This is a genomic window from Rhizobium sp. TBD182, from assembly GCF_001950375.1.
GTDB classification, from domain to species: domain Bacteria; phylum Pseudomonadota; class Alphaproteobacteria; order Rhizobiales; family Rhizobiaceae; genus Agrobacterium; species Agrobacterium tumefaciens.
Genome location: NZ_BDLN01000001.1, coordinates 584,464 through 636,316, shown reverse-complemented (window position 1 = coordinate 636,316; position 51,853 = coordinate 584,464). Strand labels below are relative to the sequence as shown.

At 58.9% G+C, this 51,853-nt stretch carries 43 protein-coding genes and 3 tRNA genes; 32 read left to right on the top strand and 14 right to left on the bottom strand.

What is annotated here, in order from left to right; translation table 11 throughout:
- Positions 1 to 519 precede the first annotated feature (519 nt).
- From lon to T18_RS03195, 3 genes are all read left to right on the top strand, one after another.
- Complete coding sequence (lon, locus tag T18_RS03205) at positions 520 to 2,937, top strand: endopeptidase La (RefSeq protein WP_038492788.1); 2,418 nt, start codon at positions 520 to 522, stop codon at positions 2,935 to 2,937.
- Positions 2,938 to 3,225: 288 nt separating this feature from the next.
- On the top strand, positions 3,226 to 3,501 hold the full coding sequence (hupB, locus tag T18_RS03200) for a DNA-binding protein HupB (RefSeq protein WP_003496481.1): 276 nt from the start codon (positions 3,226 to 3,228) through the stop codon (positions 3,499 to 3,501).
- Positions 3,502 to 3,859: 358 nt separating this feature from the next.
- Positions 3,860 to 6,058, top strand: a complete 2,199-nt coding sequence (locus T18_RS03195) for an esterase-like activity of phytase family protein (RefSeq protein WP_046205512.1) — start codon at positions 3,860 to 3,862, stop codon at positions 6,056 to 6,058.
- 208 nt (positions 6,059 to 6,266) lie between these two features.
- Here T18_RS03195 and T18_RS26940 read toward each other — a convergent pair whose 3' ends face one another.
- A complete protein-coding gene (locus T18_RS26940) occupies positions 6,267 to 6,407 on the bottom strand; it encodes a hypothetical protein (protein ID WP_003512649.1) in 141 nt (46 codons plus the stop codon).
- Between the two features lie 311 nt (positions 6,408 to 6,718).
- Positions 6,719 to 6,794 (bottom strand) — tRNA-Val (locus tag T18_RS03190).
- 226 nt (positions 6,795 to 7,020) lie between these two features.
- On the opposite strand from T18_RS03190, the gene T18_RS27470 reads away from it, so the two are divergent.
- From T18_RS27470 to dnaE, 26 genes are all read left to right on the top strand, one after another.
- Positions 7,021 to 7,152, top strand: a complete 132-nt coding sequence (locus T18_RS27470) for a hypothetical protein (RefSeq protein WP_003512651.1) — start codon at positions 7,021 to 7,023, stop codon at positions 7,150 to 7,152.
- Positions 7,153 to 7,241: 89 nt separating this feature from the next.
- Positions 7,242 to 7,318, top strand: a tRNA-Asp gene (locus T18_RS03180).
- Between the two features lie 41 nt (positions 7,319 to 7,359).
- Positions 7,360 to 7,436: transfer RNA gene (locus T18_RS03175), tRNA-Asp, on the top strand.
- 435 nt (positions 7,437 to 7,871) lie between these two features.
- A complete protein-coding gene (locus tag T18_RS03170; protein ID WP_003512653.1) occupies positions 7,872 to 8,237 on the top strand; it encodes an NADH-quinone oxidoreductase subunit A in 366 nt (121 codons plus the stop codon).
- A complete protein-coding gene (locus T18_RS03165; RefSeq protein ID WP_003512655.1) occupies positions 8,228 to 8,812 on the top strand; it encodes a NuoB/complex I 20 kDa subunit family protein in 585 nt (194 codons plus the stop codon). Before T18_RS03170 ends, T18_RS03165 begins: the two co-directional genes overlap by 10 nt.
- A 21-nt stretch (positions 8,813 to 8,833) precedes the next feature.
- Positions 8,834 to 9,436: an NADH-quinone oxidoreductase subunit C gene (locus T18_RS03160; RefSeq protein WP_003512657.1), complete on the top strand. Its 603-nt coding sequence runs from the start codon at positions 8,834 to 8,836 to the stop codon at positions 9,434 to 9,436.
- A complete protein-coding gene (locus tag T18_RS03155; protein ID WP_038490727.1) occupies positions 9,433 to 9,861 on the top strand; it encodes a GFA family protein in 429 nt (142 codons plus the stop codon). Before T18_RS03160 ends, T18_RS03155 begins: the two co-directional genes overlap by 4 nt.
- Before the next feature lies 1 nt (position 9,862).
- Positions 9,863 to 11,053: an NADH-quinone oxidoreductase subunit D gene (locus T18_RS03150; protein ID WP_003512668.1), complete on the top strand. Its 1,191-nt coding sequence runs from the start codon at positions 9,863 to 9,865 to the stop codon at positions 11,051 to 11,053.
- Positions 11,053 to 11,313: a hypothetical protein gene (locus T18_RS03145; RefSeq protein ID WP_025593255.1), complete on the top strand. Its 261-nt coding sequence runs from the start codon at positions 11,053 to 11,055 to the stop codon at positions 11,311 to 11,313. The genes T18_RS03150 and T18_RS03145 overlap by 1 nt, the downstream gene beginning before the upstream one ends.
- A gap of 16 nt (positions 11,314 to 11,329) precedes the next feature.
- Positions 11,330 to 12,439: an NADH-quinone oxidoreductase subunit E gene (locus tag T18_RS03140; RefSeq protein WP_038490731.1), complete on the top strand. Its 1,110-nt coding sequence runs from the start codon at positions 11,330 to 11,332 to the stop codon at positions 12,437 to 12,439.
- 10 nt (positions 12,440 to 12,449) lie between these two features.
- Positions 12,450 to 13,754 (top strand): NADH-quinone oxidoreductase subunit NuoF, encoded by a 1,305-nt coding sequence (nuoF, locus tag T18_RS03135; RefSeq protein WP_003502381.1) that lies wholly within the window; start codon positions 12,450 to 12,452, stop codon positions 13,752 to 13,754.
- A 155-nt stretch (positions 13,755 to 13,909) separates the two neighbouring features.
- Positions 13,910 to 15,991 (top strand): NADH-quinone oxidoreductase subunit NuoG, encoded by a 2,082-nt coding sequence (gene nuoG / locus T18_RS03130; RefSeq protein ID WP_038490736.1) that lies wholly within the window; start codon positions 13,910 to 13,912, stop codon positions 15,989 to 15,991.
- 12 nt (positions 15,992 to 16,003) lie between these two features.
- Positions 16,004 to 17,050: an NADH-quinone oxidoreductase subunit NuoH gene (gene nuoH / locus T18_RS03125; protein ID WP_038490739.1), complete on the top strand. Its 1,047-nt coding sequence runs from the start codon at positions 16,004 to 16,006 to the stop codon at positions 17,048 to 17,050.
- Positions 17,051 to 17,086: 36 nt separating this feature from the next.
- On the top strand, positions 17,087 to 17,578 hold the full coding sequence (nuoI, locus tag T18_RS03120) for an NADH-quinone oxidoreductase subunit NuoI (protein ID WP_003512679.1): 492 nt from the start codon (positions 17,087 to 17,089) through the stop codon (positions 17,576 to 17,578).
- A gap of 141 nt (positions 17,579 to 17,719) precedes the next feature.
- Entirely contained in the window at positions 17,720 to 18,334 is a 615-nt protein-coding gene (locus tag T18_RS03115; protein WP_003512680.1) for an NADH-quinone oxidoreductase subunit J, read from the top strand.
- A gap of 29 nt (positions 18,335 to 18,363) precedes the next feature.
- Positions 18,364 to 18,672, top strand: coding sequence for an NADH-quinone oxidoreductase subunit NuoK (nuoK, locus tag T18_RS03110; protein ID WP_003496445.1), 309 nt, complete (start codon positions 18,364 to 18,366; stop codon positions 18,670 to 18,672).
- A gap of 7 nt (positions 18,673 to 18,679) precedes the next feature.
- Positions 18,680 to 20,677: an NADH-quinone oxidoreductase subunit L gene (gene nuoL, locus T18_RS03105; protein ID WP_013635952.1), complete on the top strand. Its 1,998-nt coding sequence runs from the start codon at positions 18,680 to 18,682 to the stop codon at positions 20,675 to 20,677.
- On the top strand, positions 20,677 to 22,188 hold the full coding sequence (locus T18_RS03100; RefSeq protein ID WP_013635953.1) for an NADH-quinone oxidoreductase subunit M: 1,512 nt from the start codon (positions 20,677 to 20,679) through the stop codon (positions 22,186 to 22,188). The genes nuoL and T18_RS03100 overlap by 1 nt, the downstream gene beginning before the upstream one ends.
- An 18-nt stretch (positions 22,189 to 22,206) precedes the next feature.
- Positions 22,207 to 23,649, top strand: coding sequence for an NADH-quinone oxidoreductase subunit NuoN (nuoN, locus tag T18_RS03095; RefSeq protein ID WP_003512691.1), 1,443 nt, complete (start codon positions 22,207 to 22,209; stop codon positions 23,647 to 23,649).
- A 26-nt stretch (positions 23,650 to 23,675) separates the two neighbouring features.
- Positions 23,676 to 24,416, top strand: coding sequence for a biotin--[acetyl-CoA-carboxylase] ligase (locus T18_RS03090; protein ID WP_025593259.1), 741 nt, complete (start codon positions 23,676 to 23,678; stop codon positions 24,414 to 24,416).
- 207 nt (positions 24,417 to 24,623) lie between these two features.
- A complete protein-coding gene (locus T18_RS03085; protein ID WP_003512693.1) occupies positions 24,624 to 26,291 on the top strand; it encodes a ribonuclease J in 1,668 nt (555 codons plus the stop codon).
- Positions 26,292 to 26,438: 147 nt separating this feature from the next.
- Positions 26,439 to 26,744: a DUF1467 family protein gene (locus tag T18_RS03080; RefSeq protein ID WP_003512694.1), complete on the top strand. Its 306-nt coding sequence runs from the start codon at positions 26,439 to 26,441 to the stop codon at positions 26,742 to 26,744.
- A 686-nt stretch (positions 26,745 to 27,430) separates the two neighbouring features.
- Positions 27,431 to 28,753 carry a proline--tRNA ligase gene (proS, locus tag T18_RS03075; protein WP_038492791.1) on the top strand — a complete coding sequence of 441 codons (1,323 nt, stop codon included), beginning with the start codon at positions 27,431 to 27,433 and terminating at the stop codon, positions 28,751 to 28,753.
- Positions 28,754 to 28,875: 122 nt separating this feature from the next.
- The gene (locus T18_RS03070; protein ID WP_003512696.1) at positions 28,876 to 30,183 is read left to right on the top strand and encodes a lipoprotein-releasing ABC transporter permease subunit; all 1,308 of its coding nucleotides are present in this window, start codon (positions 28,876 to 28,878) and stop codon (positions 30,181 to 30,183) included.
- Between the two features lie 15 nt (positions 30,184 to 30,198).
- Positions 30,199 to 30,882, top strand: coding sequence for an ABC transporter ATP-binding protein (locus T18_RS03065; protein ID WP_013635957.1), 684 nt, complete (start codon positions 30,199 to 30,201; stop codon positions 30,880 to 30,882).
- A gap of 482 nt (positions 30,883 to 31,364) precedes the next feature.
- Complete coding sequence (gene dnaE, locus T18_RS03060) at positions 31,365 to 34,865, top strand: DNA polymerase III subunit alpha (protein WP_019565483.1); 3,501 nt, start codon at positions 31,365 to 31,367, stop codon at positions 34,863 to 34,865.
- Positions 34,866 to 34,877: 12 nt separating this feature from the next.
- Here dnaE and T18_RS03055 read toward each other — a convergent pair whose 3' ends face one another.
- From T18_RS03055 to T18_RS03045, 3 genes are all read right to left on the bottom strand, one after another.
- Positions 34,878 to 36,116, bottom strand: a complete 1,239-nt coding sequence (locus tag T18_RS03055) for a L,D-transpeptidase family protein (RefSeq protein WP_038490744.1) — start codon at positions 36,114 to 36,116, stop codon at positions 34,878 to 34,880.
- 165 nt (positions 36,117 to 36,281) lie between these two features.
- Entirely contained in the window at positions 36,282 to 37,565 is a 1,284-nt protein-coding gene (locus T18_RS03050) for a DNA polymerase IV (RefSeq protein WP_013635960.1), read from the bottom strand.
- A 69-nt stretch (positions 37,566 to 37,634) separates the two neighbouring features.
- Positions 37,635 to 37,943 carry a DUF3572 domain-containing protein gene (locus T18_RS03045; protein ID WP_019565486.1) on the bottom strand — a complete coding sequence of 103 codons (309 nt, stop codon included), beginning with the start codon at positions 37,941 to 37,943 and terminating at the stop codon, positions 37,635 to 37,637.
- 131 nt (positions 37,944 to 38,074) lie between these two features.
- Between T18_RS03045 and T18_RS03040 the strand changes: the two genes are divergently transcribed.
- Both T18_RS03040 and T18_RS03035 read left to right on the top strand, forming a co-directional pair.
- Positions 38,075 to 38,446 carry a response regulator gene (locus T18_RS03040; protein ID WP_003496409.1) on the top strand — a complete coding sequence of 124 codons (372 nt, stop codon included), beginning with the start codon at positions 38,075 to 38,077 and terminating at the stop codon, positions 38,444 to 38,446.
- Positions 38,447 to 38,464: 18 nt separating this feature from the next.
- On the top strand, positions 38,465 to 39,835 hold the full coding sequence (locus T18_RS03035; RefSeq protein ID WP_019565487.1) for a PleD family two-component system response regulator: 1,371 nt from the start codon (positions 38,465 to 38,467) through the stop codon (positions 39,833 to 39,835).
- Between the two features lie 879 nt (positions 39,836 to 40,714).
- Here T18_RS03035 and rpmG read toward each other — a convergent pair.
- From rpmG to topA, 6 genes are all read right to left on the bottom strand, one after another.
- On the bottom strand, positions 40,715 to 40,882 hold the full coding sequence (rpmG, locus tag T18_RS03030) for a 50S ribosomal protein L33 (protein WP_003496403.1): 168 nt from the start codon (positions 40,880 to 40,882) through the stop codon (positions 40,715 to 40,717).
- A gap of 89 nt (positions 40,883 to 40,971) precedes the next feature.
- The gene (locus tag T18_RS03025; RefSeq protein ID WP_019565488.1) at positions 40,972 to 42,135 is read right to left on the bottom strand and encodes an MFS transporter; all 1,164 of its coding nucleotides are present in this window, start codon (positions 42,133 to 42,135) and stop codon (positions 40,972 to 40,974) included.
- Between the two features lie 17 nt (positions 42,136 to 42,152).
- Positions 42,153 to 42,821 (bottom strand): NUDIX hydrolase, encoded by a 669-nt coding sequence (locus T18_RS03020; RefSeq protein WP_038490748.1) that lies wholly within the window; start codon positions 42,819 to 42,821, stop codon positions 42,153 to 42,155.
- Positions 42,822 to 42,841: 20 nt separating this feature from the next.
- A complete protein-coding gene (locus tag T18_RS03015; RefSeq protein WP_003512717.1) occupies positions 42,842 to 43,285 on the bottom strand; it encodes a DUF983 domain-containing protein in 444 nt (147 codons plus the stop codon).
- A 46-nt stretch (positions 43,286 to 43,331) separates the two neighbouring features.
- Positions 43,332 to 45,686, bottom strand: coding sequence for a ribonuclease R (gene rnr / locus T18_RS03010; protein WP_038490751.1), 2,355 nt, complete (start codon positions 45,684 to 45,686; stop codon positions 43,332 to 43,334).
- On the bottom strand, positions 45,683 to 48,367 hold the full coding sequence (topA, locus tag T18_RS03005) for a type I DNA topoisomerase (RefSeq protein ID WP_025593271.1): 2,685 nt from the start codon (positions 48,365 to 48,367) through the stop codon (positions 45,683 to 45,685). Before topA ends, rnr begins: the two co-directional genes overlap by 4 nt.
- A gap of 258 nt (positions 48,368 to 48,625) precedes the next feature.
- On the opposite strand from topA, the gene T18_RS03000 reads away from it, so the two are divergent.
- Positions 48,626 to 48,856, top strand: a complete 231-nt coding sequence (locus T18_RS03000; protein WP_019565491.1) for a hypothetical protein — start codon at positions 48,626 to 48,628, stop codon at positions 48,854 to 48,856.
- Here T18_RS03000 and dprA read toward each other — a convergent pair.
- The 3 genes from dprA to T18_RS02985 all read right to left on the bottom strand — a co-directional run.
- Positions 48,812 to 49,951 (bottom strand): DNA-processing protein DprA, encoded by a 1,140-nt coding sequence (dprA, locus tag T18_RS02995; RefSeq protein ID WP_038490754.1) that lies wholly within the window; start codon positions 49,949 to 49,951, stop codon positions 48,812 to 48,814. The two genes, T18_RS03000 and dprA, sit on opposite strands and share 45 nt — an antisense overlap.
- Positions 49,952 to 49,972: 21 nt before the next feature.
- Positions 49,973 to 50,590 carry a glycerol-3-phosphate 1-O-acyltransferase PlsY gene (gene plsY, locus T18_RS02990; RefSeq protein WP_003512722.1) on the bottom strand — a complete coding sequence of 206 codons (618 nt, stop codon included), beginning with the start codon at positions 50,588 to 50,590 and terminating at the stop codon, positions 49,973 to 49,975.
- A gap of 48 nt (positions 50,591 to 50,638) precedes the next feature.
- The coding region (locus T18_RS02985) for a dihydroorotase (protein ID WP_323455175.1) at positions 50,639 to 51,853 on the bottom strand (1,215 nt) is incomplete at its 5' end.

Below are 51,853 nucleotides of genomic sequence, written 5' to 3'. Positions count from 1 at the left end.
AAGGCGTGCGCGAAGTGGTGATCTCCAACGATGTCGTCAGCGGCATCGCTCGCCCGCTCTACATCTATGCGGATCGTCAGGAAGAAAAGGCCAATGTTTCGGCTTGATTGACCGATCCGACGCTTTGATGAATTCAAAAGGCCCGCACTCGTGCGGGCCTTTTCTGTTGTGGCAGGTGCGAAACTTGCCGCTAACTTGGAGTAACCCGATTTTGCGTTTGGAGCGGATTGCGCTTTGCTGATAAAGTCTTAAAACTGATTTGCAGCGCGATATGACGGAAATGTGAATTACCGTCGGCGACCCGGTTCCTGATCCTGTGGGATAACCGGAAATGTCGGGAGTAATAGCCGGCGCTGTATTTGTTTGAATTTTACGGCCGTGCCGTTGCGCGGGGTCGTCTCTTCCGGTGACTTGAAATCGGCGTTCCGAAACTCCACTTTCAGTCTCGAGAAATGAATATGCCGGACGCCCCAAGACGTCAGGCAAAGTGTCCTGAAAGGGACCATGAAAGGAAATGATATGACGAACATCACGTCTGCGGCATCCGGCGGTATCTATCCGGTACTTCCCCTGCGCGACATTGTCGTTTTCCCGCATATGATCGTTCCCCTGTTCGTCGGGCGGGAAAAATCCATTCGCGCTCTCGAAGAGGTCATGGGCTCGGAAAAGCAGATCATGCTTGTTACCCAGATCAACGCCAGCGATGACGATCCGTCCCCGGAAGCCATCCACAAGGTCGGCACGGTCGCTAACGTTCTCCAGCTGCTGAAGCTGCCCGACGGCACCGTGAAGGTGCTTGTGGAAGGCAAGGGCCGCGCCCAGATCGAGGCCTATACCGACCGCGAAGATTTCTACGAAGCGTCTGCAACGCCGCTGCAGGAGCCTGCGGAAGACCCGGTTGAGATCGAGGCGCTGTCGCGTTCCGTCGTTTCGGAGTTCGAGAGCTATGTGAAGCTCAACAAGAAGATTTCGCCCGAGGTTGTCGGCGCTGCCGGCCAGATCGACGATTATTCGAAGCTGGCCGACACTGTTGCTTCGCACCTGTCGATCAAGATCACCGAAAAGCAGGAAATGCTGGAAACCGTCAGCGTGAAGCAGCGGCTTGAAAAAGCGCTCGGCTTCATGGAAGGCGAAATTTCCGTGCTTCAGGTCGAGAAGCGTATCCGCTCGCGCGTCAAGCGCCAGATGGAGAAGACGCAGCGCGAATATTATCTGAACGAACAGATGAAGGCGATCCAGAAGGAGCTCGGCGACGGCGAGGATGGCCGTGACGAGATGGCCGAACTGGAAGAGCGCATTGCCAAGACCAAGCTTTCCAAGGAGGCCAAGGATAAGGCCGAGGCGGAAATGAAGAAGCTTCGCCAGATGAGCCCGATGTCTGCGGAAGCGACTGTCGTGCGCAACTATCTGGACTGGCTGCTCAGCCTGCCCTGGGGCAAGAAGTCGAAGGTCAAGGTTGATCTCAACAGCGCCGAGGCGGTCCTCGATCAGGATCATTTCGGTCTGGACAAGGTCAAGGAACGCATCGTTGAATATCTGGCCGTGCAGGCTCGCGCTTCGAAGATCCGTGGCCCGATCCTGTGCCTCGTCGGTCCTCCCGGCGTCGGCAAGACTTCGCTCGCCAAGTCGATCGCCAAGGCGACCGGCCGCGAATATGTGCGTATGGCGCTGGGTGGTGTGCGTGACGAGGCGGAAATCCGCGGTCACCGCCGTACCTATATCGGCTCCATGCCGGGCAAGATCGTTCAGTCGATGAAGAAGGCCAAGAAGTCCAATCCGCTCTTCCTGCTCGACGAGATCGACAAGATGGGCATGGATTTCCGGGGCGATCCGTCTTCCGCACTGCTGGAGGTGCTCGATCCGGAACAGAACTCCACCTTCATGGACCACTATCTTGAAGTGGAATACGACCTGTCCGACGTGATGTTCGTGACCACGGCCAACACGCTGAACATTCCAGGTCCCCTGATGGACCGTATGGAAGTGATCCGCATCGCCGGTTACACGGAGGACGAAAAGCGCGAAATCGCCAAGCGTCACCTGCTGCCGAAGGCGATCAAGGAACATGCCCTGCGTCCGGAAGAGTTCTCGGTCAGCGACGACGCTCTGATGATCGTGATCCAGCAGTACACTCGCGAGGCGGGCGTGCGCAGCTTCGAGCGCGAGCTGATGAAGCTTGCACGAAAGGCCGTGACCGAGATCATCAAGGGCAAGGTCAAGTCCGTGGAAGTCACCGCAGCCAATGTCCCGGATTATCTGGGCGTTCCGCGGTTCCGCCACGGTGAAGCCGAGCGTGAGGATCAGGTTGGTGTCGTCACCGGTCTGGCATGGACGGAAGTCGGCGGTGAGTTGCTCACCATCGAAGGCGTGATGATGCCGGGCAAGGGCCGCATGACGGTCACCGGCAACCTCAAGGAAGTGATGAAGGAATCCATTTCGGCAGCGGCATCTTATGTCCGCTCGCGCGCCGTGGACTTCGGCATCGAACCGCCGCGTTTCGACAAGAGCGATATCCACGTTCACGTTCCGGAAGGGGCTACCCCGAAGGACGGACCGTCTGCCGGTGTTGCCATGGCAACCGCCATCGTCTCTATCATGACCGGTATCCCGGTCTCCAAGGATGTGGCGATGACGGGTGAGATCACGCTTCGTGGTCGCGTGCTGCCGATCGGCGGCCTGAAGGAAAAGCTGCTTGCGGCGCTTCGCGGCGGCATCAAGAAGGTGCTCATCCCGGAAGAAAACGCCAAGGACCTGGCGGATATTCCTGATAATGTGAAGAACGAGATGGAGATCATCCCGGTTTCTCGCATGGGTGAGGTCATCAAGCACGCGCTGCTTCGCATGCCCGAGCCAATCGAGTGGGACGGCAGCATCGAAACGCCTGTTATCGCAACTGTCGACGGTGTCGACGAGGGCGGACAGACGATCGCACATTGATTGCCACGTCGTTGTGAAAGCCAGAATCGGTTTTCGCGACACCTGTGCGTAGATTCAATGTGTTAGATGCCGAAAGGCGCGATGCTTCTTTGATGCTCGCAGAACTGGTGCGAAATTGGCACGTTTAAGGGAAAGGCCGGCAGAAATGTCGGCCTTTTTTGTGAAAAACCCCGCAGACCCCTTGTTTTTCAGGCGATTCCAGCGCTTTTGAGTTGCTGCGCGCGGATACAGACGTATTCTGCGCCGGCTTAATTTGAGTCGTTTCAAACCATTGAAAGGGGTGGAAACATGAACAAGAACGAGCTCGTCTCTGCTGTTGCCGAAAAGGCTGGTCTCACGAAGGCAGATGCTGCTTCCGCTGTTGATGCCGTATTCGAAACCGTACAGAACGAACTGAAGAGCGGTGGCGACATCCGTCTCGCTGGCTTCGGCAGCTTCTCCGTAAGCCGTCGTGAAGCCTCCAAGGGTCGTAACCCTTCCACGGGTGCTGAAGTCGATATCCCGGCTCGCAACGTACCGAAGTTTTCCGCAGGCAAGGGCCTGAAGGACGCCGTCAACTCGTAAGGTTTCCGAAAGGCCGTGACGTCCGGCGGCGGGCGGGCGGCTTTTCAGGTTCACGAGGAAACATGTTTTGACGCCCTGACGCCATCATGCCAGCACGTAAACCGGGCGGCTTTTCGAAATGCTTTTTCGGATAGTCCTTTTTTCGAACCGGCAAGATGTACTTGAAAGTAGGAGAGCGCGCCTGTGTAGCCTCCATCCGGTCACACGGCGCTCTGATACGCGGAATGTGCGCACGAACAGGAAAGCCCGGCCTTCATGGTCGGGCTTTTTGATTCCTCCGACAGGAAATGTCATGCCGCTGTCATGTCTCTGACGCAGAAGCCATAGGGTGTTTTTTTGGATCCAAGGGGGATTTATAATGGCGTTCCGACTTTCTCAGATGGCTTTGACTGCTGCTCTGCTCACGTCCGCGGCCTTTCCGGCTGCTGCCGAGCCGGTTTTCAACCGCATCGCATCTTTCCCGGTCGTAAAGAACCTGCCAGCGGACAAGGACGCGAAGACCGTCACTTCAGCTGAAATCGTAACCGCCAGCGAAGACGGTAAGACGCTGATCTATTCGGACAGCCCGCTTGGCGGCATTGGATTCGTTGACATCACCGACGCCAAGGCACCCAAGGCTGGCGGCGCGTTGCTGCTGGAAGGCGAACCGACCTCGGTTGCCGTTGCTGGCGCCAAGGTTCTGGCCGGTGTCAACACGTCCGAAAACCGCGCCAAGCCGTCCGGAAAGCTGGTGACGGTCGATATCGCCACCAAGAAGATCGAAGCGAGCTGCGATCTCGGCGGCCAGCCAGATTCTGTCGCAATTTCCCCGGACAAGACCTTCGCCGCCATCGCGATCGAGAACGAACGCGATGAGGAGGTGAACGAAGGCGCCCTGCCACAGATGCCCGCCGGTTACCTGGTGACGGTCGGTCTGAAAAACGGCGTTGCTGACTGCGCGACGCTGAAGAAGATCGACGTGACCGGCCTTGCCGAAATCTCCCCGGAAGATCCGGAGCCGGAATTCGTCTCGATCAATGCCAATGGCGAGATCGCGCTCACACTGCAGGAAAACAACCACATCGTCATCATCGACGGCAAGACCGGTACGGTAAAGACGCATTTCTCCGCCGGCACGGTTGATCTGGAAGGCGTCGACACGAAGACGGACGGCCAGATCAAGTTCACCGACAAGCAGGAAGGCCGCAAGCGTGAGCCAGATGCCGTGAAGTGGCTGGACAATGACCGCATAGTCATCGCCAATGAGGGTGACTGGCAGGGCGGCGCGCGCGGCTTCACCATTTTCGACAAGACCGGCAAGCTTCTTTATGAAGCCGGTGCCACCCTTGAGCACGCTGCCGCCAGCATCGGCCACTATCCGGAAAAGCGCTCCAAGGCCAAGGGCATCGAGCCGGAAGGTCTGGAGGCGGCAACCTTCGATGGCCAGAAGTACTTCTTCGTTCTTGCCGAGCGCGCGTCTCTCGCTGCGGTCTACAAGGATACGGGCGGCACACCGGAACTGGTCCAGCTTCTGCCCTCGGGCATTTCGCCTGAAGGCGCCGTCGCCATTCCGTCGCGCAATCTTCTCGTCACTGCCAACGAAGCCGATCTCGTCGAAGATGGCGGCGCTCGCTCGCATGTCATGATCTATGAACGCGCAGAAGGCCAGATTGCCTACCCGCAGCTCGCTTCCGCCACCGTGGATGGCGCACCGATCGGCTGGGGCGCTCTCTCCGGTCTGGTGGGCGATGCTGAAAAGCCTGGCATCCTCTATGCCGTGTCCGACTCGGTCTATGGAAACCAGCCGTCGATCTACACCATCGACGCAACGAAGAAGCCCGCCACCATAACCAGCGCCCTGCGCATCAAGCGCGACGGTATCGCAGCCCAGAAACTCGACATCGAAGGCATTACGCTTGACGGTAAGGGCGGCTTCTGGCTGGCCTCGGAAGGTGACAGTGCCAAGCTCGTGCCCCACGCACTCTACAATGTCAGCGCCAAGGGCGAGATCAAGGCTGAGATCGCTCTGCCGAAGGAACTGCTGGCTGGCGAAACCCGTTTCGGTTTCGAAGGCGTGACCATGATCGGCAAGGGCGACGACGCGACGCTGTGGATGGCCGTACAGCGCGAGTGGGGCACGGACGAGAAGGGTTTCGTCAAGCTCGTCTCCTACAATCCGAAGTCCAAGGAATGGGGCGCCGTGCGTTACCCGCTCGACAAGACCGAGGCAGGCTGGGTCGGCCTTTCTGAAATCACCGCACAGGGCGACTATGTCTATATCGTCGAGCGCGACAATCAGGTCGGTGACAAGGCAAAGATCAAGAAGCTTTACCGCGTCGCGATCGCTGACCTGAAGCCGGGCAAGATCGGTGGCGAACTGCCGCTGGTGGCCAAGCAGGAAGCACATGATTTCCTGCCGGACCTCAAGGCCCAGACGAATGGCTATACCGTTGACAAGCTGGAAGGCTTCACCTTCGACAAGGCAGGAACGGCCTATGTCGTCACTGACAATGACGGCGTCGACGGATCTTCCGGCGAAACGCTGTTCTTTACCGTCGATCTGAAGGCGATCAACTGATCGGGCAGAATAGAATCGCAAATGAGAAAAGCCGGGCATAGCCCGGCTTTTTTGTGCGGCGGAAGAAACCCCGATTTTGGAAATGCCGATTCCCCACGATGAGTCGCATACCAGCCGTTAAAACCGGCATGGTCGCGTCGCTATCGCATAATCGAGGGTGTTATCCGGAGGACTTCCATGAATGTGCAGTGGACCAGATCGCTAGAGATCACCGCCCCATGGAATTCTTGCTTTTGGGAGTGCTGTCTTTTTCCGAGTCCTGCTGGACCCAGCGGAAAAAAATATAAACAGGCAGCGCAATAAGCGCGAGTGTTACAAACGCGTCGACCGACATGGTTTCATCCATCATTTATACCGTTCATCATGAAACGGCTCGAAAACAATGCATGAAATCTCTTTAAAAAGTCTGAATCTGCTTATTTTTCGGGATGTTGCGGGGTGGCACACCTATTGGAGCCGGCCTGTATGAATGTGAAACAGGAGTGCCGATCTGGCATAGACTCACGCCGGAAAAGCCGCTTCACCAGCCCAAGGCCGCGGCCGTCTACAGAATCGGGGGCAGGGCCCGTGATTCCCGATGCCGGAGGTTTACGGCGGAACGCACCGACATCCGAAAGAGCTTCGGCCTGGTAACGCACAAGTTCTGAAGAAGCTGGAAAATGGTGGGCGATGAGAGACTCGAACTCCCGACATCCTCGGTGTAAACGAGGCGCTCTACCAACTGAGCTAATCGCCCTTCGCGTCTTGCAGATCGTGTCTGCCGCGTCGGTGGCCGTGATGTATTCGGATCGGAAAAAAACCGCAAGGGCTTTTGTGAAGTTTTTTTGTTTTTTTTCCGGACAGCTTTGCCCATTGGCAGAGGTGATCGGCAAAAAGCCGGGAACTGCGGGCTTTTCGATAAAAACAACGCCCGGCCGTTACCTTTGGCGGTATGCTGGAATCGCGTTACGGACGCCCCGGCTGTGGACAAGTTTTTTGTTTTTGTTGGGAAAAGCCCGGAAAACAAGGCATTCGCTGCAATGCCGGTCAAAGGCCTTTCAGTTTTTTCCGATCAAAATGAAGAAGCTTATTCTTTTGTCGTGAAACCTGCTTGACACCCCCGCACGAACGCCGTAGTTAGCCGCTCAACGAACAGCCGAGGCTTGTTCGTACGGCGAGACTAAGGTCTTGTCGGTCAGGATAAGCGGGTGTAGCTCAGTTGGTTAGAGTGCCGGCCTGTCACGCCGGAGGTCGCGGGTTCGAGCCCCGTCACTCGCGCCATCCTGTTCCTCGGAAAAAACGCAGACGAATGTCTGTGAAGCGCGGGTGTAGCTCAGTCGGTTAGAGTGCCGGCCTGTCACGCCGGAGGTCGCGGGTTCGAGCCCCGTCACTCGCGCCATTTCTTTCACCGAAATGACACTCCCAAACGAAGCAAGCAGGCATAGTCCTGCCATATCGGCAATGGCGATTTCAGCGCCTGTTTCCGGCATTTGCGAGCGCGGTTTTTCCTGCTGTTTTTAGTCAAGTTTCGATATCGAGAGATCGTCACTTCGCTGCCATTTTGACGTAAAATTCGTGTGACTTTTTTGCGGTTGCGTCGTTCAATCGATTATTATTGTATTTGAGGGGCTTAGCCCGGAATTGTGGCCCAAATTTGCGTCAATTCCGGCAATATTGTTGCCAATCAATGCGGCAGGTGTCTTGAAATGGTGCCTAAACTCTTGCAGAGAGAGCGCGGCTGCGCTAACCACTTTGGCGTTGCAACATATTTGTGCGCCTTTAGACTTTCAGTCGCAAAGGCAGGTCCGGCACCCGGCCGGACAGGGAAGAGACCATGACTGAACTCCTCAGTTCCTATATTCCGATCGCAATCTTTATCGGTATCGCTCTTGTCATTGGCCTGGCGCTTCTCATCGCGCCTTTCGCTGTCGCTTATAAGGCGCCGGACCCGGAAAAGCTCTCCGCTTTCGAGTGCGGTTTCAATGCCTTCGACGACGCCCGCATGAAGTTCGATATCCGGTTTTATCTGGTGTCCATTCTCTTCATCATCTTCGACCTGGAAGTCGCCTTCCTGTTCCCCTGGGCTGTGTCCTTCGGTGATATGGGCTGGTTCGGTTTCTGGTCTATGATGGTGTTCCTCGCCGTTCTCACCATCGGCTTTATCTATGAGTGGAAGAAGGGAGCGCTGGAATGGGCATGAGCCAGAACAACAGCACGCTCGTTGCACCGCAGCCGAAGGGGATCATCGATCCCGCGACCGGCAAGCCTGTCGGCAGCAACGATGCCTACTTCACGGAAATCAACGACGAGCTGGCCGACAAGGGCTTTCTCGTCACCTCGACCGACGAGCTGATCACGTGGGCGCGTACCGGCTCCCTGATGTGGATGCAGTTCGGTCTTGCCTGCTGCGCCGTCGAGGGTCTGATGCAGGCTTCCGGCCCGCGTTACGACATGGAGCGCTTCGGTGTCGCCCCGCGCGCCTCGCCGCGCCAGTCGGACGTGATGATCGTCGCGGGAACGCTGACCAACAAGATGGCGCCGGCACTGCGCAAGGTCTATGACCAGATGCCTGAGCCGCGTTACGTCATCTCCATGGGCTCCTGCGCCAATGGCGGCGGCTATTACCATTATTCCTACGCCGTCGTTCGCGGCTGCGACCGAGTCGTGCCGGTGGATATCTACGTTCCGGGCTGTCCCCCCACGGCGGAGGCGCTGCTTTACGGCGTGCTTCTGCTGCAGAAGAAGATCCGGCGTACCGGTACGATCGAGCGCTAAGGGCAAAGGACGGATTAAGGAATGAGCGAAGCTCTAAACGATCTTGCTGCTTACGTTAAGGAAGCGCGTGGTTCCCTCGTGGTTTCGGCCGATATTGCCTATGGCGAGTTGACGCTGAACACGACGACGGAAAGCGTTATCGCGCTTTTGACGTTCCTGCGTGACGATGTGCAGTGCGGTTTCGTCAACATCATCGATATTTGCGGCGTCGACTGGCCGCAGCGCGAGAAGCGTTTCGACGTTGTCTATCACCTCTTGTCGCCGCGCCAGAATCTGCGCGTGCGCATCAAGCTGCAGGTGGCGGAAGACGAGGGCGTTCCCTCGGCAACCTCCGTTTACATGGGTGCAGACTGGTTCGAGCGCGAAGCCTGGGATATGTACGGCATTCCTTTCGAAGGCCATGCGGATCTTCGCCGAATCCTCACCGATTACGGTTTCGAAGGTCATCCGCTGCGCAAGGATTTTCCGGTTACCGGCTTTGTGGAAGTACGCTACGATGACGTTCTGAAGCGGGTTCTCTATGAACCGGTCGAACTGAAGCAGGAATTCCGCAATTTCGATTTCCTCTCTCCCTGGGAGGGGACTGACTATGTTCTCCCGGGTGACGAAAAGGCCAAGCAATGAGCGAAGCCCCCGCGACAGAGCACGGACAATGTCTTTGCGGCGCCGTTGGCTTCAATGCCAGCATCGGCGCCCGCGAATTCGGCGTTTGCCATTGCTCGATGTGCCGCCGCTGGTCCGGCGGAACATTTCTGGCTGTCGAATGCGCTGACGTCGCCATCGAGAACGAGGAGCATTTCGGTGTTTATACCTCGTCGGAATGGGGCGAGCGCTGCTTCTGCAAAAATTGCGGCAGCACGCTGATGTGGCGCTCCAAGGATGGCAAGCATTTTGCCGTCTCGTTGCAGGCTTTCGACAACCCTTCCAGTTTCCATTTTGCGTCGCAGATTTTCACGGATGAGAAGCCTTCGAGCTATTCTTTCGCGCAAACCACGCAGAACATGACCGGCCCCGAATTCATCGCCATGATCACCTCGGCGGAGCACTAGAATGACTGAGCATAACGTCCGCAATTTCACGATCAACTTCGGTCCGGAACACCCTTCCGCGCACGGCGTGCTGCGTCTGGTTCTGGAACTGGACGGCGAAATCGTCGAGCGCGTCGATCCGCATATCGGTCTTCTGCATCGCGGTACCGAAAAGCTGATCGAGACCAAGACCTACCTTCAGGCGGTGCCTTATTTCGACCGTCTCGACTACGTCGCGCCGATGAACCAGGAACACGCTTTCGCGCTCGCCGTCGAAAAGCTGCTGGGTCTCGAAATCCCGATGCGCGGCCAGTTGATCCGCGTGCTTTATTCGGAAATCGGCCGCATCCTGTCGCACATCATGAACGTGACGACTCAGGCCATGGACGTCGGCGCTATGACGCCGCCTGTCTGGGGCTTCGAGGAACGTGAAAAGCTGATGGTCTTCTACGAGCGCGCCTGTGGCGCCCGCATGCACTCGGCCTATGTCCGTCCGGGCGGCGTGCATCAGGATCTGCCGCCGGAACTGGTCGAAGATATCGGCAAATGGTGCGATCCCTTCATTACCGTTCTCGACAATATCGAAGGCTTGTTGACCGACAACCGCATCTACAAGCAGCGTAACGTCGATATCGGCGTCGTCTCGCTTGAAGACGCCTTTGCCTGGGGTTTCACGGGCGTCATGGTGCGCGGTTCGGGTGCTGCCTGGGATTTGCGTCGCGCGCAGCCCTACGAGTGCTATTCCGATCTGGAGTTCGATATCCCCGTCGGCAAGAACGGCGACTGCTATGACCGTTACCTGATCCGCATGCAGGAAATGCGCGAATCGGTGAAGATCATGAAGCAGTGCGTCGATCTTCTCTCCGGCAAGCACCGCATTGGCCCGGTCTCCTCGCTGGATGGCAAGGTGGTTCCGCCCAAGCGCGGCGAGATGAAGCGTTCGATGGAAGCTCTGATCCATCACTTCAAGCTCTATACCGAAGGCTATCACGTTCCGGCCGGCGAAGTTTACGCCGCCGTCGAAGCGCCGAAGGGCGAGTTCGGCGTCTACGTGGTCGCCGATGGTTCGAACAAGCCCTACCGCTGCAAGATCCGCGCGCCGGGTTATGCACATTTGCAGGCGATGGATTTCCTGTGCAAGGGCCATCAGCTTGCCGACGTTACAGCCGTGCTCGGCTCCCTCGACATCGTGTTCGGGGAGGTCGACCGCTGATGCGTCTGCCGCTGGCCATCTTGGCTTTTCTTGCTGCGATGTCGACCTCCGTTCTCGCCCAGACGGCGACGGACGAGGGGGGCGTATCGCTATCAAGCAGCGGCGGTTCCACCATCAAGCAGCTTCTGTCTTCGGGATACGAGATCAAGGCCTCGGTTCCCAATGGCAGCAAGTTCATCGTGTTCATGCAGAAAGACAAGGCGGCTTATGCCTGCGAATTCGTCACGGTGGCGAGATCGCGTTGTGAGACGTTAAACTGAAAAGGCGTGAGGAAGTATGTCCGTTCGTCGACTAGCCGAAGATCAGTTCCAGCCCGTGGCATTTGCCTTTAACGCGGATAATACCGCATGGGCGGAAAAGACGATCCAGAAATATCCGGAGGGACGCCAGCAATCGGCGGTTATCCCGCTGCTTATGCGTGCGCAGGAGCAGGACGGCTGGGTTACCCGCGCCGCCATCGAAAAAATCGCCGACATGCTGGATATGGCTTATATCCGCGTGATGGAAGTGGCGACCTTCTACACCCAGTTCCAGCTGAAGCCGGTCGGCACACGCGCCCATGTTCAGGTTTGCGGCACCACGCCCTGCATGCTGCGCGGCTCCGAAGCGCTGATGGATGTCTGCCGCAAGAAGATCCACCACGATCCGCTGCACACCAACGAGAGCGGCACGCTGTCCTGGGAAGAAGTGGAATGTCAGGGCGCCTGCGTCAACGCGCCGATGGTCATCATCTTCAAGGATGCCTATGAGGATCTGACGCCCGAGCGCCTGGAAGAGATCATCGACACGTTCGAGGCAGGCAAGGGCGACACGGTCAAGACCGGCCCCCAGATCGACCGTCACCAGTCGGTGCCCGTTGGCGGCCTGACGACGCTGACGGAAGAGATCAAGCCAGATCGCTCCAATCTCGACAAGCCTGCGGAAGCTCCGGCGGAAGCAGCCCCCGTTCTTCCTTCGAATGCCGCCAAGCCAAAGACGGACGCACCGGAAACCGATCCGAAGCTGAAGACGCCTGCGAACGAGCCCAAGGCTGCTGCGGAAAACGCAAAGGCAGGGGAACAGCAATCGGCAGGCAAGGAAGCGACAGCATCCAGACCGTCGCTTGAGTCGGACGACCGTCCGGCAGGCATTGAAAAGCCCGCTGCGCCCGATGACCTGAAACTCATTTCAGGCGTTGGTCCGAAGATCGAAGGCACGCTTAACGAGCTCGGTATCTTCACCTATGCGCAGATTGCCGGCTGGAAGAAGGCCGAGTGCGACTGGGTGGATGGTTATCTGAATTTCAAGGGCCGCATCGAACGCGATGAGTGGATCAAGCAGGCCGAGGCGCTCGCCAAGGGTGGCGAAGCCGAGTATATCAGGGTCTTCGGCAAGAAGCCGCGGTAAAGGGTGAAGCATGTTAAAAGATCAGGATCGCATCTTTACCAATCTCTACGGCCTCAAGGACAAGTCCCTGAAGGGCGTGATGGCGCGCGGCCATTGGGATGGCACCAAGCAGATCATCGAAAAGGGTCGTGACTGGATCATCAACGAGATGAAGGCTTCCGGCCTTCGCGGTCGCGGCGGCGCAGGCTTCCCGACGGGTCTCAAGTGGTCCTTCATGCCCAAGGAAAGCGACGGCCGTCCGCATTATCTCGTGGTCAACGCCGACGAATCCGAGCCCGGCACCTGCAAGGACCGCGAAATCCTGCGCAACGATCCGCATACGCTGATCGAAGGCTGCGTTATCGCCGGTTTCGCCATGGGTGCGCACACCGCCTATATCTACGTGCGCGGCGAATATATGCGCGAACGTGAGGCGCTTCAGGCCGCCATCGACGAATGTTACGATGCCGGCCTGCTCGGCAAGAACAACAAGAACGGCTGGGATTTCGACATCTACGTCCATCACGGCGCAGGTGCCTATATCTGCGGCGAAGAGACGGCCCTGCTCGAAAGCCTCGAGGGCAAGAAGGGCCAGCCGCGCCTGAAGCCGCCGTTCCCGGCCAATATGGGTCTTTACGGTTGCCCAACGACCGTCAACAACGTCGAATCCATCGCCGTTGCTCCGACCATTCTGCGCCGAGGTGCGGCATGGTTCTCGTCTATCGGCCGTCCGAACAATGTCGGCACCAAGCTGTTCATGGTCTCCGGCCATGTCGAGCGTCCATGCACCTTCGAAGATGCGCTGGGCCTGTCCTTCCGTGAGCTGATCGAACACCATTGCGGTGGCATTCGCGGCGGCTGGGACAATCTGCTTGGCGTCATCCCCGGCGGCGCATCCTGCCCCATCGTGCGCGGTGAGGACATGAAGGACGCCATCATGGACTTCGACGGCATGCGCGAAGTGAAGTCGTCCTTCGGCACCGGCGGCATGATCGTCATGGACAAGTCCACCGACGTCATCAAGGCGATCGCCCGCATCGCGGCGTTCTTTAAGCATGAAAGCTGCGGCCAGTGCACGCCGTGCCGTGAAGGCACCGGCTGGATGTGGCGCGTGCTGGAACGCATGGTGAAGGGCAACGCGCAGAAGCGCGAAATCGACATGCTGTTCGAAGTGACGAAGCAGATCGAAGGCCACACCATCTGTGCGCTCGGCGACGCCGCCGCATGGCCGGTACAGGCGCTGATCCGCAATTTCCGTCCGGAAATCGAAAAGCGCATCGACCAATATACCTACAGGGCCATGGATGATGGCGCTGTTCTGGAAGCTGCCGAATAAGCTTTCGCAGTTTGCATGCGGCGCGGGGATGATCCCGGCGCCGGAAAACCATGAAGCGCCTGACCGACGAGATGAAGTGTCGGGCGCGATTAAGGATTTGTTGCGGACCGTGTGAGAGACACGGGACGAACAGGCAACAGGACGTAAGTAGAACCATGGCAAAGCTCAAGGTTGACGGTAAAGAGATCGAGGTTCCGGATCATTTCACGCTGTTGCAGGCGTGCGAGGAGGCTGGTGCTGAAGTTCCGCGCTTTTGTTTTCATGAGCGCTTGTCGGTCGCGGGTAACTGCCGCATGTGTCTCATCGAGGTGAAGGGCGGACCGCCCAAGCCCGCCGCATCCTGCGCCATGGGCGTGCGCGACGTTCGGGGCGGCCCGAATGGCGAATTGCCTGAAGTTTTCACCAACACGCCGATGGTCAAGAAGGCCCGCGAAGGCGTGATGGAGTTCCTTCTCATCAACCACCCGCTCGATTGCCCAATCTGCGACCAGGGCGGCGAATGCGACCTGCAGGACCAGGCTATGGCCTTCGGTATCGCCGGTTCGCGTTACGCGGAAAACAAGCGTGCGGTTGAAGACAAATATATCGGCCCGCTCGTCAAGACGGTGATGAACCGCTGCATCCACTGCACCCGCTGCGTCCGTTTCACAACGGAAGTTGCCGGCATCGCCGAACTCGGCCTCATCGGCCGCGGCGAGGACGCTGAAATCACCACCTATCTCGAGCAGGCTATGACCTCCGAGCTTCAGGGCAACGTCGTCGATCTTTGCCCGGTCGGTGCGCTCACCTCCAAGCCCTTCGCTTTCACTGCCCGTCCGTGGGAACTGAACAAGACCGAAACCATCGACGTGATGGACGCTCTCGGTTCGGCAATCCGCGTCGATACCCGTGGCCGCGAAGTCATGCGCGTCATGCCGCGTGTCAACGAGGCAATCAACGAAGAGTGGATCTCCGACAAGAGCCGCTTCATCTGGGACGGCCTGAAGACGCAGCGTCTCGACCGCCCTTACGTCCGCAAGGATGGCCGCTTGCAGCCCGCAAGCTGGGGCGAAGCCTTCGGCGCTATCAAGCAGGCGGTTGCCGCAACCAGCGGCAGCAAGATCGGCGCGATTGCCGGTGACCTTGCTTCCGTCGAGGAAATGTTCGCGCTGAAGTCGCTTCTGGCGTCGCTCGGCTCGGCCAATGTCGATTGCCGTCAGGATGGCGCAGCGCTTGATCCGTCTTTGGGTCGCGCCAGCTACCTGTTCAATTCCACAATCGAAGGCATTGAGCACGCGGATGCGCTGCTGATCGTCGGCGCCAACCCGCGTTATGAAGCGGCCGTGCTCAATGCACGTATCCGCAAGCGCTGGCGTCGCGGTGGTTTCCCGATCGGCGTGATCGGCGAAGCCGGTGAGCTGCGCTACAACTACGAATATCTAGGCTCCGGCGCGGAAACGCTTTCCGATATCGCCAATGGCTCTCACAGTTTTATTGAGAAGCTGAAGTCCGCCAAGAACCCGCTGATCATCATCGGCCAGGGCGCTCTGGCACGCGCCGATGGTGCAGCCGTTCTCGCGGCCGCTGCGAAGCTTGCCGTTTCGGTTGGCGCAATCAGCGAAGAGTGGAACGGCTTCTCGGTGCTTCACACTGCCGCTGCCCGCGTCGGTGGTCTCGACATCGGCTTCGTGCCGGGCGAGGGCGGTGTTGCTGCTGCCGAAATGGTGACGTCCATGGACGTTCTCTTCCTGCTCGGCGCCGATGAAATCGACCTGTCGAACAAGGGCGCCAAGTTCACCGTCTACATCGGTAGCCACGGCGACCATGGCGCGATGAACGCCGACGTCATCCTTCCGGGTGCAGCCTACACCGAAAAACCCGGTATCTGGGTCAACACCGAAGGCCGCGTTCAGGTGGGCAACCGCGCCGGTTTCGCACCGGGCGAGGCCCGTGAAGACTGGGCGATCCTGCGTGCGCTTTCCGACGTGCTCGGCAAGAAGCTGCCGTTCGATTCGCTGTCGGCGCTGCGCGGCCAGCTTTATGTCGCGCATCCGCATCTGGCGGAAACCGATGAGATCGTTGCCGGCAACGGCGCGGATGTCGAGGCACTTGCCGCGCGCGCGGGCAGCCTCAATAAGTCTGCGTTTGCCTCGCCGGTAAAAGACTTTTATTTGACGAACCCGATTGCGCGCGCATCCGCCGTCATGGCCGAGTGTTCCGCATTGGCCCGCAACAATTTCCAGGCTGCGGCAGAGTAAGGGTAGGGGATTATGGAATCGTTTTTCTGGAGCTACGTCTGGCCCGCGCTGATCATGGTCGGCCAGTCCCTGCTGCTTCTCGTTTGCCTTCTGGTGGCCATCGCCTTCCTTCTGCTTGCCGACCGTAAGGTCTGGGCAGCCGTGCAGTTGCGCCGTGGTCCCAACGTCGTCGGCCCCTTTGGTCTGTTCCAGTCCTTCGCCGACCTTTTGAAATTCATCCTGAAGGAGCCCGTCATTCCGGCGGGCGCCAACAAGGCGGTCTTCCTTCTGGCGCCGCTGGTTGCCGTAACGCTGGCGCTCGCCACCTACGCGGTCATCCCCTTTGCCGATGGCTGGGTCGTTGCCAATATCAATGTCGGCATTCTCTACATTTTCGCGATTTCCTCGCTTGAAGTGTACGGCATCATCATGGGCGGCTGGGCTTCGAACTCGAAGTACCCGTTCCTCGGCGCGCTTCGTTCGGCGGCGCAGATGGTGTCCTACGAAGTGTCGATCGGCCTCGTCATCGTCGCCGTGCTTCTGTGCGTCGGCTCGCTCAACCTCACGGATATCGTTCTGGCGCAGCGTACCGGCCTCGGCACGATGATCGGTCTGCCGGCCTCGTTCCTCGACTGGCACTGGCTGTCGCTGTTCCCGATGTTCATCGTGTTCTTCATCTCGGGTCTTGCCGAAACCAACCGTCCGCCCTTCGACCTTCCGGAAGCGGAATCGGAACTGGTGGCCGGTCACATGGTCGAATATGGCTCGACGCCTTACATGATGTTCATGCTCGGCGAATATGCTGCGATCGTTCTGATCTGCTGCCTGACGACGATCCTGTTCCTTGGTGGATGGCTGCCGATCGTGGATGTGTGGTTCCTGAACTGGATTCCGGGCATTGTCTGGTTCGCGCTCAAGGGCTGCATGGTTTTCTTCATGATCGCTCTGGTGAAGGCCTTCGTTCCGCGTTACCGCTATGATCAGCTCATGCGCCTTGGCTGGAAGGTGTTCCTGCCGCTGTCGCTCGCCATGGTCGTTATTGTTGCATTCGTATTGAAGCTGACGGGGTGGGCCGGTTGATGTCCGTACTCCTCGCTCAGAAATCTGGAGTTTGAGATGGCAAGCCTTTCCCAAGCCGTCAATTCACTGTTCCTCAAGGAGTTCGTCGGTGCGATCTTCCTGACGATGCGCCACTTCTTCAAGCAGAAGGCCACGGTGAATTATCCTTTCGAAAAGGGCCCGGTGTCTCCGCGCTTCCGCGGCGAGCATGCGCTGCGCCGTTATCCGAACGGTGAAGAGCGCTGCATCGCCTGCAAGCTGTGTGAGGCGATCTGTCCCGCTCAGGCGATCACAATCGAAGCCGGTCCGCGCCGCAATGACGGCACCCGCCGCACGGTGCGTTACGACATCGACATGGTGAAGTGCATCTATTGCGGTTTCTGCCAGGAAGCCTGCCCGGTGGATGCCATCGTCGAAGGCCCGAACTTCGAATTCGCGACGGAAACCCGCGAGGAGCTCTATTTCGACAAGCAAAGGCTTCTCGACAATGGCGACCGCTGGGAGCGTGAAATTGCGCGCAACCTCGCACTGGATGCGCCTTACCGTTAAGGCGCAACCGTCTTTCCGGGGGAGACCCCGGGAAGCGAAGAAAGAGTAAAAGAGCCTGCACGGTTATCGCCGGCGGGGACGAAACGGGTAGAGCGCGCGATTGCGCGGTCTTTGCCCGGATGAGGACAAGAAGGCACCAACATGGGTCTGCACGCTGTATTCTTTTATATATTCGCTTTCGTCGCCGTGGCGTCTGCGTTCATGGTCATCGCATCGAAGAACCCTGTTCATTCGGTGCTGTTTCTGATTTTGACCTTCTTCAACGCAGCCGCGCTGTTCCTGCTGACGGGGGCCGAATTCCTCGCCATGATCCTGCTCGTCGTTTATGTCGGTGCGGTGGCGGTGCTCTTCCTCTTCGTCGTCATGATGCTGGATGTGGATTTTGCGGAGCTGCGCTCCGGCGTGCTGCAATATGCGCCGATCGGTGCGCTGATTGGTATCATTCTCGCGGCTGAACTGATCGTCGTGGTCGGCGGCAGCGTGCTCAACCCGCAGGCCGCCAAATCGATTACCATGCCGATCCCGTCACCGGCCGTGCGCACCAATACGGCCGCACTGGGCGACGTGCTCTATACCAATTACGTCTACTTCTTCCAGCTTGCCGGTCTCGTGCTGCTGGTGGCCATGATCGGCGCCATCGTGCTGACGCTGCGTCACCGCACCGACATCAAGCGGCAGAACATATCCACGCAGGTCGGCCGTGACCCGAAGACCGCCGTCACCACGGTCAAGGTCAAGCCGGGCCAGGGCATCTGAAGGCGCGAACGGATCCAAGGAAACAGAATATGGAAATCGGTCTTTCCCACTACCTGACGGTCAGCGCGATCCTCTTCACGATCGGCATCTTCGGTATCTTCCTCAACCGGAAGAACGTCATCGTCATCCTCATGTCGATCGAGCTCATCCTGTTGGCGGTCAACATCAACATGGTGGCGTTCTCGGCTTTCCTGAACGACATCGTCGGCCAGGTCTTCGCACTGTTCATTCTGACCGTCGCAGCCGCCGAAGCGGCCATCGGTCTTGCAATACTCGTTGTCTTCTACCGCAACCGCGGATCGATCGCTGTCGAAGACGTCAATATGATGAAGGGCTGATAAGGCTATGATCTACAAGGCTATCGTCTTTCTTCCCCTGATCGGCTTCCTGATTGCCGGCCTGTTTGGCCGGTCGATCGGCGCCAAGGCTTCGGAATATGTCACCACCGGTCTGATGATCGTGGTCGCCGTCCTGTCGTGGATCGTCTTCTTCTCCGTCGCGCTTGCCCATGGCGAGCCGGGCGAGGTGATCAAGGTCACCGTGCTGCGCTGGATCCAGTCCGGCGGCATCGACGTCGAGTGGGCGTTCCGCATCGATACCCTGACAGCCGTCATGTTCGTCGTCGTCAACACCGTCTCGACGCTGGTGCACCTCTATTCGATCGGGTACATGCACCACGATCCGCATCGTCCGCGCTTCTTTGCCTATCTTTCGCTGTTCACCTTCGCCATGCTGATGCTGGTCACCTCCGACAACCTGCTGCAGATGTTCTTCGGCTGGGAAGGCGTTGGTCTAGCGTCGTACCTGCTGATCGGTTTCTGGTTCAAGAAGCCTTCGGCGTCTGCTGCTGCCATGAAGGCGTTCATCGTCAACCGTGTTGGCGACTTCGGCTTCATTCTCGGCATATCAGGCGTCTTCGTGCTGTTCGGCTCGATCAATTTCGAGACCATCTTCGCTGCCGCCAGCACCTATCTGCCGGCTGAAGGTGCAGCTTCCACCGAAACCGTCATCAACCTGTTCGGCATGCAGCTGGACAAGGCCAATGCGATGACGGGCGTCTGCCTGCTGCTCTTCATGGGCGCCATGGGTAAGTCGGCGCAGTTCCTGCTGCACACCTGGCTGCCGGACGCGATGGAAGGCCCGACCCCTGTGTCCGCCCTCATTCACGCCGCAACAATGGTCACCGCCGGTGTCTTCCTGGTTGCCCGCATGTCGCCGCTGTTCGAATTGTCGCATGATGCGCTCACCGTCGTGACGCTGGTCGGCGCCATCACCGCCTTCTTCGCAGCGACCGTCGGTCTCGTGCAGAACGATATCAAGCGCGTGATTGCCTATTCGACCTGCTCGCAGCTCGGTTACATGTTCGTGGCACTTGGCGTTGGCGCTTATGGCGCGGCCGTGTTCCATCTCTTCACGCATGCCTTCTTCAAGGCACTGCTGTTCTTGTGCGCCGGTTCGGTTATCCATGCCGTCGATGGCGAGCAGGACATGCGTTACATGGGCGGCCTGCGCAAGCATATACCCATCACCTTCTGGACGATGACCGTCGGCACGCTTGCGCTGACAGGTGTGGGCATTCCGGGCACGATGATCGGCTTTGCCGGCTTCTTCTCGAAGGACGTCATCATCGAATCCGCTTATGCGTCCCACTCGGTGCTGTCGGGTTTCGCCTTCACGCTGCTGGTCATCGCGGCGCTGTTCACCAGCTTCTACTCCTGGCGTCTGGCGTTCATGACCTTCTTCGGAAAGCCGCGCGCTTCGGCTGACGTGATGCACCATGTGCATGAATCGCCGATGGTCATGCTGATCCCGCTCTTCATCCTCACCGTCGGCGCGATCTTCGCCGGTGTTGTCTTCGAAGGTTACTTCTTCGGCCATGAATATGCCGAGTTCTGGAAGGGTGCTCTCTTCACGCTTCCGGAAAATGAAATCCTTGACGAGTTCCACCATGTTCCGCTGTGGGTCAAGTGGAGCCCGTTCTTCGCCATGGCGCTTGGTTTTGTCACCGCATGGTACATGTATATCAAGTCGCCGGAGACGCCGAAGCGTCTGGCAGCGACCCATCGCGGCCTCTATCAGTTCCTCTTGAACAAGTGGTATTTCGACGAGCTTTACGACTTCCTCTTCGTGCGTTCCGCAAAGGCGCTTGGCCGCTTCCTGTGGAAGAAGGGCGACGTGGCCGTCATCGACCACTATGGACCGAACGGCATTGCAGCGCGTGTGGTTGACGTGACCAACCGCATGGTCCGCCTGCAATCCGGTTACCTTTATCACTATGCCTTTGCGATGCTGATCGGCATCGCGGCGCTTGTCACCTGGATGATGCTCGGGAGTGCGTTTTGATGACCGATTGGCCAATTCTTTCAACGGTCACCTTTCTGCCGCTCGTCGGCGTGGTGCTCTTGCTGCTGACCAATGAGAACGGCCCTTACGGTCGCCGCAACATTCTCAACGTCTCGCTGCTGACGACCGTTTTCACCTTCCTGGTTTCGCTGTTCGTCTGGATCGGCTTCGATAATTCGAACCCCGGTTTCCAGATGGTGGAAAAACACGCATGGTTCGGCAACATCGCCGCCTATCATCTGGGCGTCGATGGCATCTCCATGCTGTTCGTCATCCTCACCACCTTCCTCATGCCTTTCTGCGTGCTGGCAAGCTGGCAGTCGGTTGAAAAGCGCATCAAGGAATACATGATCGCCTTCCTGCTTCTGGAAGTTGTCATGATCGGCGTCTTCGTGGCGCTGGATACGGTTCTTTTCTACGTCTTCTTCGAAGCAACGCTGATCCCGATGTTCATCATCATCGGCGTCTGGGGCGGCAAGGATCGCGTCTACGCATCCTACAAGTTCTTCCTTTACACGCTGCTTGGCTCGGTTCTGACCATGCTCGCCATCATGGCGATGTACTGGCAGTCCGGCACAACAGACATGACCGAACTTCTGAAATACGGCTTCCCGGCCGGCATGCAGACGTGGCTATGGCTTGCCTGTTTTGCGGCCTTCTCGGTCAAGATGCCGATGTGGCCGGTACACACCTGGCTGCCGGATGCGCACGTGCAGGCGCCGACCGCAGGTTCCGTCATTCTGGCAGGCGTCATGCTGAAGCTTGGCGGTTACGGTTTCATCCGTTTCTCGCTGTCGATGTTCCCTTTGGCGTCGGACTATTTCGCACCCTTCGTCTTCACGCTGTCGGTTCTCGCCATCATCTACACCTCGCTGGTGGCGATGATGCAGGACGACATCAAGAAGCTGATCGCCTATTCCTCCGTCGCCCACATGGGTTACGTGACCATGGGCATCTTCGCAGCCAATGTGCAGGGCGTGCAGGGCGCAATCTTCCAGATGCTGTCGCACGGCATCGTGTCGGGCGCGCTCTTCCTCTGCGTCGGCGTTGTTTACGATCGGCTGCATACCCGTGAGATCTCGGCCTATGGCGGTCTCGTGAACAACATGCCGAAATATGCCGTCGCCTTCATGATCTTCACCATGGCCAATGTCGGTCTGCCCGGCACCTCCGGCTTCGTCGGTGAATTCCTGACGCTGATCGGCGTATTCCGCGCCAACACGCTGGTCGCGCTGTTTGCGGCAACCGGCGTCATCCTCTCGGCCGCTTACGCGCTGTGGCTCTACCGCCGCGTGATTTTCGGTGCGCTTGAGAAGGAAAGCCTGAAATCGATGCTCGATCTGTCGACCCGCGAAAAGGTCATCCTTTATCCGCTGGTTGCGCTGACGATCTTCTTCGGCGTCTATCCGGCTCCGGTTTTCGATGCGACAGCCGCTTCGGTCGATCTTCTGGTAAACAACTATACGGCTGCATTGCAGGCGGCGCAAAATGTTGCGCTTTCTATGAATTGACGACAGGACCCGTTGGACATGACCGCTGAAATTCTTTTTGCCAGTCTGCACATCGCGACGCCCGAGCTGATCCTTGCGGTCGGCGCGCTGGCGCTGCTCATGATTGGCGTCTTCTCGGGCGACAAGTCGACAACGACGGTCACGGGCCTCTCCGTGGCCCTGCTGCTCGTCGTCGGTCTCTGGATCGTCTTTGCGCCCGCTTCGGGTGTGGCTTTCGGCGGCGTTTACGTCGCCGATGCCTTCGGCAACTTCATGAAGGTGCTGGCGCTGATCGGCTCGATCACCGCCATGATCCTTTCTGTCGGCCAGAGCCGTTTCGAGCCGGTCGGCCGGTTCGAATATCCGGTGCTTCTGGTTCTGGCGACGCTCGGCATCCTGCTGATGATTTCGGCCAACAACCTGATCTCGCTCTATATGGCGCTGGAGCTGCAGTCGCTTGCGCTCTACGTCGTCTGCGCCATCAACCGGGAAAGCCTTCGCTCCACCGAAGCGGGCCTGAAATATTTCGTTCTCGGTGCGCTCTCCTCGGGCATGCTGCTTTACGGCATGTCGCTGGTTTACGGCTTTACCGGCAATACCGGCTTTACCGAAATCGCCCAGGTTCTGACGGCGGAGACCCGTTCGCTCGGCCTCGTCTTCGGTCTGGTTTTTGTTCTCGCCGGTCTGGCATTCAAGATTTCCGCCGTGCCGTTCCACATGTGGACGCCTGATGTTTATGAGGGTGCGCCGACACCGGTCACGGCCTTCCTGTCTGCCGCTCCCAAGATCGGCGCCATGGCGATCTTCGTTCGCATCGTTGTTGACGCTTTCCAGCCGGTCTTTGCCGACTGGCAGCAGATCGTCGTCTTCATCTCCATCGCTTCCATGCTGCTCGGCTCGTTCGCGGCAATCGGCCAGAAGAACATCAAGCGCCTGATGGCCTATTCTTCCATCGGTCACATGGGTTACGCGCTGGTTGGTCTTGCGGCGGGCACCGAGGCCGGTATCTCGGGCGTCATTCTCTACATGACCATCTACATGGTCATGACGCTCGGCACCTTCGCCTGCATTCTCTCCATGCGTCGCAAGGAAATCGGCAATGTCGAAAATGTCGAGGATCTGGCCGGGCTTTCGTCCACCAACCCCTTCATGGCAGTTGTTCTGACGATCCTGATGTTCTCGCTTGCCGGCATTCCGCCGCTCGCCGGCTTCTTCGGCAAGTACTACGTCTTCCTTGCTGCCATTGAAGCCAAACTCTATCCGCTTGCCGTCATCGGTGTGATCGGCTCGGTTGTCGGTGCGTATTATTATATCCGCGTCGTCAAGGTCATGTGGTTCGATGAAGCCAAGGGCAGCTTCGAGCGTCCAGCTGGCGAACTGAAAATCGTTTATGCGCTCTCTGGACTGTTCGTCGTCGCCTTCATCGTCTTCGGTGGTGCGCTCGGCAATGCAGTCACGGTTGCGGCAAAGACGTTCTTTTGAGCAATACGCACAAGCATACGGGCCGGATGTCCATCGATGACTTCCGGCACGAGGCGATGGCGGAAACGCCATCGACCAACATAGAATGTTTCGCCCGGGCAAGGGCAGGCGATGGCGGTAATCTGTGGATCACCGCCATCCGCCAGACTGGCGGACGCGGTCGCCGCGGCCGGCCTTGGGTGTCTGAACCAGGCAATCTCTACGCTTCGCTTCTTCTCATCGATCCCGCGCCAATGGACCGCATCGGTTCATTGCCGCTTGCCTTTGCGCTGGCCGTCTACCGCGCCATTCGCGCTGTGTTACCGACGGGTGGCGAACCGCTAGAGATAAAGTGGCCGAACGACGTGCTGATCGGGCGCCGGAAGACCTGCGGCATCCTGATGGAAGCCGAACTTCTGCCGGATGGACGCCGCGCCATCGTCATCGGCATCGGTATCAATATCGCCCACAAGCCTGAAAATCCGCTTTATCCCGTCACCATGCTGTCCGAACACGGGGCGTCGTGCTCCCCCGACGAGCTGTTCGCGCATCTCTTCCGCGAGACAGCGGATGTGCTGCAAAGCTGGGATGAGGGCAGGGGCGTTTCCGGTGTCATGGCCGGATGGCGGGCGGCTGCCTGCGGTATCGGCGAACATATCACCGTCAATTTTCCGGATCGCTCGATCGGCGGGCGTTTCGTTGGAATTGATGATAATGGTTATCTGCTGCTGGATGAGGATGAGGGCACAAGGCGCTCCATCGCCGCCGGCGACGTGTTTTTTGGATGAGGTGGACGGCGTGTCTTCAAGGACCCGCGCCGAACCTCTTCCCACAGGTTGGAGCTTTCTTGCTGCTCATGAAAAGCAGGGTGACAGACCGGCTCCGCATCGGCCCGGTCGATCAGATGATGTTTCATGTCCGATGCTGTTAAACGGGCGGCTGGGCGCGGCATATTGCCGTCGCCAGCGCGCTCTCGTGAGTGGATAAGAAGAACAATGACTAAACAGGACGAACTGGTATTTCTGCCGCTTGGCGGCGTCGGTGAAATCGGCATGAATCTGGCGCTGTACGGCTACGGTCCGGAAAGCAAGCGCCAATGGATCATGGTGGATTGCGGCGTTACCTTTGCCGGCCTCGATCTGCCTGGTGTCGATCTGGTTCTCCCCGATATCAGCTATATCGCCGAGCAGAAGAAGAACCTCAAAGGCATCATCATCACCCACGCCCATGAGGATCACTACGGCGCGCTGAACGATCTGTGGCCGGGCCTCAACGTGCCCGTCTATGCCTCGGGTTTCACCGCCGGAATGCTGGAGGCAAAGCGCGCCTACGAGGGCAGTCGTGCCGAAATTCCAATCACCCCGTTCAAGGCGGGTGATCGCATCAATGTCGGCCCGTTCGAAATCGAGGCCGTCGGCGTCAACCATTCGATCCCCGAACCGATGTCGCTGGTCATCCGCACGCCGCTTGGCAATGTCATCCACACGGGCGACTGGAAGATTGACGAGGCGCCGTCTCTCGGTCCGTTGACGGATGAGGCGCGTTTCCGCGCCATCGGCGAGGAGGGCGTGCTGGCGTTGATGTGCGACAGCACCAACTCGCTGCGCGACGGCGTATCGCCTTCGGAGCACGAAGTATCTGAGGGGCTGCGCCAGATCATTGAAAATGCCGAGGGTCGCGTGGCCATCACCACCTTCTCCTCCAATGTCGGCCGTATCCGCTCCATCGCGCAGGCTGCGGAAGCTGCCGGACGCGAAGTGCTGCTGCTCGGCTCGTCGCTGAAGCGCGTCGTCAACGTTTCGCAGGATCTCGGCATCATGGAAGGTATCAAGCCGTTCCTGGCTGAAGACGAATACGGCTATATTCCGCGCAACAAGGTGGTCGTCATTCTCACCGGTTCGCAGGGCGAGCCGCGGGCAGCCCTTGCCAAGCTTTCGCGCGATGAGATGCGTAATGTGGCGCTGGCTGCCGGTGATACGGTGGTATTTTCCTCGCGCGCCATTCCGGGCAACGAAAAGGCGATCATCGAGATCAAGAACGGCCTGATAGAGCAGGGCATCCATATCGTTACCGACAATGAGGCTTTGGTGCATGTCTCCGGCCATCCCCGCCGTAACGAACTTCTGAGGATGTACGAATGGACCAAGCCGCAAATCCTGGTGCCGGTGCATGGCGAGGCGGCGCATCTGGTCGCGCAGAAGGAACTGGCCGAACAGGCCGGCATTTCGCAGGTGCCGAAGGTTCGTAACGGCAACATTCTGCGTCTGGCGCCTGGTCCTGCGGAAGTCATCAACGACGCACCGCACGGCCGCGTCTTCAAGGACGGCAACCTCATCGGTGACCTCGACGAGATGGGGATCAGCAACCGCCGCAAGCTTTCCTTCGCCGGCCATGTCTCCGTCAATGTGCTGCTGGACAGCCGCTACGACTTCCTCGGAGATCCCGATGTCGTACCTTTTGGCCTGCCGGAATTCGATGATGAGGGCGAGGACATGGAAGATACGCTCTATGACGCCGTACTCGGCGCCGTGGAAAGCATCCCCCGTGCCCGCCGCAAGGACCTTGCGCTGCTGCGCGAGTCAGTGCGCCGCGCCGTACGCGCCGCTGCCAATCAGGCATGGGGCAAGAAGCCGATCGTGACGGTTTTCGTCACCAAGGTCTGAAACGGAAAATCCCGGGTTTTCAAACCGTAACGCCCCGTCATGTCCGGACCATCTCGGACATGACGCAATCGCCGTCCGCGATCGTTCACTCTCCTCTCTTGCAGCTTTTTACACATCTTGCAGGGAAGTGTTCCGGTTCGCGGATGAATGCGTTACAAGGGGCGCATCACGCAGGAGGACGTCATGCCGCTTCTTTCGGTCTTCGCCATTTATTTCATCGTCTGGTGGACGGTGCTTTTCGTTGTGCTGCCGATTGGCCTTCGCACCCAGGAGGAAGACGGCGATGTGGCGATCGGCACGGTTGCAAGCGCCCCGTCAAGGTTCAGGGGCGGGCGCATCGTGTTGTGGACAACGCTGATATCGGCTTTGATCTGCGGGCTCTGGTACGGCGTAACCTGGTGGTTCGGCGTCAGCATGGACGACCTTCCGAGAATTATCCCGGTTTTCGACTGAAGCACCTCAGCCACGCGCTAGGATTAAGCGCGCCGCAGAATTTTGCAGCGTGGCGGGCTTCGTGATGCGATTTAAGGCAACATAAGCCGTGCTGCCGTTTTATGAACGGTCGCCACAAGATGCGCCAGTGCTGTCACATGGATGTCATATCAGTCGTGCACACACCATTAGCGTTTCTGGCGGGCAATTCGCTGTCACAATTTTACCGGAATAAGCATTCGGGGTTGTGAACTTCGCCGGAATCAAAAAAAAACAAGGCATTTCAGCCTTGTTTTTCAGGTTTCGCGTGATCTGTAACCGTTACCGGGGCAGCGACAAGCGCGCCTAAGATCGAATCCTCCCAAGACTGACCGCGAAAACGGCAAGAATTTAGACTTCCTGCCTCTTTTGTGAGCTAAAGTTAGCCCAATCACCCATGCTTGTCATCTCATTTTTTGCATATTTGTTACAGTCGGCAAAAAATTCCCTGTGGTGCAATTTGTCGCACCGGATCAAGAATAATATTCCGGCCAAAGCGTTTTGACGCGAATTAGCTATCGCGAAAATGCCACGAAATCGCCTGGGCAGGTCTTTGCATGGCGGGTTTTCTTCTTGGTCAGAAACAGCTATGTACGGCGCCAATATCCCTCTATTCGGGGCGATTCCCGCGCCTTTGCGTGTTGTTGCCCATACCAATGGAAGTCGTCATGCGTCTCAGCCGTTATTTCATGCCCATCCTGAAGGAAAACCCCAAGGAAGCGGAGATTGTCTCCCATCGCCTCATGCTGCGTGCGGGCATGATCCGGCAGCAATCGGCTGGCATCTATTCCTGGCTACCGCTCGGCAAGCGCGTTCTGGACAAGGTCAACAGGATCATCCGCGAAGAGCAGGATCGCTCGGGCGCGATCGAGCTTCTGATGCCGACGCTGCAGACCGCTGAGCTGTGGCAGGAGAGCGGCCGTTATGACGATTACGGCAAGGAAATGCTGCGCATCAAGGACCGTCAGGACCGCCAGATGCTGTATGGCCCCACTAACGAGGAGATGATCACTGACATCTTCCGGTCCTATGTGAAATCCTACAAGAACCTGCCGCTGAACCTCTATCATATTCAGCTGAAGTTCCGCGACGAGGTGCGCCCCCGTTTCGGCACCATGCGCTCGCGCGAGTTTTTGATGAAGGATGCCTATTCCTTCGATCTGACCAAGGAAGACGCGATCCACTCCTATAACAAGATGTTCGTCGCTTACCTGCGCACCTTTGAGCGCCTTGGCCTGCGCGCCATTCCCATGCGTGCCGATACCGGCCCGATTGGCGGCAATCACAGCCACGAATTCATCATTCTGGCCGATACCGGCGAATCCGAAGTTTTCTGCCACAAGAGCTTCCTCGACCGCGCCATCCCCGCCGATGATACCAACTTCGACGACGTCGCAGCCCTTCAAGGCGTTTTCGACGAATGGACGGCCGACTATGCCGCCACCTCGGAAATGCACGACGAAGCTGCTTATGAGGCCATTCCCGATGGCGAGCGCCTTTCGGCGCGCGGCATCGAAGTCGGCCACATCTTCTATTTCGGCACCAAATATTCCGAGCCGATGGGCGCCAAGGTGCAGGGTGCTGATGGCAAGGAACACCCCGTTCACATGGGGTCCTACGGCATTGGCCCGACACGCCTTGTTCCCGCCATCATTGAAGCATCGCATGACGAAAACGGAATCATCTGGCCGGCTTCGGTCGCTCCTTTCGATGTCGTGATTATCAACATGAAGGCAGGTGACGCAGCCTGTGATGCGGCGTGCGAAAAGCTGTATTACTCGCTCTCCAATGCCGGCAAGGATGTTCTTTATGACGATACGGACGACCGCGCGGGCCAGAAGTTCGCGACTGCTGACCTGATCGGCGTGCCGATGCAGATCATCGTCGGCCCACGTTCGGCAGCGAACGGTGAAGTCGAGGTCAAGGATCGCAAGACCGGCGACCGTGAAACCGTCACAATCGAAGCGGCAATGAACAGGGTGCTTGGCTAAGCGCGAAATGGTGAAAGTGACGAGCGGTTTTCGCCTGAAATCCGCTCCAGCTTTATGAGATCAAGATCAGGGGTCGGTTTTTTGTGAAAACCGGCCTTTCAAGTTCAGATCAGGGAGACGACATGGCAAAAGCCGAGGCTGACAAGGGTGCGGCTCCTTCCGCCCGGGAAAGGACCGCCCGGCCGTTTTCTGCTTTCGAGCGCATGGTGGCCTGGCGCTATCTGCGGTCGCGGCGCAAGGAAGCGTTCATTTCCGTCATCGCCGGCTTTTCCTTCGTCGGCATCATGCTGGGCGTCGCGACGCTGATCATCGTCATGGCTGTCATGAACGGTTTTCGCACGGAGCTGATTTCGCGCATTCTCGGCATCAACGGCCATATGATCGTCCAGCCGATCGACCAGCCCTTCAACAATTACGATGAGCTGGCGAAGAAGTTCTCCGCCATTCCGGGCGTGACGATGGCCCTGCCGCTGGTAGAGGGGCAGACATTGGCCTCCGGTCGCGGTGGCGCCGGCTCCGGTGCGCTCGTGCGCGGCGTTCGCCAGGACGATATCGACAAGATCAAGGAAGTCGCCACTAACGTCAAGACCGGCGATCTCGTCGGCTTCATGGCGGGCGACGGGGTTCTGGTTGGCTCAAGGCTTGCCGCACAGCTTGGCGTGACGGCGGGTGACGATATCACCCTCATTTCGCCTGAAGGCGATGTGACGCCGATGGGTGTCAACCCGCGCGTCAAATCCTACAAGATTTCGGGCGTCTTCGAGATCGGCATGTCGGAATATGATGCGTCGATGATCTATATGCCGCTGTCCGAAGCCCAGCTTTATTTCAATGCCGAAGGCCTGGTGCAATCCATCGAGCTTTACGTCAGTCGCCCAGACAATGTCGACGGCATCCGCCCGCTGGTGGAGCAGGCAGCTGAGCGGCAGATCTATATCACCGACTGGAGACAGCGTAACCAGACCTTCTTTTCCGCCCTGCAGGTGGAAAGAAACGTGATGTTCATGATACTGACGCTCATCGTTCTGGTGGCGGCGCTCAACATCATTTCCGGCCTCATCATGCTGGTTAAGGACAAGGGCAGCGATATCGCCATTCTGCGCACCATGGGCGCCAGTTCCGGTGCCGTCATGCGTATCTTCTTCATGACGGGAGCTGCCATCGGTACCGTGGGCACATTCGCCGGTGTGGCACTTGGCGTCATCGTCTGCCTCAATGTGGAATCCATCCGGCAGTTCTTCTCCTGGGTGTCAGGCACGGTGCTGTTTGATCCGCAGCTCTATTTCCTCAGCCAGCTTCCGGCCGAAATGGATATCAGCGAGACCATTACCGTCGTCATCATGGCGCTGACGCTTTCTTTCCTGGCAACCATCTTTCCGGCATGGCGGGCTTCCAAGCTCGATCCGGTGCAGGCCCTGCGTTACGAATAAGGACCGCTTCACAATATGGCAAAAAAATCAGTGCTGCGGCTTACCGGCGTCGAGAGGACCTATGGTCAGGGCGAGACGTCGCTCTCCATTCTGCGCAAGGCCGATTTCGAGTTGAAGAGTGGTGAGATGGTGGCGCTTGTTGCCCCCTCGGGCACCGGCAAATCCACGCTGTTGCATCTCGCTGGGCTTCTCGAACATCCGGATGCTGGCGAGGTTTTCATCAATGACGCGCCGTGCAATGGTCTGCCGGATGAAAAGCGCACGGCGATCCGCCGCAGCGACATCGGTTTCGTCTACCAGTTCCATCATCTGCTGCCGGAGTTCACGGCGGTGGAGAATGTGATGATGCCGCAGCTCATCGCCGGTTTGACGCAGGGCGAGGCCCGCAAGCGTGCGAGCGCGCTGCTCGATTACATGCGCGTCGGCCATCGCGGCGAACATCGCCCGGCTGAGCTTTCCGGCGGTGAACAGCAACGTGTGGCGATTGCGCGTGCCGTTGCCAACGCACCGCTCCTGCTTCTCGCCGACGAGCCGACCGGCAATCTCGATCCCGAGACCGCGCATTACGTGTTCGACGCGCTGGAGGCGCTGGTGCGCCAGTCCGGCCTTGCCGCACTGATCGCCACCCATAATCACGAGCTTGCCAACCGCATGGACCGCCGCGTGACGCTTGCAGACGGCAAGATCGTAGACTTCTGATCGTGATGCAGTAAGGCGACCATAACGCCGCCTTTGCGATCTTTTCTGCGGCTGAGTCTGTCTACGGTCAGGTTTCCCGCAAGGCCACTCGTCCTTCCACAATTGAATTTTCACGAACCCGGAGGTGTTTTTGCCTCCGGGTTTTTTGCTTTGGAGTCAGTGGCTTGCCATTCACGAAGGTGGAACCGCAGCCGATTCTGCCGCGTTAGCAAGGGGAATATTGGTAAAAGCCTGTTGACAATCGAACAAAATGAGAACAAAGTTAGAACATAACGAGTAAGGAGAGACCAATGACTGATTTCATCCGTGACGTTGCCGCTTTCGCCTCCATCGCTGTGTTCGTCGCCAGCTTTTCGGTGATCCTCACTGCCCTGTGAAGGGCACACCGGCGCAGAAGCCTGTATAGACGCCGAAAGGCGGTGGACTTTGAAGGCCGAAAATCGGAAAATCGCCCCCTCGATTCAGAATGACAGGATGACGATATGGGCGAGACGGTTACGCGTGGAGAGACCTCTGGCGAAACGCTGAAAACACCCGGTTTCGTCCATCTGCGGGTTCACTCCGCTTACTCCCTGCTTGAGGGGGCTTTACCCCTCAAGAAAATCATGTCCAAGGCCGTTGCAGACGGCCAGCCGGCCATAGCCATTACCGACACCAACAATCTTTTCGTCGCGCTGGAGTTTTCCGAGAAGGCGCGTGACGAGGGCTTGCAGCCTATTATCGGCTGTCAGGTGTCGATCGACATGCAGGATGCGGTGGATGATCGCCGCAACCACAACAGCCACCTTGCCAAGCTTCCAGCCATCGTGCTGCTCGCGGCTGATGCCGGAGGGTACGAGCGGCTGGTGGACCTTATCAGCCGCGCCTATCTGGAAGGCGAAAGCGGTGGCCAGTCCGTGCATATTACCCGTGCATGGCTGGAGGAAGCCTCCAATGCCGGGCTGATTGTGCTGACGGGTGCCTCCGGTGGTCCGGTGGATATGGCTCTGAAGGAAGGGCATACGGCGCAGGCGAGAGAACGCCTGCTGGCGCTGAAATCACTCTTCGGTGATAAGCTTTATATCGAGTTGCAGCGTCAGTCCGGTTTCGACCGCGCCCATGAGCGGCGTATGATCGGGCTTGCCTATGAACATGATATTCCGCTGGTCGCCACCAACGAGGCCTTCTTCCCTTCGAGGGCCGATTATGAGGCGCATGATGCATTGATGGCGGTGGCGCATAACGCCATCGTTTCGGATGACAGCCGGTTCCGCCTGACCCCCGACCATTATATGAAAAGCCGTGAGGAGATGGCGGAGCTGTTTGCCGACCTTCCGGAGGCACTGGAAAACACCGTCGAAATCGCAATGCGTTGCTCGTATGTGCTGAAGAAGCGTGGGCCGATCCTGCCGCGCTTCACCGGTGCCAGCGACGATCCCGAAGCGGCGCAACGGGCAGAGGCCGAAGAGCTTCGCCGTCAGGCCGTCGAAGGTCTTGATCTTCGCCTTGCGGCCCTCGGCATGGCACCTGGCTACACAGAGCAGGAATATCGCGACAGGCTGGATTTCGAGCTTGGCGTCATCGAACGCATGGGTTTTCCCGGTTACTTCCTGATCGTTGCGGACTTCATCAAATGGGCCAAGCAGCAGGATATTCCAGTCGGCCCCGGCCGCGGTTCGGGTGCAGGCTCGCTCGTGGCCTATGCGCTGACCATCACCGATGTCGATCCTCTGCGCTTCTCGCTGCTGTTCGAACGCTTCCTCAATCCCGAACGCGTGTCGATGCCCGACTTCGATATCGACTTCTGCCAGGACCGCCGCGAAGAGGTGATCCGCTACGTGCAGCGCAAATATGGCCGCGAGCAGGTGGCGCAGATCATTACCTTCGGTTCGTTGCAGGCGCGCGCGGCATTGCGCGACGTCGGCCGCGTGCTGGAAATGCCCTATGGACAGGTGGACAAGATCTGCAAGCTGGTCCCCAACAACCCGGCCAATCCGACGCCGCTGTCAAAAGCGATCGAGGAAGAGCCGCGTCTGCAGGAAGAGGCGGACAAGGAGCCCGTCGTTGCCCGACTTCTGGATATCGCCCAGAAGATCGAGGGGCTTTACCGTCACGCCTCCACCCATGCTGCCGGTATCGTCATTGGTGACCGGCCGCTGTCGAAGCTGGTGCCGATGTATCGCGATCCGCGCTCCGACATGCCGGTTACCCAGTTCAATATGAAATGGGTGGAAAGCGCCGGCCTCGTCAAATTCGACTTTCTCGGTCTGAAGACGCTGACGGTGCTGAAGGTTGCCGTCGATTTCGTTGCCAAACGCGGCATCAAGGTCGATCTCGCCGCAATTCCGCTGGACGACGCCAAAACCTACGAGATGTTGTCACGCGGCGAAACCATCGGCGTGTTTCAGGTGGAAAGTGCCGGCATGCGCAAGGCGCTTATCGGCATGCGCCCGGACTGCATCGAGGACATCATTGCGCTGGTGGCGCTTTATCGTCCGGGTCCGATGGAAAACATTCCGGTCTACAATGCCCGCAAGCATGGCGAGGAGGAGCTGGAGTCGATCCACCCCACCATCGACCACCTCCTGAAGGAAACGCAGGGCGTTATCGTCTATCAGGAACAGGTGATGCAGATCGCCCAGGTTCTGTCAGGTTATTCGCTCGGCGAAGCCGATCTTCTGCGCCGCGCCATGGGCAAGAAGATCAAGGAGGAGATGGACCAGCAGCGCGAGCGCTTCGTGGACGGCGCGATCAGAAACAGCGTGTCGAAGCCGCAGGCCAACACCATCTTCGACCTTCTGGCGAAATTCGCCAATTACGGCTTCAACAAGAGCCACGCCGCCGCTTACGCCATCGTGTCCTATCAGACCGCCTATATGAAGGCGCATTATCCGGTGGAGTTCCTTGCGGCCTCCATGACGCTGGATATGGCCAACACGGAAAAACTCAATGATTTCCGCCAGGATGCCAGCCGTCTCGGTATAGAGGTCGTGGCACCTTCGGTGCAGACGTCCTTCCGGCAGTTCGAGACGGGTGAGAACCGCATCTATTATTCGCTGGCCGCCATCAAGGGCGTGGGCGAGGGCGCTGTGGAACACATCGTTACCGTGCGCGACGGCAAGCCATTTGCGAGCCTGGAGGATTTCTGCCTGCGCATCGATCCGAAGCAGATCAACCGGCGTGTGCTCGAAAGCCTCATCAATGCTGGCGGTTTCGATTGTTTTGGCCGCGACCGTGCCGAGATGATCGGCGGGCTGGACCGTATCATCGGTTATTCGCAACGCGCGCAGGAAAGCCGTGTTACCGGCCAGTCGGACATGTTCGGCTCCGGCGGCGCAAGCGGTCCGGAAAAGCTCATCCTGCCTGCCTTCCAGCCCTGGCTCGCCTCGGAAAAACTGCTGCGCGAATATCAGGTGCTCGGTTTTTACCTGACCGCACATCCGCTCGATACCTACCGCCCTGTATTGGAAAAGTTGAGGGTGCAGAATTTCGCCGATTTTTCCGCCGCAGTGAAACAGGGTGCGACCGCCGGGCGTCTGGCCGGCACCGTCACCGGCAAGCAGGAGCGCAAGACCCGCACTGGCAACAAGATGGGTATCGTCACCTTCTCCGATGCCTCCGGCCAATATGAGGCGGTGTTGTTTTCCGAAGGGCTTGCCCAGTTTCGCGATCTGCTCGAGGTGGGCAAATCGCTTGTTATCACCGTGCAGGCGGAAGAGCGCCCGGAAGGCATCGGTCTGCGCATCCAGACGGCGCAATCGCTCGAGGAAAAATCCGTGCAGATGCAGAAGGCGTTGCGGGTTTATGTGCGAGATTCAGGCCCGCTGAAAACCGTTGCCCGCCACCTCAATACCAAAGGTGACGGATCGGTTTATTTCATCGTCATCAAGGACGAGGGGAGCCGTGAGATCGAGGTGGAGCTGACGGAGAAATATCGTATTTCCCCTGAGATCGCCGCCGCACTTCGCTCTGCCCCCGGCGTTGTTGATGTGGAGCTGGTGTGAGGCCTCAAACCCTCAAACCGGCCCTTCCTTTGTCACGGTAATGAAGTCCGTTCCCATCCCTGTCTCCATCTGGTGACTGAGGTCGGAAACGGTAATCGAACTGCCGGTTGAAAGCTCTTTCTCGATTCGGGAGCGAATTTCGGCCGGTATTTCAAGGCGGCCTAGTACGGCGCTTAGCTGGTCAAAGCCACCGGGCGCTTCGGTAACGGTGATGCCGAGCCGTTTGCGGGCTGCGGCCGGCAGATGGTTTTCCAGTGTTACGCCATTCCATTCGGCGGTTCCGGCTGCGCGGTTGACGGCAATGGCTTCGAAGAAATGCGTTCCGAGTGCCACCTCGGGATCCTTGATGTCGATCGCAGCCTCGAATAGCGGCTTGAAATCCTGTCGCACCATGATCTGGCCATTCGGTGGATGATCTTCGCCGGCGGATGCGTAAAGCGCAGCGACGAAATCGTCGGTCAGTAGCGGCCCGGTGGTTTTCAGCCCCTTCCAGCGCTTGAAACCGTTGACGGCGCTGATCGTCATTTCTCCGGTATAGCCATCCGGTGCGCCGGCATCGAAGCCAAGGCGGGTCAGCACGGCCTGAATATCCATCACCTTTTCGCGCTCGCCGCGCCGGGTGATGAGGATGCGCAAGGGCGAGGGCTCCTTGCCTTTGGCCGTCGGTTTGATGGCTTGCGTTTTTTCATTCACGGCCACCTCAACGGTGCCCAATGCGGCGTCGAAGGTCGCGGGGCGCAGCTCGACGTCGGATAAAAGCAGCTTGCCGTCATCGGCATCGTCCCGCGGCTCAAACAGGGCTGAATGTTGTACGGAGCGTAGAGAAACCGGCCGGTCGGTGATGATGACATGCACGCTGTAGCGGGTCTCGCCGAACAGCGACTGCGCGAATTTCGAAGGCAGGCGCACGCAGCCATGCGAGGCGGGGTAATTCGGCACCTTGCCTTCGTGCAACGCGATGCCCGACCATGTCAGCCGCTGCATGAAAGGCATGGGCGCGGCCGAGTAGATGTTCGATTCGTGGTATTTGCGTTTTTCCAGAATCGAAAAAATGCCGCTCGGCGTCTCATGCCCGGCCTTGCCGGTTGAGACCTTGGATGTAGCAACGATCTCGCCGTTCTCGTAAAGCGCCAGCGATTGATCGCTTTTCGAAACGACGATCTGCAGGGACTTGTTGTCGGCGGCAAGCGCCGGAAAGGCAAGAATGCTGGCCGACAGCATGCCGGTCAGAAGACGGAAGCGAAGGGACATGACGCAATACACCACATGCACAAAACTTCGTTTACTCAACCACGCGAAGTTTAATGAAGTTTAAGGATAGGGCGTCTGCCACATCACTAATTTGTGTAATATCTAAAATAGGGGCGGGGTGTTGCAGGCCGCAGGGTTTCACGGCGTTTGCAAGCGGCATGGCCGCTATTTGCGTGTGCCGAAAGTGTAGCCGGTCTCGACGCTGCCCTTGCCGAACTTGTCGCGGAGCTTGTCCATTGCCGCTTCCGCCGCCGCCCGCCGTTCCGCCTGCCTGTCGACGAGATCGGGAGGATCGGCAAGGTCCGCATCGCGCAGATCACTGACGCCTATGCCGATCAGGCGAAACTTGGTGCCGTCGGTTTCTTTCGCAAGCAGCGAAAGGCCGGTACGGAATATGCGGTCGGCAAGCTGGGTAGGGTCATCAAGCTTGCGGTTGCGGGTGCGGAGTTTGAAATCGGCCGTCTTCATTTTCAGCACAACCGTCTGGCCGGAAATGCCGCTCTTCTTCAGGCGCCAGGCAACTTTTTCGGAAAGCGACCGCAGGATCGGTACGAGGTCCTCGTGGCGAGAAATATCGTTGAAGAAGGTGGTCTCGGAAGACACGCTTTTCACGGGGTCGTTATTGTGCACGTGCCGTTCATCGATACCGCGCGAAAGCCGGAACAGCCGTTGTCCCATCACGCCATAGCGGCGCATCAGGTCGCCTTCCTCCATCTCCTGCAACTGCGCGATCATGCGGATGCCGTCCGCCTCCAGCGTCGCCGCAAACGCCTTTCCAACGCCCCATATCGTCGTGACCGGCCGTGCTGCCAGAAAGGAAAGCGCTTCCGCTTCGCCGATCACCGAAAAGCCGCGCGGTTTTTTAAGGTCAGACGCGACCTTGGCCAGAAATTTGCAATAGGACAGCCCGGCAGAGACGGTCACGCCCACTTCTTTTTCCACCCGTTTGACAAATTTCGCTAGAACCCGGGCCGGCGGATCGTGATGCAGCCTCTCCGTTCCGGAAAGATCGAGAAACGCCTCGTCTATGGAAAGCGGCTGCACGAGCGGCGTCAAATCCTGCATCATGGTTCGGATCTGACGGCCGACGCGGCTATATTTTTCCATGTCGGGCTTGATGACCACGGCGTCTGGACAGGCTTCCAGCGCCTTGAACATCGGCATGGCGGAACGCACGCCCTGGATGCGGGCAATGTAGCAGGCAGTGGAAACCACGCCGCGTTTTCCGCCGCCGATGATCAACGGCTTGTCGGCAAGATCGGGATTGTCCCGTTTTTCAACGGAGGCGTAAAAGGCGTCGCAATCGATATGAGCGATGCTGAGGTCGTAGAGTTCGTCATGGTAGACGAGGCGGGGACTGCCACAGGCGCGACAACGCCTCAGGTCCGCTGGCTGGCCGGCCAGACAGTCGCGGCAAAAACCGGGATCATAGAGATGCGACGTGGACATGGGCCGAAAACAAAACCAGAACGTCGCCAACCATACTCCGGCCGTGACGGTGGCTCAAGGGGTGGCCTGTCAATACTCACCCGAATCCAACCCGGGGCCGGAAAAATGGTGCCAGGCGGCGGCAACCGTTTCGGGGGATGTGTCGGTCGCCGCGCAGAAGGCCATGAGGTCTGGTTCGTGGCTCATCAGAAAATCGGTGAGCCCCGCCAAAAAGCCGGGATCGTGGGCGGCATGGCGCAGCATATTGGCCTGCAATCCGCTCAGCGCCAGAAAACGCCCGAGCATTTCCGGCTCGTTTGCCAGCCAGCCAAGTATGGCGGCTGCCGTTTCTTGCGGATCTTTTCCGGCATTGTCTTTGTTTTTTGTATCTCTCAGCATTTCTCTACCGAAGTTACCTATTTTGAAACCAAATCGTTCTAGCCTTGCGCAACAAATGGACGATGGAATCGGTTCTCTGGCACCCTATATGTCTGGGAGAAGGTTTCAAAGCGAAACGGGGACTGCCCACCATGCCCAAGCAGGTCATGATAGTCGAAGACAACGAGCTGAACATGAAGCTCTTTCGTGACCTGATCGAGGCGTCTGGCTATACGACGATCCAGACACGCAATGGCATGGAAGCGCTGGATCTTGCCCGCAAGCATCGCCCCGACCTCATTCTCATGGATATTCAGCTGCCGGAGGTTTCCGGGCTGGAGGTAACGAAATGGCTGAAGGAAGATGACGAGCTGCACGTCATTCCGGTCATCGCGGTAACCGCCTTCGCCATGAAGGGGGATGAGGAGCGCATTCGTCAGGGCGGATGCGAGGCCTATGTGTCCAAGCCGATCTCCGTTCCGAAATTCATCGAAATCATCAAGACCTATCTAGGCGATGCGTAAGGCGGTTGGGGAACTGTTATGACGGCGAGAGTTCTGGTTGTTGACGACATACCCGCAAACGTAAAGCTTCTCGAAGCCCGGCTTGTCGCGGAATATTTCGACGTCGTAACCGCCGAGGATGGTTTCAAGGCGCTTGATATCTGCGACCAGGAACAGGTCGATATCATCCTGCTGGACATTATGATGCCTGGCATGGACGGTTTCGAGGTCTGCGAACGGCTGAAGGCCAATCCGAAAACGGCGCATATTCCTGTTGTCATGGTCACCGCACTCGATCAGCCCTCGGACCGCGTGCGCGGTCTGAAAGCCGGCGCCGATGATTTTCTGACCAAGCCCGTTAACGACCTTCAATTGATCGCCCGTGTCAAAAGCCTCGTGCGCCTCAAGGCCGTCAGTGACGAATTGCGGCTGCGGGCCGAGACCGCGCGCGAGATCGGCATCGAGGAGATGCTGCGCAGCGATGGCCTCATGCAGACGCCTGGCCGCGTTCTGGTGGCGGATGGCCGCGCCAGCTCGCAGGAACGCATCGTCAGGGCGCTGAAGCCGGTTGCCGAGGTCGATGCCGTCACGGAGCCTCAGGCGGCCCTGTTGAAGGCCGCGAGCAACCCCTTCGAGCTTGTCATCGTCAATTCCAATTTTGAGGATTACGATCCGCTGAGACTGTGTTCGCAGCTTCGTTCGCTGGAGCGTACCCGGTTCCTGCCGTTGCTTCTGGTAGCGGAACAGGGGGCGGACGACATGGTGGCGCGGGCGCTCGATCTTGGCGTGAACGATTATATTCTCCGCCCGATCGATCCCAACGAACTTGTCGCCCGGTCTCTGACGCAGATCCGGCGCAAGCGCTATAACGAGCATCTGCGGCTCAATCTCCAGCACACGATGGAGCTTGCTATCGTCGACGGGCTGACTGGTCTTAACAATCGCCGTTATCTCGACAATCATCTGAAAATACTTTTCGACCGCGCCGCCGTGCGTGGCCGCCCGATTTCCATTTGCATGACCGATATCGACCGCTTCAAGCTGGTCAACGATACCTATGGCCACGATGTCGGCGATGAGGTTCTGCGCGAGTTTGCAGCCCGCATCCGCAGCACGGTGCGCGGCGCCGATCTTGCCTGCCGTTATGGCGGGGAGGAATTCGTGGTTGTGATGCCCGACACGCCGATGGAGCTTGCCACAAGCGTTGCCGAACGCCTGCGGGCAATCATCGAGGACAAGCCGTTTCACGTTCGTTCCATCGACCGCGAGTTGAGTATCACGGCTTCGCTCGGCATCGCCACCAGCAGCGGAGCATTCGGCGCGCCGGACGAGCTTCTGAAGCAGGCCGACAGGGCGCTCTACGAGGCGAAACACACAGGACGCAACCGCGTCGTGGCGGCCGCCGCCTAAAGGCGCAGACCCATGACGCTGACAATCCGTGCCGCCTTTTGAGACTTTCGACGTTTACCGTTATCGATAGCCGCCCAAAGACCTGACGGCAAACTGTGGCAAGCGCGAAGTCCCTGACCTTGCCAGTATTTTATCTTCTTACAATGAGGGGGTGAAGTCTAACAGGGTTAATAGAGTTCAAGTTGAAAAATACATTGAATTCAATCGCTCACGGAACTATAGTGTGCCAGCGTTGTATATTTAACCATGTTTTCCAGGTGATGTATCTCTGGCTTAAGAATTTGTTGATTTTTATTTTACTTCTGCGCACACTCCCAATCGAGAATAACAGTTCTTCCGGCGGTTTTTCCGTCTAGTGATGAAGAAACGATGACGGTTTACACCGCTGATGTTTCGGTCGTCAGGGGCTGGTATTGCGTAGTTTGAATGCCCCATGATGCTCAGGTCCGCCGCATCTCCTGGATCGTGGGGTCGGTCGGCTGACGATGTCCGAATCGGTTCCTCGTGCCGTGATCACATCGTTGGCCGACCGCCTTATCTCCGAAAATATTCTGTGCTTGTGCTGCCGCTTATAGCGCAGCACATCCGGCTGCGCGCGCAGGCAGCGCTCTGTCGCAGCGGTTGGCGCATTTGGCCGATGAGACGCTGATTAGGAGAGGCGCCGGTTAGGCGAGACGGTGATAAAGAGTTCTCCCGCCGTGCCGATAGCGCCGACCGGGTTCCAAACTCAAGAACCGCAACGAGGAAGGTTGCGATTCGTTGGCCCGTGGCGGGCCTGCGAGGGCGCTGGCGCAAAGAATGCCGTTGGCGGCAGTCCTTTCCGTACAAACAAAAAACGCGCCCGTTGGGCGCGCTTTTGCCGGAGAACCCGATCAAGAATTACTTGATCTTGGTTTCCTTGAATTCAACGTGCTTGCGTACAACCGGGTCATACTTCGTCTTCGTCATCTTGTCCGTGAACGTACGGCTGTTCTTGGTGGTGACGTAGAAGGTACCGGTGTCGGCTGTCGACAGCAGCTTGATCTTGATTGTTGTAGCTTTCGCCATGGTCGTCCTGCCTTTAAACAAAAGAGAAGCCGCAGGCGCTTCTCACCTCGGCTAAATCTGGCGCGAAACTACGTATCGCGCCTGAAAAGTCAAGTCTGTTTTGCCCTGAAAACAAAACGGAAGGCATAAAGCACCACGTAAAGCCCGAAAAACACGGCAAGCGCCCAGGCGAAACCATCGGTACCCGCAACATCCATGGAAATGCCGACGGCCTGTGGTCCGGCTATAGTGCCCATGGCATAGCAGAAGATGAAGGCGGCGTTGGCGGCCACCAGATCGGCCCCTTTGAGACGCGATCCCAGATGGGTGAGGCCGACGGTATACATGCCGGATACGAGGCCGCCCCAGAACAGCAGCAGGGCCGCGACGAGAATCCATCTATCCACCAGCAAGGGCAGCGCCAGCGTGCCGCAAACGCCCGCAAAGGCCATCAGCGCCAGCATTGTGCGCCGGTCCTTCATCCGGTCCGAAAGCAGGCCGATCGGTATCTGGAAGACCATGTTGCCGATGCCCATCACGGTCAGCAGAAGTGCCGCCTGCGATTCGTTGAAGCCTTCGCGGGTCGCATAGATGGGAAAGAGCGACAGACCGCCCGCTTGCACGGCGCCGAACACGAAGGCCGCCGCAGAAGCCATCGGCACGAGCCATATATAACGGGCGAAATGGTGGTTAGGCCTTTCGCTCAGCTCCGGGCTTTCGCCGCGCGCAAGGAAGATCGGGATCGCGGCAAGCAGTATGATCGCCGCCCCGACCAGAAACGGCAGGATGCCATCGCTGCCGACCACGGAAAACAATAACGGGCCAACCGCAAACCCAACCGCAAGTCCGGTGGCGTAGATGCCGAGAACCATGCCGCGTTTTTTTGGCGGCGCGGTCATGTTGATCCAGTATTCGGAGAGGATGAACAGCGTGGTGGTTGCGCCATGGAAGACGATTCGCAGCGGAAACCACATCCAGAAGGCGTCGGCGAAATAGAAACAGAGCGCACTCAGGGCCGACACGACAACGGCAAATAGCATCGTTCGCGCCACGCCGAAATCATGGGCGATCTTGGTGGTCACCGGCGCTGCCATCATCGCCGCAACGCCGGCCATTGCCGAATTTACCCCGATCATGGTGGAGGAGATGCCGCGCTTCTCAAGGATGATCGACAGGAGCGGCAGGCCCAGGCCGATGGCGACACCGACCGCACTGATGGCGGAGATGGCGGCGATCAGTGAGGGCCAGTGAATGGCGTCCGCTTCGCATTTCATTTGTGACATGACGGCCTTTATACAAAGTCTCGAATGAATCGGCCGTGTCGCGTGACATAGAGCCGCGCGGGGCTTTCAAAGGGCAGTGACGGATCACCTATCATGAGTTTTGTGACATCTTCGAGAACCGTGCGTGTGATTTTCGGCATGTTCAGACTGGAAAGCGCTGTCATGTCAAGCCATTGCACATTGTGCAGCTCATCTGAATCCCTGATTAGCCGGGTATCCAGCCGCAACTCGTCGGCGTAACAGCAAAAGAATCGCGTGTCGTAACGCCTGATATTGCCGGGCGGGGTGATTGCGCGCGCCACATATCGAAAACGCGAAAGATCCGGACCATCGGCGTCCATGCCCATATCGACGCCGGTTTCCTCCACGAGCTCGCGCGCGGCGGCAAGCGCCAGCGCCCGTGCCCCGGCAGCGCTCAGGCGGCGCGCGGCAGACAAGGTGAGGCTGCGCAGCACGGCGGGGTGCAGATCGCCGGAGAAGGGCAGGGCGTGGTCGCGCGGATCGCGTTTGCCGCCGGGAAACACGTAAGCGCCGGGCATGAATATGTGCGCATTACTGCGCCGGCCCATCAGCACGCGAATAGCAGGGCCGGAACGATCAAACAGGATGATTGAGGCGGCATCGCGCGGCCGCAACGGGCCGCTCGCCGATTGGGTGTTCGAGGGAAGCTCGGACACTTGCAAATTCCCGCCCGCCGTCAGTGGGAGGAGCCGTCTATCTGCACTTTTGGCTGTTTTCCGTCGAAGCCGTGCATTCTAAGTGCCCATTGCAGGCCGATGACACCACCCTTGATCGGTTGCAGCGTCAGAAGCGCGGCCAGAATGGTGATAGGCACCCAGATGGCGAAGTGTACCCACATGGGAACGGAAAGCACGAGATCGGTCATCATGAAGCCGCCAACGGCGATATGCCCGATGATGACGATGGAAATATAGGGCGGCAGGTCGTCGGAGCGGTGATGATGCATTTCCTCGCCGCAGGCCGCGCAATTGTCCACTGGCTTCAGGAAGGCCCGAAACAGGCGACCGCTGCCACAGGCCGGGCAGCGATTGGCCATGCCCCGCATGATCGAGCGGCCAAGCGGACGCTCCGCGCTTCCATCTCCGAAGGTAACCGTTTCCGAGCCCTGATTTGCACTCATCCTGAAGTCCTTCTCCCGTTTGTCTTAACCGCTTGACGCGGTCTTGTTACCGACGTCCTCTCGGCGGCCTTGTTCCCGGCTTGGCGGAAGGACGTGATGTCCGCCGGCCTGCCTTGTGGAACGACCGCGAGCCGACCGGCATCTTGCGCCCCGGGCTCAGCATTTCAAACCGCAGCGCACCAGCCAAGGGTACCGCTTCTGCAAGCCGCACCTGAACCGTATCGCCGAGTTGATAACCGAGACCCGTCTTTTCCCCCGTCAGAGCCTGATGGGCTTCGTCGTAGAGGAAATAGTCGGTTCCAAGTGTAGATATAGGAACAAACCCGTCGGCGCCAAACTGCGGCAGCGCGACAAATAGTCCCGCCTTGGTGACACCCGCGACGCGGCCATCGAACTCCTCACCGACGCGCTCGGAAAGATGGTGCGCGATCAGCCGGTTGATGGTGTCGCGCTCTGCGGCCATGGCGCGGCGCTCGAAGGTCGAGATTTCGGCGGCGATATCGTCCAGCGTCGCCTCTTCCTGCGGGGTGATGCCGCCTTCGCCGAGGCCTAGCGATCCGACCAGCGCCCGATGCACGATCAGGTCGGCATAACGGCGGATCGGTGAGGTGAAATGCGCGTACTTCATCAGGTTGAGGCCGAAATGGCCGATATTTTCCGGGCTGTAGATCGCCTGGCTCTGGCTGCGCAGCACCATCTCGTTGACCATGATCTGGTGCGGCGTGTCGAGTGCGCGCGCCAGAATGCCGTTGAAGGAATTGGCGCGCATCGCGACACCCTTGGCCATGGAAATGCCGATGGTGCCGAGGAATTCGCGCAGCACTTCCTGCTTGGTAAGTGTGGGGGCGTCATGCACGCGATAGACCAGCCGCTGCTTTTTCTTTTCCAGGGTCTCTGCGGCGGCGACGTTCGCCTGGATCATCATTTCCTCGATCAGCTTGTGCGCATCGAGGCGTTCGGGAATGACGACCTTGTCCACCGTGCCGTCGGGCCTGAGCTGGATCTTGCGCTCCGGCATGTCGAGTTCCAGCGGCTGGCGGCGATCGCGGCCGCGCTTCATCACGGCATAGGCGTGCCACAGAGGCTTCAGGATCGGCTCCAGCAGCGTGCCGGTCTTTTCGTCCGGGCGGCCGTCGATTGCGGCCTGCGCCTGCTGGTAGGAGAGCTTGGCGGCACTCTTCATCATGATGCGATGGAAAGTGTGGCTCGCCTTGCGGCCTTCCTTCGAGAAGGTCATCCGCACAGCAAGGGCAGGGCGGTCGACGCCTTCCTTCAGCGAGCAGAGGTCGTTGGAGATGCGTTCCGGCAGCATCGGCACGACACGATCAGGGAAATAGACGGAGTTACCACGCTTCAGCGCCTCGCGGTCGAGCGGTGCGCCTGATCGCACATACCAGGACACGTCGGCGATAGCGACGGTGACGATCACTCCATCAGGATTGTCGGGCGAGGGGTCGAGTTCGGCATAGACCGCGTCGTCATGGTCCTTGGCGTCGGCCGGATCGATCGTGATCGGCGGCAGGTCGCGCCAGTCTTCACGGTGCGACATGGTCGCGGGTTTTGCGGCATCCGCCTCGGCCAGAACATTCGGCGGGAAGATGTGCGGAATACCGTGGGCATGGATCGCGATCATCGAGATCGCCTTTTCCGAGGCGACTGAGCCGACGACCGAAAGAACCTTTGCGCGTGTCAGGCCGTAACGACCGCTGTTGCGCGAGGTTTCAACCTCGATCAGGTCGCCGTCCTTGGCATCGCCGACACCCTCGGGGTCGATGACCATTTCCTCGCCGCGCCGGTCGATCGGCATCAGGCGTCCGCCGCCGCCTTCCGTTTCCTTGAACACGCCAAGCAGTGCGTTCTGACGACGGTCGATCAGCTTGACGACGCGGGCCGTGTAGGCCGGGCCGACGCTGTCCTTGGACGGGAATATTTTTGCCAGAATGCGATCGCCGAGACCGGCGGCAGGGGCTTTCTTACTGCGATCCTGCGAAGACTGGCGGATGAGCACGGCGGGGGCCGCGCCCTGATCTTCAGGCCATTCGGCAGGCCGGCCGATCAATTCGCCGTCCTTGTCGCGGGTGGTGATGTCGAGAACCGTCACCGGCGGCAGGCCACCCGGTCGCGTCAGCGTCTTGCGGCTCTTCTGCACCATGCCATCGGTTTCAAGCTCCTTTAGCAGTGCCTTGAGCACAACGCGGTCGTCGCCTTTCAGCCCAAAAGCCTTGGCGATTTCGCGCTTGGAGGCCTGCTGCGGATGCTCGGCGATGAATTTCAGCAGCACTTCGCGGGAAGGCACCTCGCCATGGATGATGCCTTCACCTTCATTTGCCCGCTTGCCGCGCCCGGTACGTCCGAAGCCGTCGCTGGCGGAACCCTGTCTCTGACGCGGCGCCTTGCTCACGATTCTGCCTTCTTGGGTTTGGCTGCGGCCTTCGGCTTGGCAGCCGTCTTGCTTTTCGTTGCGGCCTTGGCTTTTGTCGCCTTCGGCTTTGCGGCTGTGTCGCCATCGGCCTTCTTGGCAGCAGTTTTCTTGGCCTTGGCGGGCTTGCCGCCGGTTCCTGTCTTGGCGATACGCTCGGCAATCAGCACCAGCGATTCGTCAAGCGTCACGGAGGTCGGATCCTGCCCCTTTGGAATGGTGGCGTTAACTTTGCCCCAGTTGACGTAAGCGCCGTAACGCCCGTCGCGGACGGTGATCGGGCCGCCATCGGGGTGATCACCCAGTTCCTTCAGCGCCGCGGGCGTGCCGTTGCGGCCGCGCCCCGGTCCCTTGCTCTGCTTCTCGGCAATAACGGTAACGGCACGGTTGAGGCCGATCGAGAACACATCTTCGATGCTTTCGAGGTTCGCATAGGAACCGTCATGCAACAGGAAGGGTCCGTAGCGGCCAAGCCCGGCGGAAATCATCTTGCCGGTTTCGGGATGCTTGCCGATATCGCGCGGCAGGTTGATGAGCGCCAGCGCCTTTTCGTGGTCGATGTCCTCAGGCTTCCAGCCCTTGGGCAGCGAGGAGCGCTTGGCTTCCTTGCCATCGCCGCGCTGGATGTACGGGCCGAAACGGCCAGACCGAAGCGTCAACTCCTCGCCAGTCATCGGATCGGCACCCAGCGCTTTCGGCTCGTTAGACACGGAAGCTTCGGCTTCCGAGCCATCGGACGTGAGCTGGCGGGTAAAGTTGCACTCCGGATAATTGGAGCAACCGACGAAAGCGCCGTATTTGCCGAGCTTCAGCGAAAGGTTGCCGGTGCCGCAAACCTGACAGATGCGCGGATCGGAACCGTCCTCACGCTTGGGGAAGACCAGCGGGGCCAGAACTTCATTGAGCGCATCCAGCACGTTGGTAACGCGCAATTCCTTGGTATCTTCGATCTGCGCGAAGAAATCCTTCCAGAAATCGCGCAGCACCTGCTTCCAGTCCAGTTCGCCCGCGGAAATGCGGTCGAGCTTTTCTTCCAGATCGGCGGTGAAGTCGTATTCGACATATTTGGCAAAGAAGCTTTCGAGGAAAGCCGTCACCAGCCGTCCGCGCGAGTGGGGAATGAGCTTGCGCTTGTCGATGATGATATATTCGCGGTCGCTTAGCGTCTTCAGTGTCGCCGCATAGGTGGAAGGACGGCCGATGCCGAGTTCTTCCATCTTCTTGATGAGCGATGCTTCCGAATAACGCGGTGGCGGCTCGGTGAAGTGCTGGCTGGCGTTGATCTTCTGCTTGGCGAGGTTCTCGCGCGCATTGATCTGTGGCAGGCGGCCTTCATCGTCACCGTCGTCGCTCTGCTCGCCATCTTCTTTCTGGTCGGTATAGGCGGCAATGAAGCCGTCGAAGCGGATGACGGAACCGACGGCACGAAGCCCGGCCTTTTCACCGTCCTTGTCGGCAAGGATTTCCACGGTGGTACGTTCGATTTCGGCAGATGCCATCTGGCTCGCAATGCCGCGCTTCCAGATCAGGTCGTAAAGACGCAACTGGTCGGCATCGAGGTAACGCTTCACCTGATCCGGTGTGCGGTTAAAATCGGTCGGACGGATAGCTTCGTGCGCTTCTTGCGCGTTCTTTGCCTTGGTCGAGTAGAAGCGCGCCTTTTCCGGCACATAGCGGTCGCCGAACTGCTCGCCGATGGCGCGGCGTGCGGCATCGATCGCTTCCGGCGCCATCTGCACGCCGTCGGTACGCATGTAGGTGATCAAACCAACGGTTTCGCCGCCGATGTCGATACCTTCATAAAGCTTCTGGGCCACCTGCATGGTGCGCGAGGCGGAAAAGCCCATGCGCGAGGAGGCAGCCTGCTGCAGCGTCGAGGTGGTGAAGGGCGGGCCGGGATTGCGCTTGACGGGTTTCGCCTCGACCGTATCGACAATATAGGTCGCGCCTTCCAGGAGCGCCTTCAGGCGGTTGGCGTCATCTCCTGTCTTGATCGAACGGCCTTGCAGCTTCTTGCCATCGGCGGAAACCAGCTTCGCCTCGAACTCGTCACCGCGCGGTGTCTTCAACAGCGCGCTGATGTTCCAGTATTCCTCGGAGACGAAACGCTCGATCTCGGCTTCGCGGTCGCAGACGAGACGCAGCGAAACGGACTGCACGCGGCCGGCGGAACGGGCGCCCGGCAGCTTGCGCCACAAAACCGGCGACAGGTTGAAACCGACGAGATAATCCAGCGCACGGCGGGCAAGATAGGCATCGACCAGCGGCACGTCGATGTCGCGCGGGTTCGCCATCGCGTCCAGTACCGCCTTTTTGGTGATTGCGTTGAAGACCACGCGCTTCACCGGCTTGTCGCCGAGAACGCGCTTCTTCTTCAAGAGATCAAGCACATGCCAGGAAATCGCTTCACCCTCGCGATCCGGGTCGGTTGCGAGAAACAGGCCGTCGGAGGACTTCACCGCGTCGGCAATGTCCTTCATGCGCTTGGCGGATGCGCTATCGACCTCCCAGGACATTTCGAAGTCCTGGTCGGGCAGCACAGATCCGTCCTTGGCAGGAAGGTCCCGGACGTGGCCAAAGGATGCAAGAACCTTGTAGCCCGGACCAAGATACTTGTTGATCGTCTTGGCTTTGGCAGGAGATTCTACGACGACGACATTCATATTGTTTTTCTCTGGAACTGGTCCGTTAACATAGCCGGGTCACGGCATAATGCCGCAATTCGCCTTCTTTATAATTCGACATGGACAGGTAATGCGCGCGGGTCAAGAGGCAAGCCCGATTTTATCGCTCCAAGGCAATTGCAACCTATGGATAATCTGTCGTTGTATTGCAATCTTTGGTAAATTTGTTATAGTGACCAACATGATTTGAATTGACGTAATGATCTTTGTTTCAGGTTGAAATTCCAGGATAGATATATGGTCCCGAACGCAACAAACAATAATGCCGATAATGAAGGGACCAGAGAGAACTTGGCTTACATTCGCCAGATGCTCGCGGAACTGAGGCTCGTCGCCAATCGCGAGGGCGCCGACATGCTGTGCTATCTGATTGAAATGGCCTATGTGGAAGTCGGCGATATCCAGAGCGGGCGGCGCAAGCTATCAATCCGCGAGGAGCGAAACCCGCCCCCCGGCGTGCCGGTTTAACCGCCCGGCAATATCGAGTTCCAGCAGCACCATGTGAACCGTGGCCGCGGAAAAACCCGTGTGGCGAATGATATCGTCCGTTTCGACGGGTGAGTGCCCGAGAGCGGCGGCAACGATGCTACGCTCGTCATCTCCGGGTGGTGACATTTCCGCATCGGATCGTGGTTCCTCGACCTTGCGGTCATAGGGCAATTGCGGTTCCATCAGCGGTCGTAGCGCATCGAGAATATCGGCCGCCCCCGTGGTCAGCATCGCGCCTTCCTTGATCAGCCGGTTGGTGCCTTCGCAGCGCGCATCGAGTGGGGAGCCTGGCACGGCGAAAACCAGCCGGCCCGCTTCGCCGGCAAGCCGCGCCGTGATCAGCGAACCGGATCGTTCCGCCGCTTCCACTATGACGATGCCGAGCGAGACGCCTGATATCAGCCGGTTGCGGCGGGGGAAATCCCGCGCGCGTGGCTCCCAGCCGAAGGGCATTTCGCTGATCGTCGCGCCGCCCTGTTCGTAGATGTCCTGCAATAGCCCGAAATTTTCCTGAGGGTAGGGACGGTCGAGACCGCCCGCCAGCATGGCCACCGTGCCGGTTGCAAGGCTTGCCCGGTGCGCTGCCGCATCGATGCCGCGCGCCAGCCCGGAAGCGATCGTATAGCCCGCACGACCGCAATCGCGCGCCAGCATCGCGGCGAATTTCGCGCCGTTGATGGAGGCGTTGCGTGATCCGACGATGCCGACGCAAGGTCTTGTTGCGGTGGAAGCCGAGCCCTTCATGGCGATCAGTGGCGGCGCGCCGTCGAGCTGTCGCAGGGCAGGCGGATAGTCCGGCTCACCGATGCCGACGAAGCGAGCGCCGAATCTTTCAGCCGTTTCGATTTCGCCTTCCGCTTCCGCCTGCGTGGCAATGCGCGGGCTGCGCAATGAACCGCCGCGCCTTGAAAGTTCGGGCAGGGCAGAGAGCGCTTTTTCAGCGCTGCCAAAATGATTGATGAGTTCGCGGAAGGTGACGGGGCCGATATTGTCGCTGCGGATCAGCCGAAGCCATGCGACCCGCTGCCGCGCGGAAAGCTCTATGCCCTGCCGTGTCGTTTCCTCATGCGGCATGACTTATCCTTAAAGCTTGCCTTAGCCCTTTTGCCCGATCCTGCTTTCCGTGCCGGCCAGAAGCCGTGCGATGTTTTCCCGGTGTTTCCACCAGGAAATCACGCTCAGCAACGTTACCAGAAGCGCCGTCTTTTCAGGCCCGACTATCCATAGGGCGACCGGGATCACAAGCATGGCAACCAGCGCCGACAGCGAGGAATACCGGGTGATGAACGCGGTTGCGAGCCAGATCAGCGCAAAAGCCAGCATCATCAGGGGGGCAGCGCCTAAAAGCACGCCGATATAGGTCGCCACGCCCTTGCCGCCCTTGAAACCGAGCCACACCGGAAACAGATGGCCGAGAAAGGCAAAGAAACCGGCAACCAGCGACGCCTCGTAACCCCAGAGCGCATTGGCGACGAGCACTGCGGCGGTGCCCTTCAGCGCATCGAGCAGCAATGTCGCTGCGGCGAGCTTCTTGTTGCCGGTGCGCAGCACATTGGTGGCGCCAATATTGCCGGAACCAATCTTGCGCACATCGCCCAGCCCCGCCATGCGGGTAAGAAGCAGGCCGAAGGGTATCGAGCCGAATAGATAGCCAATCAGCGCCGCAAGCGCGAGAAGGGCAGGCGCCGTCTGCCAGTCAGTCAAAGCACTCATTCAACGTTCCCTCTCGTCGCGCGCCTGCGTGATCCCATGCCCGTGATCTTATGCCAAGGAATGAACCGCTTTGCCAGCCACATAAGTGGCGACAGCGCGGCCGCTGAAACGGGCATCCTCAAACGGCGTATTCTTGGATTTCGACACCAGTTGATCTCTCGCAACCAGCCAAGGCTCGTCCAGGTCGATCAGCGTGATATCAGCCTTCGCGCCGGCTTTAAGCGTTCCCGCATCCAGTCCGAAGATTTTCGCCGGGCGGGTGGAAAGCGCATCGATCAGCCGCATCAGCGGAACCTCGCCGCTATGGTGAAGGCGAAGCGCCGCCGCCAGCATGGTTTCCAGCCCCACCGCACCGCTTGCCGCATCCGAAAAGGGCAGGCGCTTGGTGTCCACGTCCTGCGGGTCGTGCGACGAAACGATGATGTCGATCGTGCCATCCTTCAGCGCCTCGACCATGGCCTTGCGGTCGTCTTCTGCGCGCAAGGGAGGTGAGAGCTTGAAGAAGGTACGGTATTCGCCGATATCGTTCTCGTTCAGCGTCAGATGGTTGATCGAGATGCCGCAGGTCGCCTTGACGCCCCGCTGCCGGGCAAGACGGATCGCTTCTGCCGATTCCGGCACGGAAATCTTGGCGGCGTGATAGATCGCTTGCGTCAAACCGGCAATGCGCAGGTCGCGCTCCAGCGGAATGATCTCGGCTTCCTTGGGGATTCCGGACAGACCGAGCCAGCTTGCGAAAAGCCCCTCGTTCATGTCGCCGCCGCCGATATATTTGTCGCGGGTCTCAAGTGCAATCACCGCACCCAATTCGCGCGCATAGGTCATGGCGCGGCGCAGCACCAGCGTGTCGGAAAGCGCCCTGCGTCCATTGGTGAAGGCAACCGCACCGGCTTCCTTCAGCATGCCGATCTCGGTCATTTCCTCGCCGTTGAGGCCCTTGGTCAGTGCTGCGGCGGGATGCACATTGACGAGCGCCTTGTCGCGTGCCGCCTTTTTCACATATTCGACCAGCGCAATGTCGTCGATAACGGGGTCGGTGTCCGGCATGACGATGATGCTGGTGACGCCGCCGGCCGCTGCCGCGCGCGATGCGGATTCGATGGTTTCACGGTGTTCGCCGCCCGGCTCACCGACAAAGACGCGGGCATCCACCAGACCGGGAACGGCCAGCAGCCCCTTGCAGTCGCGAACCGTCGCACCCTCGGGCGCACCCTGGTTGTGTGCCTGCCCGCCGGAGGCGAGGATCGTGCCGTCGGCACCGAT

What these genes read in the sequence shown, in the direction of transcription:
- lon (WP_038492788.1), top strand. Translation starts at nt 520, where the DNA reads ATGACGAACATCACGTCTGCGGCATCCGGCGGTATCTATCCGGTACTT.
- hupB (WP_003496481.1), top strand. Translation starts at nt 3,226, where the DNA reads ATGAACAAGAACGAGCTCGTCTCTGCTGTTGCCGAAAAGGCTGGTCTC.
- T18_RS03195 (WP_046205512.1), top strand. Translation starts at nt 3,860, where the DNA reads ATGGCGTTCCGACTTTCTCAGATGGCTTTGACTGCTGCTCTGCTCACG.
- T18_RS26940 (WP_003512649.1), bottom strand. Translation starts at nt 6,407, where the DNA reads ATGATGGATGAAACCATGTCGGTCGACGCGTTTGTAACACTCGCGCTT.
- T18_RS03170 (WP_003512653.1), top strand. Translation starts at nt 7,872, where the DNA reads ATGACTGAACTCCTCAGTTCCTATATTCCGATCGCAATCTTTATCGGT.
- T18_RS03165 (WP_003512655.1), top strand. Translation starts at nt 8,228, where the DNA reads ATGGGCATGAGCCAGAACAACAGCACGCTCGTTGCACCGCAGCCGAAG.
- T18_RS03160 (WP_003512657.1), top strand. Translation starts at nt 8,834, where the DNA reads ATGAGCGAAGCTCTAAACGATCTTGCTGCTTACGTTAAGGAAGCGCGT.
- T18_RS03155 (WP_038490727.1), top strand. Translation starts at nt 9,433, where the DNA reads ATGAGCGAAGCCCCCGCGACAGAGCACGGACAATGTCTTTGCGGCGCC.
- T18_RS03150 (WP_003512668.1), top strand. Translation starts at nt 9,863, where the DNA reads ATGACTGAGCATAACGTCCGCAATTTCACGATCAACTTCGGTCCGGAA.
- T18_RS03145 (WP_025593255.1), top strand. Translation starts at nt 11,053, where the DNA reads ATGCGTCTGCCGCTGGCCATCTTGGCTTTTCTTGCTGCGATGTCGACC.
- T18_RS03140 (WP_038490731.1), top strand. Translation starts at nt 11,330, where the DNA reads ATGTCCGTTCGTCGACTAGCCGAAGATCAGTTCCAGCCCGTGGCATTT.
- nuoF (WP_003502381.1), top strand. Translation starts at nt 12,450, where the DNA reads ATGTTAAAAGATCAGGATCGCATCTTTACCAATCTCTACGGCCTCAAG.
- nuoG (WP_038490736.1), top strand. Translation starts at nt 13,910, where the DNA reads ATGGCAAAGCTCAAGGTTGACGGTAAAGAGATCGAGGTTCCGGATCAT.
- nuoH (WP_038490739.1), top strand. Translation starts at nt 16,004, where the DNA reads ATGGAATCGTTTTTCTGGAGCTACGTCTGGCCCGCGCTGATCATGGTC.
- nuoI (WP_003512679.1), top strand. Translation starts at nt 17,087, where the DNA reads ATGGCAAGCCTTTCCCAAGCCGTCAATTCACTGTTCCTCAAGGAGTTC.
- T18_RS03115 (WP_003512680.1), top strand. Translation starts at nt 17,720, where the DNA reads ATGGGTCTGCACGCTGTATTCTTTTATATATTCGCTTTCGTCGCCGTG.
- nuoK (WP_003496445.1), top strand. Translation starts at nt 18,364, where the DNA reads ATGGAAATCGGTCTTTCCCACTACCTGACGGTCAGCGCGATCCTCTTC.
- nuoL (WP_013635952.1), top strand. Translation starts at nt 18,680, where the DNA reads ATGATCTACAAGGCTATCGTCTTTCTTCCCCTGATCGGCTTCCTGATT.
- T18_RS03100 (WP_013635953.1), top strand. Translation starts at nt 20,677, where the DNA reads ATGACCGATTGGCCAATTCTTTCAACGGTCACCTTTCTGCCGCTCGTC.
- nuoN (WP_003512691.1), top strand. Translation starts at nt 22,207, where the DNA reads ATGACCGCTGAAATTCTTTTTGCCAGTCTGCACATCGCGACGCCCGAG.
- T18_RS03090 (WP_025593259.1), top strand. Translation starts at nt 23,676, where the DNA reads ATGTCCATCGATGACTTCCGGCACGAGGCGATGGCGGAAACGCCATCG.
- T18_RS03085 (WP_003512693.1), top strand. Translation starts at nt 24,624, where the DNA reads ATGACTAAACAGGACGAACTGGTATTTCTGCCGCTTGGCGGCGTCGGT.
- T18_RS03080 (WP_003512694.1), top strand. Translation starts at nt 26,439, where the DNA reads ATGCGTTACAAGGGGCGCATCACGCAGGAGGACGTCATGCCGCTTCTT.
- proS (WP_038492791.1), top strand. Translation starts at nt 27,431, where the DNA reads ATGCGTCTCAGCCGTTATTTCATGCCCATCCTGAAGGAAAACCCCAAG.
- T18_RS03070 (WP_003512696.1), top strand. Translation starts at nt 28,876, where the DNA reads ATGGCAAAAGCCGAGGCTGACAAGGGTGCGGCTCCTTCCGCCCGGGAA.
- T18_RS03065 (WP_013635957.1), top strand. Translation starts at nt 30,199, where the DNA reads ATGGCAAAAAAATCAGTGCTGCGGCTTACCGGCGTCGAGAGGACCTAT.
- dnaE (WP_019565483.1), top strand. Translation starts at nt 31,365, where the DNA reads ATGGGCGAGACGGTTACGCGTGGAGAGACCTCTGGCGAAACGCTGAAA.
- T18_RS03055 (WP_038490744.1), bottom strand. Translation starts at nt 36,116, where the DNA reads ATGTCCCTTCGCTTCCGTCTTCTGACCGGCATGCTGTCGGCCAGCATT.
- T18_RS03050 (WP_013635960.1), bottom strand. Translation starts at nt 37,565, where the DNA reads ATGTCCACGTCGCATCTCTATGATCCCGGTTTTTGCCGCGACTGTCTG.
- T18_RS03045 (WP_019565486.1), bottom strand. Translation starts at nt 37,943, where the DNA reads ATGCTGAGAGATACAAAAAACAAAGACAATGCCGGAAAAGATCCGCAA.
- T18_RS03040 (WP_003496409.1), top strand. Translation starts at nt 38,075, where the DNA reads ATGCCCAAGCAGGTCATGATAGTCGAAGACAACGAGCTGAACATGAAG.
- T18_RS03035 (WP_019565487.1), top strand. Translation starts at nt 38,465, where the DNA reads ATGACGGCGAGAGTTCTGGTTGTTGACGACATACCCGCAAACGTAAAG.
- rpmG (WP_003496403.1), bottom strand. Translation starts at nt 40,882, where the DNA reads ATGGCGAAAGCTACAACAATCAAGATCAAGCTGCTGTCGACAGCCGAC.
- T18_RS03025 (WP_019565488.1), bottom strand. Translation starts at nt 42,135, where the DNA reads ATGAAATGCGAAGCGGACGCCATTCACTGGCCCTCACTGATCGCCGCC.
- T18_RS03015 (WP_003512717.1), bottom strand. Translation starts at nt 43,285, where the DNA reads ATGAGTGCAAATCAGGGCTCGGAAACGGTTACCTTCGGAGATGGAAGC.
- topA (WP_025593271.1), bottom strand. Translation starts at nt 48,367, where the DNA reads ATGAATGTCGTCGTCGTAGAATCTCCTGCCAAAGCCAAGACGATCAAC.
- T18_RS03000 (WP_019565491.1), top strand. Translation starts at nt 48,626, where the DNA reads ATGGTCCCGAACGCAACAAACAATAATGCCGATAATGAAGGGACCAGA.
- dprA (WP_038490754.1), bottom strand. Translation starts at nt 49,951, where the DNA reads ATGCCGCATGAGGAAACGACACGGCAGGGCATAGAGCTTTCCGCGCGG.
- plsY (WP_003512722.1), bottom strand. Translation starts at nt 50,590, where the DNA reads ATGAGTGCTTTGACTGACTGGCAGACGGCGCCTGCCCTTCTCGCGCTT.